33 protein-coding genes (1 of these 33 only partly in view) are annotated in these 44,242 nt (G+C 60.9%); 22 read left to right on the plus strand and 11 right to left on the minus strand.

Annotated elements, in window-relative coordinates; genetic code table 11:
- From H2170_07695 to H2170_07715, 5 genes are all read left to right on the plus strand, one after another.
- On the plus strand, positions 1–230 hold the 3' end of the coding sequence (locus H2170_07695) for a hypothetical protein (protein MCS6299974.1). 310 nt of this gene lie to the left of the window's left edge; 230 of the gene's 540 nt are visible here — the last part of the coding sequence; its start codon lies off the left edge, out of view; it ends in the stop codon at positions 228–230.
- Between the two features lie 59 nt (positions 231–289).
- Entirely contained in the window at positions 290–2,119 is a 1,830-nt protein-coding gene (locus H2170_07700; GenBank protein MCS6299975.1) for an ABC transporter ATP-binding protein, read from the plus strand.
- Positions 2,116–3,963, plus strand: coding sequence for an ABC transporter ATP-binding protein (locus H2170_07705; protein MCS6299976.1), 1,848 nt, complete (start codon positions 2,116–2,118; stop codon positions 3,961–3,963). Before H2170_07700 ends, H2170_07705 begins: the two co-directional genes overlap by 4 nt.
- A 113-nt stretch (positions 3,964–4,076) precedes the next feature.
- Entirely contained in the window at positions 4,077–4,349 is a 273-nt protein-coding gene (locus tag H2170_07710) for a hypothetical protein (GenBank protein ID MCS6299977.1), read from the plus strand.
- A 228-nt stretch (positions 4,350–4,577) separates the two neighbouring features.
- Complete coding sequence (locus H2170_07715; protein MCS6299978.1) at positions 4,578–4,868, plus strand: DUF3892 domain-containing protein; 291 nt, start codon at positions 4,578–4,580, stop codon at positions 4,866–4,868.
- A gap of 255 nt (positions 4,869–5,123) precedes the next feature.
- Here H2170_07715 and H2170_07720 read toward each other — a convergent pair whose 3' ends face one another.
- The gene (locus H2170_07720) at positions 5,124–7,457 is read right to left on the minus strand and encodes a DNA topoisomerase 3 (protein MCS6299979.1); all 2,334 of its coding nucleotides are present in this window, start codon (positions 7,455–7,457) and stop codon (positions 5,124–5,126) included.
- Positions 7,458–7,856: 399 nt separating this feature from the next.
- Between H2170_07720 and H2170_07725 the strand changes: the two genes are divergently transcribed.
- The gene (locus tag H2170_07725; protein ID MCS6299980.1) at positions 7,857–8,984 is read left to right on the plus strand and encodes a DNA polymerase III subunit delta; all 1,128 of its coding nucleotides are present in this window, start codon (positions 7,857–7,859) and stop codon (positions 8,982–8,984) included.
- 210 nt (positions 8,985–9,194) lie between these two features.
- Positions 9,195–10,157, plus strand: a complete 963-nt coding sequence (locus tag H2170_07730; protein MCS6299981.1) for a paraquat-inducible protein A — start codon at positions 9,195–9,197, stop codon at positions 10,155–10,157.
- Between the two features lie 37 nt (positions 10,158–10,194).
- On the opposite strand, the gene H2170_07735 is transcribed toward H2170_07730, so the two are convergent.
- Entirely contained in the window at positions 10,195–11,493 is a 1,299-nt protein-coding gene (locus H2170_07735) for a hypothetical protein (GenBank protein MCS6299982.1), read from the minus strand.
- Between the two features lie 1,032 nt (positions 11,494–12,525).
- The gene (locus H2170_07740; protein MCS6299983.1) at positions 12,526–13,341 is read right to left on the minus strand and encodes a flagellin; all 816 of its coding nucleotides are present in this window, start codon (positions 13,339–13,341) and stop codon (positions 12,526–12,528) included.
- Positions 13,342–14,038: 697 nt separating this feature from the next.
- Here H2170_07740 and H2170_07745 point away from each other — a divergent pair.
- Positions 14,039–15,454: an adenylosuccinate lyase gene (locus tag H2170_07745; GenBank protein ID MCS6299984.1), complete on the plus strand. Its 1,416-nt coding sequence runs from the start codon at positions 14,039–14,041 to the stop codon at positions 15,452–15,454.
- Positions 15,455–15,654: 200 nt separating this feature from the next.
- On the opposite strand, the gene H2170_07750 is transcribed toward H2170_07745, so the two are convergent.
- The gene (locus tag H2170_07750; GenBank protein ID MCS6299985.1) at positions 15,655–15,921 is read right to left on the minus strand and encodes a glutathione S-transferase N-terminal domain-containing protein; all 267 of its coding nucleotides are present in this window, start codon (positions 15,919–15,921) and stop codon (positions 15,655–15,657) included.
- 78 nt (positions 15,922–15,999) lie between these two features.
- Positions 16,000–16,731 (minus strand): DTW domain-containing protein, encoded by a 732-nt coding sequence (locus H2170_07755; protein MCS6299986.1) that lies wholly within the window; start codon positions 16,729–16,731, stop codon positions 16,000–16,002.
- Positions 16,732–16,861: 130 nt separating this feature from the next.
- Between H2170_07755 and H2170_07760 the strand changes: the two genes are divergently transcribed.
- From H2170_07760 to H2170_07825, 14 genes are all read left to right on the plus strand, one after another.
- Positions 16,862–17,470, plus strand: a complete 609-nt coding sequence (locus H2170_07760) for an SET domain-containing protein (protein MCS6299987.1) — start codon at positions 16,862–16,864, stop codon at positions 17,468–17,470.
- A gap of 327 nt (positions 17,471–17,797) precedes the next feature.
- Positions 17,798–19,123, plus strand: a complete 1,326-nt coding sequence (locus H2170_07765) for a beta-lactamase family protein (protein MCS6299988.1) — start codon at positions 17,798–17,800, stop codon at positions 19,121–19,123.
- A 29-nt stretch (positions 19,124–19,152) separates the two neighbouring features.
- Complete coding sequence (locus H2170_07770; protein MCS6299989.1) at positions 19,153–19,764, plus strand: hypothetical protein; 612 nt, start codon at positions 19,153–19,155, stop codon at positions 19,762–19,764.
- A 495-nt stretch (positions 19,765–20,259) separates the two neighbouring features.
- Complete coding sequence (locus tag H2170_07775; GenBank protein MCS6299990.1) at positions 20,260–21,213, plus strand: ribonuclease E; 954 nt, start codon at positions 20,260–20,262, stop codon at positions 21,211–21,213.
- Positions 21,214–21,401: 188 nt separating this feature from the next.
- On the plus strand, positions 21,402–22,535 hold the full coding sequence (locus H2170_07780) for a histidine kinase (GenBank protein ID MCS6299991.1): 1,134 nt from the start codon (positions 21,402–21,404) through the stop codon (positions 22,533–22,535).
- A complete protein-coding gene (locus tag H2170_07785) occupies positions 22,532–23,278 on the plus strand; it encodes a response regulator transcription factor (GenBank protein MCS6299992.1) in 747 nt (248 codons plus the stop codon). Before H2170_07780 ends, H2170_07785 begins: the two co-directional genes overlap by 4 nt.
- Before the next feature lie 112 nt (positions 23,279–23,390).
- On the plus strand, positions 23,391–23,612 hold the full coding sequence (locus tag H2170_07790; protein MCS6299993.1) for a hypothetical protein: 222 nt from the start codon (positions 23,391–23,393) through the stop codon (positions 23,610–23,612).
- 244 nt (positions 23,613–23,856) lie between these two features.
- Positions 23,857–24,876 (plus strand): murein L,D-transpeptidase, encoded by a 1,020-nt coding sequence (locus H2170_07795; GenBank protein ID MCS6299994.1) that lies wholly within the window; start codon positions 23,857–23,859, stop codon positions 24,874–24,876.
- A gap of 204 nt (positions 24,877–25,080) precedes the next feature.
- On the plus strand, positions 25,081–25,779 hold the full coding sequence (locus H2170_07800; protein MCS6299995.1) for a uracil-DNA glycosylase: 699 nt from the start codon (positions 25,081–25,083) through the stop codon (positions 25,777–25,779).
- Positions 25,776–27,425 (plus strand): S8 family serine peptidase, encoded by a 1,650-nt coding sequence (locus tag H2170_07805; protein MCS6299996.1) that lies wholly within the window; start codon positions 25,776–25,778, stop codon positions 27,423–27,425. The genes H2170_07800 and H2170_07805 overlap by 4 nt, the downstream gene beginning before the upstream one ends.
- A gap of 918 nt (positions 27,426–28,343) precedes the next feature.
- Complete coding sequence (locus H2170_07810; protein MCS6299997.1) at positions 28,344–29,276, plus strand: hypothetical protein; 933 nt, start codon at positions 28,344–28,346, stop codon at positions 29,274–29,276.
- Positions 29,277–29,685: 409 nt separating this feature from the next.
- Complete coding sequence (locus H2170_07815) at positions 29,686–30,567, plus strand: HDOD domain-containing protein (GenBank protein MCS6299998.1); 882 nt, start codon at positions 29,686–29,688, stop codon at positions 30,565–30,567.
- Positions 30,568–30,849: 282 nt separating this feature from the next.
- Positions 30,850–33,162 carry a hypothetical protein gene (locus tag H2170_07820; protein MCS6299999.1) on the plus strand — a complete coding sequence of 771 codons (2,313 nt, stop codon included), beginning with the start codon at positions 30,850–30,852 and terminating at the stop codon, positions 33,160–33,162.
- Complete coding sequence (locus H2170_07825; protein ID MCS6300000.1) at positions 33,159–33,611, plus strand: hypothetical protein; 453 nt, start codon at positions 33,159–33,161, stop codon at positions 33,609–33,611. The genes H2170_07820 and H2170_07825 overlap by 4 nt, the downstream gene beginning before the upstream one ends.
- Positions 33,612–33,704: 93 nt before the next feature.
- Here the strand turns inward: H2170_07825 and H2170_07830 are convergent, their stop codons facing one another.
- The 6 genes from H2170_07830 to H2170_07855 form a co-directional block, all read right to left on the minus strand.
- On the minus strand, positions 33,705–34,400 hold the full coding sequence (locus H2170_07830; GenBank protein MCS6300001.1) for an rRNA pseudouridine synthase: 696 nt from the start codon (positions 34,398–34,400) through the stop codon (positions 33,705–33,707).
- A gap of 136 nt (positions 34,401–34,536) precedes the next feature.
- Positions 34,537–38,676, minus strand: coding sequence for a DNA-directed RNA polymerase subunit beta' (gene rpoC, locus H2170_07835; GenBank protein MCS6300002.1), 4,140 nt, complete (start codon positions 38,674–38,676; stop codon positions 34,537–34,539).
- A 47-nt stretch (positions 38,677–38,723) separates the two neighbouring features.
- On the minus strand, positions 38,724–42,518 hold the full coding sequence (rpoB, locus tag H2170_07840; GenBank protein MCS6300003.1) for a DNA-directed RNA polymerase subunit beta: 3,795 nt from the start codon (positions 42,516–42,518) through the stop codon (positions 38,724–38,726).
- Positions 42,519–42,716: 198 nt separating this feature from the next.
- Complete coding sequence (rplL, locus tag H2170_07845; protein MCS6300004.1) at positions 42,717–43,094, minus strand: 50S ribosomal protein L7/L12; 378 nt, start codon at positions 43,092–43,094, stop codon at positions 42,717–42,719.
- A 143-nt stretch (positions 43,095–43,237) separates the two neighbouring features.
- Positions 43,238–43,729 (minus strand): 50S ribosomal protein L10, encoded by a 492-nt coding sequence (locus tag H2170_07850; GenBank protein MCS6300005.1) that lies wholly within the window; start codon positions 43,727–43,729, stop codon positions 43,238–43,240.
- A gap of 14 nt (positions 43,730–43,743) precedes the next feature.
- A partial coding sequence (locus tag H2170_07855) for a 50S ribosomal protein L1 (protein ID MCS6300006.1) occupies positions 43,744–44,242 on the minus strand: 499 nt, incomplete at its 5' end.

Genomic DNA, 44,242 nt, shown 5'->3' on the forward strand with positions numbered 1-44,242 from the left:
ACTACCAGGGCCAAAAACTTTCACTGGCGCTGTCCTCCGCTAAAATCGAAACCGCCGCACCCTCGCTGATTCCGATGATCGCGGCCGCACCGCTGGCAGCACCCGCCACGCCCGCCGTCAACGGCGCCAATCCGACCGACCAACGTAAACTGGAATCGATCGCAGCCGAGGTGCGGCGGCGGCGGGCGTTGCGCGTAGCAACCCCGGCCGTGACGCCTGCGCATCCGTGAACCCGCCCCCAGGCACGCCGAACTCAGGCGCGGTGTCCAACGGCGCGCTGGTCCGGCGGCTGTTCGCCCTCGCCTGGCGCTACCGCTCCCGCTGCTTCGTTGTCCTGGCCCTGCAACTCGCGTTGCTCACCCTCGGTCTGAGCGGGCTCAGCCTGACCGGACTCGGCATCGACTACCTCGGCTGGGTGCTCGCCGAGCACCACACCGGGCAAACCGCCGAATTCCCCCATGCCAAGTTTGGCCTGCAACTGCCGATGACCTGGGAGCCGCTCCATGTCCTGTGGTTAATCGCCAGCTGCATCCTCGGTTTTGCCGTGCTGCGCGCGGGGCTCAATTACCTGTACACGATCTCCATCAACCGCCTGGTGCAGCAGCGTCTGGTCATCGATCTGCGCGGCGAGGTCTACGATAAACTCCAGCGCCTGAGTTTTCGTTTTTTCGACGCCAACACCACCGGCTCGATCATCACCCGCGTGACCGGCGATGTGCAGGCGGTGCGCATGTTTCTCGATCAAGTGATGATCCAAAGCGTCATCATGGTCGTGTCGCTGACGATCTACGCCGTTTACATGGCGAGCCTTCACCCCGGCCTCACGCTGGCGTGCCTGGCAACCACACCGGTGTTGGCGGTGCTCTCGGTCGGTTTCTCGCGCTACATCCAACCGCTTTACCAACGCAGCCGTGAAAGCGAGGAGGCCCTGGTCGAATACCTCGCCGAGAGCGTGCAGGGCGTGCAGGTCACCAAGGCGTTCGGCCGCGAGCCCGAAGACCGTGCCGCCTTCGCCGCAAAAAACCGCGCCGTCATCGACCAGCAGCAGGGGATTTTCTGGCGCGTGAGCCTGTTCACCCCGGCGGTGGGCTTGCTCACGCGTGTCAACGTGGGGGTGCTGCTCGGCTATGGCGGCTGGCTGGTCATCCACGGCCAACTGCCGCTGGGCACCGGCCTGGTGGTGTTCGCCGGCCTGCTCGACCAGTTTTCGGGGCAGGTCAACCAGGTCGCCACCCTCGTCAACAGCGTGCAACAATCCCTGGTCGGCGCGCGGCGCGTCTTCGAAATACTCGATGCGCCCGTCGAGGTCCACGACGCGCCCCAGACTCCCGCCTGCGCCCGGCCCGGTGGCGCGGTGCGCTTCGAGCACGTCTCCTTCGGCTACTCCGCCGCCGAGCCGTTGCTGCGGGACATCGACCTTGATGTCAGCCCCGGGCAGTGCGTGGCCATCCTCGGCGCCACCGGCGCGGGCAAGAGCACGCTCATGAGCCTCATTCCCCGCTTTTACGACCCGACGTCCGGGCGCGTGCTGATCGGCGGAACGGATGTGCGCCAGCTGCGCCTCGACGACCTGCGGCGCAACATCGGCATCGTTTTCCAGGAAAGTTTCCTCTTTTCGAATACGGTGGCGGCGAACATCGCCTTCGGCCACCCCGAGGCATCGCAGGCGCAGATCGAGCATGCGGCGCGCATCGCCGCCGCCCACGAATTCATCGTCCAACTACCGCAGGGTTACGACACCGTGCTCGGCGAAAGCGGCAACACCCTCTCCGGCGGGCAACGCCAACGCCTCGCCATCGCCCGCGCCGTGCTGCTCGAACCGGCTATCCTGCTGCTCGACGACCCCACCGCCGCCATCGACAGCGAGACCGAGCAGGAAATCTTATCCGCTTTGGAAACCGCCATGGCCGGCCGCACCACCTTCATTGTGGCGCACCGCCTGAGCACACTGCGGCGCGCCGACTTCATCATCGTTCTGGAAGACGGGCGCATCGTGCAACGCGGCACGCATGCCGAACTCATGCGCCAGGCGGGCCCGTACCTGCGCGTTGCCCAGCTTCAATTGGTCGACGGCACCGAGCGCGACACGTTGCTGCGCGAACGGGAGGTGTTGCCATGAACTCCACCCCAGGCGGCCACCGCCCGCTGACACTGGTGCAACGCGGCAAGCGCGACGAGGGCGACGACGAAGCGCCGATGAAACCGCTCGACTGGGGCATCGTGCGCCGCTTGCTCGGCTACACCCGACCCTTCTCCCGCAAGCGCAACGCCTTGATCGCGCTCACGCTCATTCGAGCCACCCAGCTCCCCGCGCTCTCCTGGGTCACCGCGCTGACCATCGCCGGCCCCATCAGCAACCGCGAGAGCTCACCGCTGTTTGGCTGGATCGCCGGCTACGCGGTGCTCGCCGTGCTCACCGACGGGCTTTTCCACTTCCGCCAACGCTACGCCCTGGAAATCGGCGAGGCGGTGGTGGGCCGCATGCGCGTTGACCTCTTCGACCATGTCAGCCGCATGCCGATGAGCTTTTTTCATCGGGTCAAACTCGGGCGTATCCTGAGCCGTGTGACGAGCGACGTCGGCTCCATCCGCGCCGGTATCGAGCAGGTGTTTTTTGTCGGCATCGTGCAACTCGGCCAGATGCTCTTCGCGGCCGCCGTGATGGCGTTCACCGACTGGCGGCTCTTTTTGGTGGTGCTCGGCCTGGCTCCGGTGCTGTGGGCGCTGAATAACCATTTCCGCGTGCGCCTGAGCCGCGACACCCGTGCGCAGCAGGAAAGCTTCAGCCGCGTCACCGCCACCCTCGCCGAGTCGATCAACGGCATCCGCGTGACACAGGGCTTTGTGCGGCAGGAGACCAACGCGGGGCTATTCCGGCGCCTGCTCGACGACCACTCCCGTTACAGCATGGGCACGGCCCGCTCCTCAGCCATTTTGCTGCCGCTGCTGGAGCTCAACAGCCAGTTCTTTGTGGCCACGCTGCTCATGCTGGGCGGCTGGCAGGTGCTCGAGGGCCACATGGAGCTGGGCGTGCTCATCACCTTCTTTCTGTTCGCCAACCAGTTTTTCGCCCCAATCCAGGTACTGGGTAATCTCTACAACCAAGGGCTTGTTGCCATGGCGGGAGCGGAGCGCGTGTTCCACCTGCTCGACACCCAGCCCGACTGGCAGGACGTACCCGACGCCGTCGACCTGCCCGACCCGCGTGCCACCGGAACGACCGCTGGGGCCCGCGTGGAATTCAACGGCGTTTCCTTTGGCTACGACCCCAGCAAACCGGTTTTGCACGACGTGAGCTTCACCGCCGATCCCGGCCAAATGATCGCGCTGGTCGGCCATACCGGCAGTGGCAAAAGCTCGATTATTAACCTGGTCGCCAAGTTTTACCTACCGACGACGGGCGAGGTGCGGGTGGACGGCCAAGAAATCCGCGCGCTCACGGGACACTCGCTGCACCGGCAGCTGGGCATGGTGACGCAGAACAATTTCCTCTTCGCCGGCAGCGTGCTCGACAACATCCGCTACAGCCGCCCCGAGGCGACCGAGGCCGACGTGCGGGCGGCGGTTGCGCGGCTGGGTTGCACGGACCCGTTCGACGCGCTGCCCCAGGGATTGCAGACCGTGGTGGGCGAACGCGGCAGCGGCATTTCCTCCGGCCAACGCCAACTGGTGTGCTTCGCACGGGCGCTTTTGGCCGACCCGCGCCTGCTTATCCTCGACGAGGCGACCAGTGCCATCGATGCGCTCACCGAGGCCCGCTTGCAGCACGCGCTCGCCACGCTGCTGACGGGCCGCACGAGCTTTGTGGTCGCGCACCGGCTCAGCACCATCAGGCAGGCAAACCTCGTGCTGGTGCTCGACCATGGGCGTATCATTGAACGCGGTACGCACGACGAACTCCTGTCGCGAGGAAGCCACTACGCCTCGCTTTACGCCCAATTCGTACGTGCCGGCGACGCTTGAAACGGCCCCATAAAATTCCGCAAGTTATATTTTTCACCTAGGTAAATAGCCGTTTTAGCAGCCAAAAATAGTCATTGCCATCGAACCTTCCCGGCCTAATTCCAGACATCGCTATGGCAAAAAAAATCGCTCGCAAACCCAACGCTGCTTTCCTCAAACCGGTTCAACCTGACGCCCTCCTCGCGGTGATCGTCGGTGCGAAACCCCTCCCCCGCACGGAGCTCACCAAGAAGCTCTGGGAGTACATCAAGAAGAACGATCTGCAGGACAAGAAGGTCCGCACCCAGATCAACGCCGACGCGGCCCTCAAGCCCGTGCTCAACGGCAAGAAGTCCGTCAGCATGTTCGAGCTGACCAAGCTCGTCTCCGGCCACCTCGTCAAGTAAGGCACCGGGATAGGTTTCAATTAAAGGCCGCCGCGGTTTACCGCGGCGGCCTTTTCCGTTTACGCCTCCGCCGCCCCTGCGCTGTTACCTTGGAACGGTGCCGATGGATGGCCTTTGCCCAAAACTCGGGTGCGCCTCAAGGCGATGAATCCTCTATCGCTAATTCCGCAGCCCGAAATTAGAGTCGCCAGCTCGTGAGGGCACTTCCCTGCGAAAACCAATCTATTTATGGCCAAACCACACCGCCGCCGCGCCGTCACTACCCTCACCCGGGCCTACAGCCACGACCCCCTCGAACGCATCGACTCGATCGGCGGCATCAACTCCGACCGCACCCGCTGGCACATGACGCAAGCCGCCGCCATCACCGCCATTGAAACGAACACCGACGAATTCTTCATTCTCGCCGACGGTGCTCCGGTTAAAATCGTGGTGCTCGTCCACCGCCAACAAAAGTACCTGAAGAGCGAGCGCGAGGCCACCCACCCCGACGACCTGCTGCTCCAGCTGGCTCGCTGACAGCATCTGCCTCGGAACAGGAATTAAGAGAGAGAGAGAATGAGTAAGAGTAAGAGAATGAGAACGATTGCGGAGGGACGGCCTCTGTGTCGGCCGTGATCGGAAAGTAGCGCAGACTTCCAGTCTGCTCCGCATCAGTTCCAGCAAGCGCCCGAAGCAGACTGGAAGTCTGCGCTACTTTTTCGACCGTGCCGAAACAGCCCACACGGAGGTGGGCCCTCCCGCGAACCCGTGCGTCCCCCGGTTTAGCCTGCCCTACTTTCCGAAATCGAACTTCACCTCGCCGGCGATCACCTTGAGCTTGGCCTCAAAGGGCTTGCCGGCCTTCGAGGTAAACCCCGTCAGCGGTCCGGTGACCTGCGCCGTGAGCAACTGCTGCACGATGTCCGGGGTGATCTCTTTTTGGGCGATCACCTTCCACACCACGAAGCGGCAACCGTTGCGCCAGTTGGAGCAACCATAGGCTTTTTTGCCCACCACCACGTCGCCCGCGCACACCGGGCACGCACCGAGCGACTCGTCGCCCTCGGTCGCCTTTTTCGCCGCCTCTGCCACGTCGTAAGCCGGCTGGCCCTTTTTGTCGAAACGCAGAAATGCAAAAAGTGCCACGCCGTCCACCTCGATGGGTTGCGGCGTCAGGCTACGTTTGTGAATCAGGATTTCGCGCGCCAACACCGGCGAGAGCGTTAACCCCCACAGCACGCCCGGCAGGACAAACTTGCAGCCGTCCTTCCACTTCGAACAGCCGTAGCCGGTGCGCCCGCGCATGACCGGCGCCTGGCACGTCGGACACGGCCCCAGATTGGCCAGATCGATGGTGGCCTCCGCCTTGCCCTGCAAAATTTCGCGGGTGTACGCGGCGACCTCCTGCATAAACACCCCCGGCTCGTAGTCGCCGCGCTCGATGCGCTTGAGGCGGTGCTCCCAATCGCCGGTCAGCTCCGGCGACTTGAGCCGCTCATCTTTCACGAGCGAAATGAGCGCGCGCCCCGAGTCGGTGCTGACGAGGTTCTTTTTGCGCCGCTCGACGTACTGACGCGTGATCAGCACCTCGATGATCGAGGCGCGTGTGGCGGGCGTGCCGACGCCCTTTTCCTTGAGCGCCTCCTTGAGGGTTTCATCGGTCACGATTTTGCCCGCCGTCTCCATTAACTGGAGCAGGCTTGCCTCGTTGAAACGCTTGGGCGCGGAGGTTTTTAACTGTGCGGTTTTCGGCTCGTGCGGGTTGCGCTCACCTTCTTGAAAATCGGGGAGTTTTTGCGCCGGCTCGGTGTCCTTTTCTTTGTCGTCGGAGAGGTCGCCGCCATAGAGCGCCGCCCAACCCGCGTCGATGAGCACCACGCCACGGGCGCGAAACGGCTCACCGGCCGACTCCGCGTCGACCACCGTCACCGCACGCACGCAGGGCGGATAAAACGCCGCGATGAGTCGCGTCAGGACCGCGTCGTAGAGCTTCGCCTCATCGCCCTCCAGGTCGGCGCCGAGCACCGGCGTGGGGATGATGGCGTGGTGATCGGACACCTTTTTGTCGTCGATGATGCGCTTGGTAAATGGCAGCGCGCCGAGGTCGAGCTTGCCAATCTCGGTCGGTTTAAGCGGGCGCAGTTTTTCAAGCAACGGGCCGATCGTCGGCTGGATATCGGTGCTCAGGTAACTGCTGTCGGTACGCGGGTAAGTGAGGAGCTTTTTTTCGTAGAGGCTTTGCGCGAGCTTGAGCGTCTGGTCGGCGGTGAAACCGTGGCGCTTGTTCATGTCGCGCTGGAGTGTCGTCAAATCGTAGAGCGAGGGCGGGTGCGCGAGGGTGTTCTTTTTGGCGACGCTGGTGACGACGAGATCTTGGCCGGTGGTGCGCGCGACGACGGCCTCGGCGTCGGCCTGCACGGCGAATTTCCCTGTTGTGTGTTTAAAACCGGCCCCGCGGCAGACGGTATGAACCTCCCAAAATACCTCGGCGACGAAGCGCTCCACCTCCAAATCACGCCCGACGATCATCGCGAGAATGGGCGTCTGCACGCGGCCCAGGCTCAGGAGCAGGTTGCGGCGGCCGTATTCGACGGTGAAGAAGCGCGTGGCGTTGAGCCCCACGATCCAGTCGGCCTCGCTGCGGCAACGCGCCGCGTGGTAGAGCCGGTCGAAATCGGCGCCGGGCTGCAGTTTGGCGAAACCCTTCTCGATGGCCTCGTTGGTGAGCGAGCTAATCCAAAGGCGGCGGACGGGCTTTTGCTCACAGCCCGACCACTCCAGAATGTAGCGAAAAATGAGTTCACCCTCACGGCCGGCGTCGGTTGCGCAGACGATTTCCTCGGCGTCGATGAAGAGCTTTTTAACTGTATCGAGTTGTTGGACTGCGCCCGCATCGCCACGCGGACGCAGGCGGAATTTTTCCGGAATGATGGGCAATTGGGACAACCGCCACGGCTTCCAATCGGGGTTGTAGTCCTCGGGCTCCTGCAATTCGACGAGGTGGCCGAACGCCCACGTGACAGCCCAGCCGTTGCCCTCCAGCCAGCCATTGGCGCGCTTGGACGCGCCGAGGTGTTTGGCGATGTCGCGAGCGACGGAGGGTTTTTCGGCAAGGACGACTTTCACTGTGGGCTAGCAATGGGCTTGGCGTGCGCAGGTCGATTCCAATCACGACGAAGCGCAAGAGCCCGCTTTCTCGTTCACCAATTAGTAGGCAGTAACACTCAAAGTGTCCCATCTGCCAGCCAAGAAAAACCAAAAAACACTTCGAGCCATTTAGCCGCGAAAGAACGCAGAGAACGCATAGAAATACAGTTCTAGTCTTTGCGCTCCTTGCGTTCTTTCGCGGCCAAACTGCCTTGGTTTGATCCTACTACTCCAGTGTGACTGCCTACTCATCCTACTCGTTCTCGCGGCGATTTCGGGATGTAGACTTGGATCTCGGCCTTTCACCGCCCCTCCGCGCTTGCCTCGCCCTCGGGGCCCTCGCCACACTCCGCGCTTTTAACGTCCACCAACCCGCCCATGCCCGCCGCCACCCCTCCGTTTGTCTTCGTCTGCGGTGCCGATGACTACCTCGTCAATCGCTTGGGAAAATCGCGCTACGAGGAGCTGACCACGGACGTCACCGACGAGTTCGCCCGCGAAATCCTCAGCGGGTTTGCCAACAACGTCGGCGAGGTGGAAACCGCCATCAACCGCTTCCGCGAGAGCGTGCAAACCGTCTCCATGTTCGGCGGCAAACGGGTCATCTGGTTCAAGGACGTCAACTTTTTGGCCGACACCGTCACCGGCCGCGCCGAGAGCACCCTCAAGCTGGTCGAGGACCTCAAGGAAATCCTTGCCAAAATCGACCCCGAGCAGGTCGCCGTGGTGTTAACCGCCGCCCCGGTCGACCGCCGCCGCGCGTTCCCCAAGTGGTGCGAAAAAACCGGTGACTTCACCCTGGTGGGCGGCGAGGGCGAAGGCGGCGCCGATGCGCTCGCCGGGGTCATCCTCGCTGAGGCGCGCCTGCTGGGCGTCTCCTTCGGTGAGGGTGCTGCGCAACTGCTCCTAGCCAAGGTCGGCGCCAACACGCGCCTGCTCATCGAGGAGACGCGCAAGCTGGCGACCTACGCCCAAAGCGACGCTGCCACGGCCAGCGGCAAGCCGGTTGTCATCGAGGAAAAACACGTCGCCGACCTCACTGCCAACACCGCCGAGGGCGATTTCTTCGAGGCGGCCGAGGCGTTTTTCGCCGGCAACCTGCCGTGGACGATGACCGCGCTGCACCACCACTTTTTCACCGGCGGCGACGCCCGCCCGATCATCAGCGCGCTGCAAAACCGCAACCGCATCCTCATCCAAGTGCGCGCCCTGGTGGACGCCGGCGAAGTGCGCGTGGGCCCGCGCGGGCTCGACGGGTTACCCAAGGCGATACCAACCTACGGCAAGCATTTCGTGGGCGCGCCGGAGAAGAGCTCGTTTAACCTGTTTAGCCAAAACGCCTGGTACGTGGGTAAACTCGCCGGCTCGGCCAAGCTGCCGAGCCTGCGCCGCTTGATCGACAATCAGCAGGAGTTCATCCGCGCGTTCGAGGAGATCGTGCAACGCCCCAACGAGCAAAACGAAGTGCTGCGCGAGATGGCGGTGCGGTGCCTGTCGGCCGCCTGAGAGCGGCGACAAATCCCATATCCCAACGGGGGAATTCAAAAACGGCCAAATTCCAAAGGCCAAACCTCAACCGATTTAGCCGCAAAAGAACGCAGGTGTCGCATAGAGAAACAGGGGATTGTTCTTTGTGCTCCTTGCGTTCTTTTGCGGCCAAACTGCCTTGGTTTCATCCGAAAGTCCGTCTAATCCCACCGACCATCCGCTGCATCCATGACCCCAGATCCTACGCTTACACCCTCCCGCCGTGGTCTGATTTTCGCCCTGCTGGCGGTCTCGCTCGTCTGCAACATCGGCTCCCTGCTCACCCCGTTCATGGATTTACGCGTCGGCCCGTTTTCGGATCCGTATTCGCTCACCCGCTCCGTGCAAATGATGTGGTCACAGGGCCTCTACGTGCTGGCCGTGTTGGTGGTGGGCTTCTCAGTTTTCTTCCCCTTCGCCAAACTCGGCGTGCTGACCTGGGTCGCCAGCGGGCGGATACTCGACGCGCGCCGCCGCCGCTGGCTCGGGGTGGTCGAAAAATTGGGCAAATGGTCGATGCTCGACGTGTTTCTCGTCTGCCTGATCCTCACCCTGACCTCGGGCCAAATCATCGTCGGGGCAAAACCCCTGATCGGCATCCCGCTGTTCGTAAGCGCGATTTTGCTGAGCATGCTGTGTGGTGAACTGCTCACCGCCGCCCTCCGCCACGAAGTCCCGGTGCAGCCGCACCGGCCGTCGGCCCACGCCGGAGTTTACCTGCTGCTGCAAGGCGTCGCGCTGCTCGGCACGCTGACCCTGCCAATCCTGCGGATCCACGACTGGAAACTGACCGACCACGCCTACAGCGTGCTCACGGTGGTGCCGACCCTGTGGGCCAAAAACTCGCCGGTTTCCGCCGTGGTGGTGGCCGCCTTTCTCATCGTTGCGCCGCTGGTGGGCTGGCTGGCCACGCTGCGCCACTGGTTGCAACGGCGTGCGGGCCGGTCGGCCGAACGCAGCCACGCGTTGGCGCACCTGTTGCAACGCTGGAGCATGCTCGACGTATTCGGCCTGGCGCTGGCCATTTTTTTGGTGGAAGGCGACTACCTGATGCGCACGGAAGTGCGCTGGGGCGCTTTGTGCCTGCTGGCGATGGTGGCGCTGCAAAAAGCCTTCCAACTGGCCCTCGCCCGCGCGCTGCCCGAGGAGTGAACGCGGCCAACACCGTCTCGCACCTTCAGGGGGGCGGCTAGCGCGTCGGCATAAGCGATTCCACGCGGTAAAACTTTCGCTTACCGGCACTGATTGCCGGCAAGGTGACGTCTCCGTCGATCGGTTCGCCTGGGTCCTCCTGAGTCCACGTAACTAAATCGGTAGTCCCCCAAAGGCGCTGTGTCAGGAGTGGCTCAGCAGGCCAAGTCAGCCGGAGGGCGCCGCCAGTGCCGGAATTCTGCAACGTGAGCGTAGAACGCATTTGCCGGGCATCATCCACCGAGCGCAGGAAACGGCTCCAACGGCGTAGGCCCTCATGATTGGCGGTATTTATAATGTCTGCGCCATAAAGTTCTACGTAAGGCGCACTGAACTGGGTCCAAGCGCGCTCCAAACCGGCCAACGGCGTGGCGCTGGCGATTTCTGGCGGCCGCACTCCATTGTCTCGCGCGTTGAGCTCCCAAGGGCGCAAGGCTTGCAGAAGCGTGTACGTTTGCGTTGAAGCGGTGGCGAGTAACGCGCCAACCCCGGCAGGACTAGGCCCGGTGTCGGAAAGCGTTTCCTGAAAAAATCCAAGCGTAGGTTTACCCGGTTGATTAAACTCCGACAGCAGGCGGGCGAGGATGGTATCGTCTAACGACGGGCTGGATACGTTGTCCTCCATCAAGAAGAGGGCGAGGAATCCGTATTTACCGGGAAATGCCTCTCGGCTGAGGCGCACCGATTGCACCACGGCTTCGATGAATCCGTCGCGGGTGTAAGCTGGGTGTTTGACCAACACGCCAGAGACCTCACGCAAGCCTTGCAGGCCAACGATTGAAGCATCCACCGATTGCAGCACGGGGTGATCGGCGATGCGCCAGGATGTACCCGCAACCACATGGCTGGAAAGGGCCTGCATAAATGCCGCGTAGGCTGTGAGCGCGTTTGTATCCCAAGGCACCACTTGGGTTCCGCCAAAGGTCGGATGGGGATTATTCCAAGTCACGGTGCCCGCTTTCGTGAGCACATGAGAGGGGACTTGGGAGATGAAAATTTCCAACGTCATGCGCTTTCCGCGGGTGCGCAGTTCTTCGAGTGTGTTGTCGATACGGGTGAAATTATAAACCGGGGACTGAGTCCCGGAGTCCCAGGTTTCGAGGTCGGTCCAAGGGACACGCAAGGTGTAACCAGCCACGAAATCGTAGTCGAATTTCCCGATTTCACCCGCCACATAGCGGGTATCCCCGAGGGCAAAAATACCGCAAGGCCCGGGCGGTGGCGCGGCGGAGGTTAGGCCGGCTAAAAACAAAAACCCAAATACAATAATCCCGCGCACCATGAATGAGGTCGACATACGAGCAGTGACGCCCGGAACAGCCAACAGGTTACACACGGAAAGACGGAAATACGGGCGAAGTTATGTCCAAATCCTTAGGGCCGAGGGGGGGGGCGAAACCGGCTCAGGCCGTTACATGGATACATAGACGGGCAGATTTCCACGTTTGCCCAATTTCATGTAGCCCTGTAACGGCCTGGCCCGAATGGCACTTAGTTAAGGGGTGTTATCGTCAGTCCTGGTTAGATCGCCCCTTCAGGGCTTGTGCACTTTACCCCATGATTCCTAGGGCGTTGCCCTAGGCCTGGAGTTTGGCCCCAAAACGAGTTGAGATCCGTCCCCCCAGCTAAGGTAGAAGCGTACCGCAGGTAGCAACGGCATGGGTTTCGATGCGTTCGTTGACGTGCGGGTGGCTGTTGCGAAGTCTGCGAAACTCTCCGGAGTGATCAGCTCAGATCGCCATACATGATGCGCCGCACCTGTGTGGTTCTTGGCACGAGTTAAACGGCCAAACTCCAGACCTTGAGCTCACGCTCAAGGCCACGTTCGGGCGGGTGCGGCCTGGAGTGTGCCTTTGCCTGGGTGGCTTTGGCTCGGTGTGGCTTCGTGCGTGAGCACGAGGTGTTTTTTCTGGCTGCGGTGCGCCGAATCCTTGAGCTCACGCTCAAGGCCACAAGGAGTGTGTTCGCGAAGAGTGTGGCCTTGAGCGTGAGCTCAAGGATTCGGCTGATCTGCGTTCGACTAGTCAGAGGCCAAACTCCAGTCCTAGGGCGTTGCCCTAGGCTGTGGTAGAGAGCCCCGTTGGGGCGGTCTTGCCTAACTAAGTGCCATTCCGGCCTGGCCCGTTTTCATCCCTTCGATTGCAACATGTTTTTCAGCAATATTTAAGAATCGGATTAGCTCCGAGGCAGCGCGTTTCTATAGCCCGCATGTTTGCAACTGATTACAGCCTGCAATCGCCGATTGCGGGCTAAAGCACCGCGCTACTTCCGAGCGGGCTCTTTAAATGTTACGGCCTACTCGGCTGGCGTGCTGGCTGGAGGGAGCGGTTTATTGGAGCAATCGCAGCGCGGTCTGAGAACTTTGATTGGCCTGCGAAAGCATCGAGGTGCCTGCCGAGACCAACGTATTCCACATGGCCAACTGCGTGGATTCCCAGGCCACGTCCACGTCGATGATTCGACTGGTGGCGGCTTCGAGGTTCGCCTTGTTGGTGGTCAACAGTTCCGAGGCAAAGCCCAATCGGCTTTGTTCGGCGCCGTTGGTGGCGCGCATGGTCGCCACGTTTTCAATCGCCGAGGTCACGGTGGCGATCGCACTGATTCCGCTCAGGGAGGTGGCGGCCGTGACCGCGCCGACACCCGCGCTGCTACTGCTGAGATCGCGAGCGCCAAGGACGATTTGGCTACTGGTGGAGGCATCCTCGGTCGCATAGACCGTTGAAGTGCTGGAGCCGAACATCGAAACCCCGTTGAAGCTCTCCGAGGTGATGGCCGTTAACTGGCTCTTCAACGCAACGAACTCGGTGTTGTAGTTGGCCTTGTCGCCGGTGCTCTTGGTGACGTCGTCGTTGAGCGTGCGCAGTTCGCTGATACGATCGAGAATCTTACCCGCTACCTTAAGCGCACCGTCCTGAGTTTGGAGCAACGAGACCGCGTTACCGATGTTACTATTTACCGCGCCCTGGCGTTTAGCCGTGGCGCCGAGCTTCATCGATACCGCCAAACCACCGGCATCATCGGCGGGGTTAACGATGCGCGAGCCGCTGGACAGCCGATTCAGGCTCTTTTGAAGCCGGTTGCTGGAGTTGGCCAAATTATTGGAGGCAGTGGTGGCAGACTGATTGGTGTTAAGTACGACTGACATGGTAGTATCTTTCCTTGGAGTTATGAACGACGTCCGTCGTCGTCACGGATACGGAGAATAAAGCCCGTATCAGACTGGGTTGATGGAAATTTAAAGGGTGGCCGCGGCCCGTGCGGCGTGGGTTCTCGTCGTCAACGATTGGAGGGTTTGTAGGTGGGCCACTTCCATGACTCCACTCTAGTCGATAAAACGAAGTCCCGCTATCGAAGCATCTACTCAACAAGCACTAGGCCATTACCTTAGGCGCAATGAAGGAATCACACTAGAGAGAGAGTCGGATTCAACCCAGGGAGTGACCAGGGTGAAGACCCTAGAGCAGGAGCAGGAGCGAGGTGGCCCGCAAACCGGGGGGGGGGGGCCACCCTAATGGCGCTTAGTAAAGGGGTGTTATCGTCCGCAAGGGTTAGATCGCCCCTTCAGGGCTTGTGCACTTTACGCCCATGATTCCTAGGGCGTTGCCCTAGGCTGTGGTAGAGAGCCCCGTTGGGACGATCGGGCCTAACTAAGTGCCATTCGAGGCCGCCCCCTACTTCGGGACATCGCTGAATTGGCCTGGGACGGCCAGCGCTGCTACAGGATCGGAGGGTTGGCCTTCCCCAGCCAAGGCTTGAGGCGGGGTGCCTTGGTTCGGTTACGGTGGCGACGACGGCTGATTTTCTTTGGCGTTTGGCGTTTTGGCGTTTGGAGTTTGCGCCACATGTCCATTCCCAACGTCCTCGCCGAACGCTACGCCTCGCCGCTCATTAAAGACATCTGGTCGCCTACCGGCCGTATCACCATCGAGCGCGACTACTGGATCGCCGTCATGAAGGCCCAGCGCGACCTCGGCCTGCCCATCCCCGCCGCCGCCATCGCCGACTACGAAAAGGTCAAAACCAAGATCGACCTAGCCGACATCGACGCCCGCGAACGCATTACCCTCCACGACGTGAAGGCCCGTATCGAGGCGTTCAACGCCCTCGCCGGCCGCGAATCGATCCACCTCGGCCTGACCTCCCGCGACCTCACCGAAAACGTCGAGCAGCTCCAAATCGCCCGCTCCCTCGAAGTGGTGCGTATGAAAACCGCCGCCGCGCTGCTCAAGCTCGCCCAGCGCGCCAAGCAGTACCGCACGCTCATGCTCACCGGCCGCACCCACAACGTGCCCGCCCAGCCCACCACCTTGGGCAAACGTTTCGCCATGTCCGGCCAGGAGTTGCTCGCCGCCTACACCGGTCTCGACGAAATCACCACGCGTTACCCGGTGCGCGGGCTCAAGGGCGCGGTCGGCACCCAGCTCGACCAACTCACCCTGTTTAACGACCCCAAGAAGGTCGCCTCGCTGGAAGCCAGCATCCTCAAGCACCTCGGCTTTAAGGTGTCGCTGTTCGCCGTCGGCCAGGTTTACCCGCGCTCGCTCGACTTCGAAGTCGTCGCCGCCCTCCACCAGCTCGGCGCCTCCGCCGCGAGTTTTGCCACCACCCTGCGCTTGATGGCCGGCCAGGGTCTGCTCACCGAGGGCTTCCAAAAGGGCCAGGTCGGCTCCTCGGCGATGCCGCACAAGGTCAACGCGCGCAACTGCGAGCGCATTTGTGGCTTTTCGACGATTCTCTCCGGCTACGTGACCATGACCGGTGCCTTGGCCGGCCACCAGTGGAACGAGGGCGATGTGTCCTGTTCGGTGGTGCGCCGCGTGGCGTTGCCCGATGCATTTTATGCCATCGACGGCCTGCTGGAAACCCTCCTCGCCGTGCTCAACCAGATGGACGTGTTCGAGGCCGCTATCGGCGCCGAAAACCAGCGCCAGCTGCCCTTCCTCGCCACCACCACGATTTTGATGGAAGCGGTCAAAGCCGGCGTAGGCCGCGAGACCGCCCACTTGGCGATCAAGGAAAACGCGCTCGCCGCCGCCAAAGCGATCCGCACCGGCGAAGGCCAAAGTGACTTGGTGCGCTTACTCGCCGCCGATGCCCGCCTCGGGCTCACCGAGAAGGCACTGCGCGCGATTTTGGCCGACGCCAAACGCTTCGTCGGCGCGGCCCCGCAGCAGGTGGACACGTTTGTCAAAACCACCGCCCCGCTGGCCAAAAAGATCAAAGGCGCTTCGACCTACGAGCCAGGCAAGCTGCTCTGAGGACGCCGCGGACAAGTAGCGCAGACTTCCAGTCTGCTTGGGTTACCCTCCCGAGGCAGACTGGAAGTCTGCGCTACTTTTTAAGGCCTTTGGGAAACTCTCCAATGTTCGCTATTCCGGCTGAGTTACGCAGCTCCGTATTAGCGTCTATTAGCGCCCATTAGCGGTTAAAAACTCCGAGGATCGTCGTCTTGGGTTAATCAGCTCTCCTCCAACTCCACCCCCTGGGCGTGGAGGAAGGGGACCAGCTCGGCCACGCCGAAATCGGCCAGAATCTTCCCGTGCCAGTCCAGCGTGGGCACCTTGGGCTGGCCGGATTTTTTGACCATGTCGGCGCGAGCGGTGATGTCGGTGATGACGTTGCGCTCCCGATAGGCGATGCCGTGGCTGGTCAAAAATTCGACCACCTCCGTGCACCAAGGGCAGCCGGGTTTTACATAAAGGATGGGGAGAGTGGCGGTGGTCATATGATCAAGGGACGAGAACCCGCCGATTTCGCAACGCCGCAGCGCGCGAATTCCCCTCACAATCTGCACCTCGCCCATTCACCCGCCCTGATGCACGCGGGCGTTGGCCAGCCGGTCTACCATGAGCGCCGCGAACGCCTGCTTCTCCGGCCGGGTTTGCGGGTGCATGCGCGCGATCACTTCGGGCAACTGCATGCGCAGCGGGGAGGTCGCCAAAAAGTCCGCCGCCATCACCGTCTGGCCGCGCGTGCATAACCCGGCGTACACGTGCAACTCCAGCTGCAGGCTCAGCGCCGCGTGCTCCGCGTGCAGCCCCAGCGCTGCCAGCACGAACAGCAGCGCCTCGGCGGTGGAAAACTGCCGTTCGCCTTGCTGCGTGCGCAGCCAGTAACGGCTTTTACCGGTCATCGGCAGGCTCACCCGCCGGCCCCAGCCCTCGACGTCCTTTTTCATGTCGGCCGCCTCGCCCCAGCTGCCGTCGAGCAGCATCACCTGCAACTGGTCCGGGGCAACGTCGGAGGGCATCGGCTCGCCCAAGGGATGCAGCACCCAGAGCTGTTTGCCCGGGCGGACGACCTGCGAGAGCGGCGGCACGGCATCGTGGCGGTAAACGTGGGTACGCGCCCCAGCGACAACGCGCTGGATCAGGTGCCCGGTGCTGCTCGGCCGGTAAAACTCGCGCGTGTGCATGAGCACATCGACCGCCACCGGACAATCCACCCCTCGCAGCCCCTCGCACACGCACCAGCGCGGGATCTGCTGGCAGCGCGTGCAGCGCAAGGTGGGATGAAGGACAACGCTACGGGCCATTTCCGTGGGTTATCCGCCCCATGCCGCCCGATTACAAACTTTGTTATAAACCCCGGCCGCCCACCCGCTGGGTTGGCTCCCTACCTGCTACACTAAGCCACCACTACCACCCACACGTCCCCGTATTTGTATGGTTCATCCCGACACCGAGCTGCGCTTCGTCAACGATCACATCGGCTGGGGCGTTTTCGCCACCCGCGCGCTGCCCAAGGGAACGATTGTCTGGGCGCTCGACCCCCTTGACCAGAAGTTCACCGCGGCGCAGGTGGCCGCCTTGCCGGCCCCCGCCCAGTCCGCCCTGGAGAAGTACTCCTACATCGACGCCCGCGGCCGCCACATCCTGTGCTGGGACCACGGGAGGTTTTTCAACCACTCCTGCGCCGCCAACTGCCTGAGCCTGGGCTACGATTTCGAGCTGGCCGTGCGCGACATCGCCGCCGGCGAGGAGCTCACCGACGACTACGGCACGCTTAACCCTCTGGCGCCCTTCCCCTGCCTGTGCGGGGCGAGCCAGTGCCGGGGCGCGGTGCAACCCGACGACTTCACCCGCCTAAGCGACCGCTGGAACCGCCGCGCCCGCGACGCCTTTTTTCTAATTCCGACGGTGGCGCAACCGCTCTGGGCCGTGCTTGAGGAACGCGCCGATATCGAGGCGGCGCTGGCCGACCCGAACCGGGTGCGGCCGATCCATGGGCATTACCATGCGCGCCGGTCGGTGCCTGAACTGGCCGTCCGGTAGAGCGGTGCTTGGTAGCGCAGGCTGCCAGCCCGGTCTAGGCGAGTGGGTGTTTGGGGCTTACGATCAGAAACGGCTTACCCTTTCCAATAGTCCTCGGTTAACCCCGCACCACATCGTGAAATTTAATCTTTCATGGACACTTCAATAGTCGGTAACCCCATGCATGAGACGTGGCCGGCGACTGCGTGGTAATTAAGGTCTGCTGCCTAGATTTACCGCCCACAGCGAGGTCCCGCCGTTCGCATCGGCTTTTTGCCCGCAATTCACCGACTTCGATCCAAGTTCGCCGCGAAGCGCTATCCTCGGGCTGTCATCCGACATCCTATCATGAACGCACTTCGTATTGATCGTCCGCCCTCCGTCGTCCTTTTCGCGGGATTCGTTTCCCTGCTCGCCCGCCTAAAAGCACGCTACCTGCGTATTTTAAGCCCCGCTCGTTTACCCGCCTTACCGGCCGTTCCCGCCAAACGCCGCCTGGCCGCCTTGGTCGGCGCACTGTTGCTCAGTGCCTGGCCCGCCTTCGCCCAGCTTGATCCGGGCACGCTGCAAACCGTCTTGGACGCGTCCCGGGCCAAAACATCCGCTACCGGTGCCTCCGCCGCAATCGTCCGCAATGGCGAAGTGCTTTGGCAGGGCCAGTCCGGCGTGATCGCCCCGGGGTCCGCCGTCCCAGTCACGGCGGATACGTTATTCGTCTATGCCAGTGCCAGCAAGATGGTGACGGCGGCGATGACCTCGCGCCTGGCGGAGCAAGGCAAGCTGGGCCTCGACGATAAGATTGGTCTTTATCTGCCCGCCGATGTGCCGGGAGCGAGCTCGGTCACCGTCCGCCAACTGCTCCAGCAGACCAGCAGTTATCCGGATATTTATCGCAGCAACAACGCCGCAGCTGCGATCGCTCGACTCCAGCAGGTGAACAATCCGGTGACTCGGGCCGACTTGATTAACTTCATCGAAGCCCCCACCGGCACCCCCGGAGTGCAGCACGCTTATTCCAACACGAACTACATCTTGCTCGGCGAAGTGATCGAGCGGGCCTCGGGTAAAACGTTCACCCAAGTCTACCAAGACGAGATCGCCACCCCCCTCGGTCTCACCCGCGCCTTCGTGACTCCGCAACCGCGCGGGGACTTTGCCCAGTCAGTTGACTCCCAGTTCGACGCCAGCGCCCCAATCAACTACTTCAACAACACTGAAGGATTGCCCACGACGCTCTACGGTCCGGCCTTTGGTGACGGCCCGGTCGCGGGCACGGCAGTCGAGGGGGCCCTTTTCTTAGATGCGCTGGCCCGTGGCAAGTTGCTGGGACCGGAGGCGCTCGCACAGACGTTTAATTTTGACCCCGTCTCCGGGTATGGATTCGGCATCTACGGCACACAAGTTGACGGCAAACTCGTGCTCGATCATACCGGAGAGTGGGCCGGTTATACTTCCACGCTTTACTACGATGAAAACCGCGACCTCACGATCATGACCCTGGCCAACAGCAACCAGGGTTTCCCGGCCGGGGTCATCTTCCAGGACCTCAATGGAGCCGTGTCCGTTATCCCTGAGCCGTCCACCTATACCGCGCTCGCCGCTGCCGCCGCCCTCGGTGTCGCCGTCGGCCGCCGCCGCCGCAACGGCGGACAACGGAGTGGCCTCTCTGCCTAGTCGAGCGTTCGGCAAAATAAACTTCCCTCATGAAAACAAAAAATATCATCACGAAGTCACTGTCTCTGCTTGCCGTCGCCGGCAGCTTCGCGGCCACCGCTCATGCGGAGGCCTTTTTCCAGGCCTCGCTCTGGGCACCCGAGCCCCAGATCGTGCCCGCCGACCAAGACGTCGCCGGCATACGCCTGCAGCTTTACGGTGAGAACCGTAACGTGTCCGGCCTGGACCTCGGTCTGGCCCACTCGACCACCGGTGATTTCGTCGGCTTCGCCGGTTTCTATACGCTCTACAACCACGTCGGCGGGACCACCAAGGGCGTTCAGTCAGCCTTGGTGAACTATACCCAAGGTGAAGTGACGGGCTGGCAGAGCGGCTGGATCAACGTCAACAAAGCCAAGGTCACAGGCCTTCAAGGCGGCTTCGTGAATGCGAACGACATTTCCACGGCCGATTTCTCCGGCCTGCAGCTCGGTCTCGTGAACACCGCCAGAAACGTCCACGGCGTCCAAATCGGCCTGGTTAACTATGCCGAAACCCTCAAAGGCGTGCAAATCGGACTCTGGAATCAGGTCAACTCCCGTGAATGGGACCGGTTTGCCCCGCTCCCGAAGGTTTTCCCCATCATCAACGTCGGGTTCTGATACGGAGCCAGATCGCGTGATTTTTTCTCCGCGAGAACATTTCATAGATACTCGTGTTTCAAACGCGCTTGGCTGCCCCGCTCTAACTTCAAGGTTGTTAGACAGTTCCAGTGGGTTGTTTAAGGGGTAGCCAAGCATTAGGCAACCGGAGTGGTATCACAGAGGCAATCCGGAGCACGGCCACGGAGGACACGGAGTCAAGCCGCTCAAAATTGACACCAAAAACAGCATCCATGAATGAGTTAAAAAACTAGGTCGAGCCCAATCAGTTCGGCGGTTTTTGATTAAACGAAGTCGTTGAGACCTCCCAAGTCTATACTCTGTGGGCTGGGCTCCGTGCCCTCTGTGATACCTGCCGAAGGTTTGGTTTCTACCTCTTAAACCACTGGAAAAGTCGAGGAACCAACTTCAGCAAACTATCAACTAACAACCCCACGATTAAGGCGACGATCCTATTATAAATCACAGAATCCGAGGTAATAATCTTATTAAAATATGAAACCATTAAAACGCATCCGCAATTCACTAATCACAACCTTAACGATCTTAATCATCCCCAGTGTTTATGCAGGGATTACTTTCGACTTTAACTACCTGCCTGGCAGCGGCTTTTTGGATAGCACTTACGGGGCATCCCGGCAGGCACAGCTCAATATAGCCGCCAACCGGTTAGGTTCGTATTTTTCGGGTTATACGGCCAACCTGACTTTTGATATTGGTGAAGAAAACGAGCCTGGTACTTTGGCATCTGCATACAGTGCTTTGGTTTCAGCCTCTCCTGGATTTTATAATACAGTCGTGCAACAGAAGATACTGGGTGGTATCGATGCTAATGGTGCCGCGGCGGATGGCCATATTTACTGGAACTTTGCTAGCCCAGGGAGTCTCGGCAACACCGTAGGAGCAGCGGATTATGATTTTGTATCCTTAGCGATGCACGAGCTTACACACACCTTGGGTTTCGGAGCCGGCTACAGTCTGACATCAGGCAACTATAGTCGATGGATTGCTTTTCTGACCAATAAAGAGGGTGTTCCGTTAATTGAACTTAATGAAGATGATCGAAATGCGGTTGTCATTGGTGGAAACTCCTTCGACGAGAATTTTAACTTCGTAGCAGGGACAAACGGTACGTTTTTCTCGGGAGCTAACGCGGTCGCAGTTTACGGTGGGTTAGTCCCGATTTATTCGCCAAATCCTTTCGAGGATGGAAGTAGCTTGGCGCATTTGGATGATTATACATTTATAGGCGGTAGTTTGATGAATGCAGGTTCAGGATTTTCACAGCCGCAGGATTATAGTATATTAGAAATGGCCATGCTTAAAGATTTAGGCTATACAAACTTGACTGCGATTCCTGAACCTGCGACCTCAGCCATGATGGTCGCTTGGGCAATGGCCGGTTTTTCGGTCTGGCGTCGTAGGAATGGAAATAGACGTCGTGGATGAATTACCTGCACTCCGCGCCAAGCACGTTCATCTCTGAGCTTAAACGTTCGCCGTCGCTCATCTCCGCCCAATTGCCCCTCGACCGGCCGCAACCCTCTCTTCGCAGGGGTGGGTTGCGTCGTCCAAAACATCAGACTCGCGCGCCACGTCGGTTATTTTAACTTATCTGCCATTCTCTAATGCCCGTAATGATTCATTTACCGTCATCCCCCGTCACGCATAGCGTGTACAGGCGCTGGCTCGGGACGCGCAACTACTGGCTGTTTCAGACCTTGGGCTGGGGCGGGATTTTCCCGCTGGCCATAGCGCCTTATACGCTTTCCTCCGAGAAACTCTCCCCGCAGGCCCTGGCGTTTAATCTGGCTTTTTTTGCGCTGTGCGCGGTCGGCTCGCACCTGTTGCGGGTGGTGCTTTTATATCTGTTGCAACGACCGCGCCCAGTCCCGGGGCTTGCGCTGGCTGTTTTTCCCTGGGTGCTCGGGATCGCGGCGTCGTTAACCTTCGATGTAATGACGGTTGGCCAGATGCTGGCCGCGACCGATGCCAGTATCCCGCCAGACTCGGTCATTTGGGACGTTGAAAGCTATTTGGATAGCCTGCTCAGGGTCTTCGTTTTGCTCCTGCTGTGGTGCAGCAGTTACTTTCTAGTGCGCACTTACCGCCAGCAACAGCAGGACAAGCTCGACCGGGTCCGCAGCGAGGTCCAGGCGCGAGAGGCCCAACTTCGCGCACTCAAGGCCCAGATCAACCCGCACTTTCTCTTCAACAGTCTCAACTCCCTGCGCGCCCTCATGCCGCCCGAGGACGAGCGTGCACGCGCCACCGTCAGCCGGCTAGCCAACTTGCTGCGCGCCTCGCTCGCCACGGATCAGGAACCGCTGGTGCCGTTGTCACGTGAGCTCAGCATGGTCGAGGGCTATCTCGAGATCGAGAAGCTGCGTCACGAGGAGCGCCTGCGCTGGAAGATCGACGCCTCCGCCTCCGCCCGCGAGTGGCCGGTGCCGCCGTTTGCGCTCCAAAGTCTGGTGGAAAACGCGATCAAGCATGGCATCAACCGAATCGAGGTCGGCGGTGAGATCGAAATCTCCGCCCAAGTCTCCGAAGGGCGACTGCATCTCGACGTGACCAATCCGGGCTCTCTCGAAGCCGCGCCGACTGCGTCCGGAGTGGGTCTGGCCAACGCCCGCGCCCGCCTGCTCCTGCTGTTCGGCCCGACCGCCTCGCTGGAGTTGCTCGCCCCCTCGCCCGGCCGGGTGCAGGCCCGGGTTCGCCTGCCGCTGCCCTTGGCACCTTTACTGGCCGCACCGCTCTCTTCCCCATGAAAACCGTGTTGATCGACGATGAACATCTGGCCCGCAAGGAACTCAAACACCTCCTGAAGGTTCACCCCGAGATCGAGATCGTGGGCGAAGCGGCCAACGTCACCGAGGCGTTGCACCTGCTGCCCGCGCTCCGGCCTGACCTAATATTCCTCGACATCGAGATGCCCGTCCGCAACGGCTTCGACCTGCTCGCCGCGCTCCCCGCACCGCACCCGCAGGTCATTTTTGTGACCGCTTACGATGCCTTCGCGGTGCGCGCGTTTCAGGTCAACGCCCTCGACTACTTGCTCAAGCCGGTTGAGCCCGAACGCCTCGCCGAGGCACTGGCCCGCGTCGAGCGAAACCACGAACGAGCCGGCGACGAACCCTCCTCCGAAAAAACGCCCACCCACGACCCCGAGACGCCTTTTAAAGAGGACGACCGGGTGTTCGTCCGCGAAGGCGACCGCTGCTGGTTCGTGCCCGTGAGGGAAATCACTTTGCTCGAGGCGGAGGGCAACCACACGCGGGTTCATCTGCGAGGCGAACGTCCGCTGCTGCGCCGGTCCTTGGCCTTGATGGAAACGAGGTTGCCCGCCTCCTTGTTTGTCCGGGCCAATCGCGGCCAGCTGATCAACCGCACGTGTATCGAAAAAGTGGAGCCCTGGTTTAGCGGCGGCCTCAAAGCCACGTTGCGCAACGGCGTCGAAGTGGAGTTTTCCCGTCGGCAGGCCCAGGAGTTCCGCGAGCGCCTCGAACTATGACCACCGGGCATTTCCCCTTGCCTCCTCACCGCCTGAAAAATCCGCGCTTCCGTGATTAACCCCGGCACCGCTCGGCGCCCTGAACCCCGCAGTCTGGAAAACGAGCGCAACAGTGGCCGTTCGTACACGCGTAAAATCAGGTTTTGGTACGGGCCGCCGTTACGGCCGCGCCCGCGACGCTTTTTCCCTGATTCCGACGGTGGCGCAACCGCTCTGGGCCGTGCTTGAAGAACGCGCCGATATCGAGGCGGCGCTGGCCGACCCGAACCGGGTGCGGCCGATCCATGGGCATTACCATGCGCGCCGGTCGGTGCCTGAACTGGCCGTCCGGTAGAGCGGTGCTTCAGCCCGCTGGTTTGTCGGGGTGGCGTGCCCCATAATTTCCCAAAGCGGGCTGAAGCACCACGCTACGTCGGAGATCGAAAACGAATCCGTACCGCGCAACGCGTCCACAAACCGCCTCGACGCCGGCGCGGCTGCGCGGAAAACTCCCCGCACTCCCCACCGTGCAACCACTCGCGACCCTCAGCCGCCACGTTAGCCTCTTCGCCGTCGGCCTCTTTGTCCTCGCCGCAACCCTGCCCGGCCACGCCACACAGGCCGCACCCTCGCCGCAGCGCCCTGAAACGAGCACGGAGAACTCGCCCTTCCTCGACACTCCCTTTCTCTCCAGCGAGCTCGCACCCACCACGGCCGACCGCCCGCTCGTCGAGTTCACGCCTCCGCCCGCGCGCACCTACCCGCGCCCGATCGATACCTGGCTCGAAGCCCAAATCGCCCTGGCCCGCTTGGGCTTTTCCAGTGGCTCCATCGACGGCGTCCCTGGCGATCAATCCGCCAGCGCCCTGCGTGCGTTCCAGCAATCCGTTGGCCTCGCCGAGACCGGTCAACTCAACGACGAATCCCGCGCCGCGCTTCAACTGGATCGTCCGCCGCTCACCCAGCTCGCACTTGCCGAGAGCGACCTCGCCAGCCTCCAGCCCCTCGCGAAAACTTGGCTGGGCAAATCCCAACAATCGGCCCTCGCCCACGAAACCGCGCTCGAACTTTTGGCCGAACGCACCCACGCCAGCCCGCGTTTTATCCAAACACTGAACCCCGCCGTGGACTGGGCCACGCTCACCGCCGCCACGCCCCTGACCGTGCCGGACGTGACGCGCGACCCGATTTTAACCCAAGCCGCGCGGCTCGAAATCCGGCTGGCCGAACGCGTATTGCAGGCCCGGGATGCCTCGGGAAAACTGCTCGCCCACTTCCCGGTGAGCATTGCCCGCGATGTGGAAAAACGCCCGGTCGGCGAACTGCACGTTACCATCGTGATTGCCGCCCCCGATTACACGTTTAACCCAGCGACCTTTCCCGAATCGGCCGAAGCGCAGGAACTGGGCCGCAAACTGGTGCTCCCGCCCGGCCCCAATAACCCGGTCGGCGTGGCCTGGATCGGGCTGGACCGCAGCGGCTATGGCCTGCACGGCACGCCCACGCCGGAGCAAGTCGGCCGCACCGAGTCGCACGGCTGTTTCCGTTTAGCCAACTGGGATGCGCGCTGCCTGCTCAATCTCGCCTGGGTCGGCCTGCCAGTGACCGTGGTGCCGTAGTAACAGTGCCCTCGCGCGGTCGAAGCCCCTCTCCCCATCAACCATACCCTCGAACCGTTTAGCCGCGAAAGAACGCAGAGATCGCATAGAAAAACAGGTCTTGGTCTTTGCGCTCCTTGCGTTCTTTTGCGGCCAAACGGCCTTGGTTTGATCCGATATAATCGCAGTTACCTTCCATTCGTTAACGTCCCATTCTCACCGAACATGTCCGCCACAACCCTCACGATTCCGCCCGCTTGGGACAATATTTTCCACCACGGCTACACTCGCGAGCAATTCGCCGAACTCACCGCCGCCGTCGATGCGGCCTACGCCCAGGGCGAAGTTTTCCCCGCCCGCGAAAACCTCTTTCGCGCCCTCGAACTGGTGCGACCCGCCGACGTCAAAATTGTTATCCTCGGCCAGGACCCCTACCCCACGCCCGGCAACGCCCACGGGCTGTCCTTTTCCGTGCCACCCACGGTGCGTACGCCCGCCTCGCTCAAAGCCATCTACCAGTCCCTCGCGCGCAGTTTCCCCGGCTGGACCGCGCCCGCCTCCGGCCACCTCGAACCGTGGGCGCACCAAGGCGTGCTGTTGCTCAACCTCATCCTCTCGGTGCGTTCAGGCGAACCTATGAGCCACGCCAAACTCGGCTGGCAGGCCTTCACCCAGGCGGTCCTGCGCCTGGTGCAAGCCGAGTCACCATTCGTCGTCTTTATGCTTTGGGGCGGCAAAGCCGAAGCCGCCGCCCGCCCCCACATCGACACGTCGCGCCACATGATTTTAGCCGACCAGCACCCCTCGCCCTTGGCGCAAAACCGCCTGCCGCCTGCCGATAAATTCGCCGCCAACGACCACTTCGCCGAGGCCAACCGCCTGCTCGTCGCCCACGGCCGCCCACCGGTGGACTGGACCCTGTGAGTCGCTCCCGCAGCTACACCCGCAGCGCCATCGTCGGAGGGCTCCTGCTGCTCGCCGGCCTCTTCCTGCTCACCCACCGACCGCCCACCGCACCCGACCCACCTGCCGCCACGAACAATTCGACACCGGACCCGCCCACCCCGCCGAGCACCGCGACCACTCCGCTGCTTCCAGCCGAGGACGATCTGGTTTCTACCACCAGCACCGCCGCCCTTTCCGGTAAACTCACCGCCCTGCTCACCCGCCCCGGCGTGCGTGCCCACGAGGCGCTCCTTCTCTTTAAAGACCCCGACGGCTTCCACCGTTTCCTCACCCGCGCAGCGTCGGCCGGCGTCATCATCACCGGACGCATTGATCCGCTCCGCGCCCTTCGCGTGCGCATCCGCGCCTACGATACCTTCGCCGCCGAGCTGGTTGCCCGCGCCGCCGACTTCGGCGGAGTCAGCGCCAACCCTTTCATCGAGATCCCCCCGACGCCGCCCTCCGCCGAGCGCACCGCCAGCCGCCCCGTCGCCGTCGGCGACCAACTGCTCTCCACCCTCGGCGTAGCCGCCGGCACCGACACCCGCACGTGGGGCCGGGGTGTGACCATCGCCGTACTCGACGGCGGCGCCGCCCCCGATCCGACCCTCGGTGCCCGCCTGCGCTATCTCGACATCGGCCTGGGCTACGCGGGCACCGGCGAGGCCGGCCAGCACGGCACCGCCGTAGCCGCCCTCGCCGCCGGTTCCGCCCCCGATCGCCCCGGAGTCGCCCCGGCCGCCAGCGTGCTCAGCATTCGCGTGATCGATACCGAGGATAAAAGCGACGTGTTCACCGTGAGTCAGGGCATCGTCGCCGCCGTCGATGCAGGCGCGCAACTGGTCAACCTCAGCCTTGGCGGCCGGGTCACCACGGAGCTCATTAACCGTGCCATCACCTACGCCACCACCCACGGAGTCGTGATCGTGGCGGCGGCCGGCAACGACGGCATCAACCGCCTGGCCTGGCCCGCCGCAGATCCGCGCGTTGTCTCGGTCGGTGCGACCGACGCCACCGGCCGGCAGGCTGCGTTTTCCAACTCCGGCCCGCAACTGCACCTCACGGCCCCCGGCGTCGGCATCCTGACAGGCGGCCTCAACCCGCAGCGCACGCTTTTTAGCGGCACCTCGGCCAGCGCTCCGGTCATCGCCGGAGCGATCGCCGTGATCCTTTCGCAAACCCCAGGTCTCACCGCCCCCCAAGCCGTTGAGATCCTGCAAACCCACGCCAACGACGGCGGCGCGGCTGGCGACGACCCCAACTACGGCCACGGCACGCTCAACCTAGGCTGGGCATTGGCTCGCGACGACCGCACGCGCACCGACACCGCGATCAGCAGCCACCACTACAACCCCGAAACCGGCGCGCTTGAAGTGATCGTGCAAAACCGCAGCGCCCGCGCCTCGGCTGCACAGGTGCTGACGGTTAACCTCAATGGTCGCGTCGCCACTTATGCGATACCGGCAATCGCCCCAGGCCTCAGCACTGCGGTGGTTTTGCCCGTCGATGCGAGTACGGCCGCTGCGCCCATCGAGCTGCGAACCCAACTGGAACAGACGGAGGGAGTCATCGATGCGGTTCCGGCCAACAACACCCACGCCAGCCTGTTCGACCTGCGGAGATAACACTAATCAGCTTTCAATTGGCGGTTTAAGGCATCCTTGAGCTCACGCTCAAGGCCACACGCTTCGCGAACACACTTCTCGTGGCCTTGAGCGTGAGCTCAAGGTGTTTGCCCACGGCTATCCGTTCCCCACGAACCCGATTGATTAAGCCCATCTTGATCCCGAATTGGCGCAATCAGCGTTCAATTGGCGGTTTAAGGCATCCCTGAGCTCACGCTCAAGGCCACACGCTTCGCGAACACACTTCTCGTGGCCTTGAGCGTGAGCTCAAGGTGTTTGCCCACGGCTATCCGTTCCCCACGAACCCGATTGATTAAGCCCACCTTGATCCCGAATTAGCGCAATCAGCTTTCAATTCGCGGTTTAAGGCATCCCTGAGCTCACGCTCAAGGCCACACGCTTCGCGAACACACTTCTCGTGGCCTTGAGCGTGAGCTCAAGGTGTTTGCCCACGGCTATCCGTTCCCCACGAACCCGATTGATTAAGCCCATCTTGATCCCGAATTGGCGCAATCAGCGTTCAATTGGCGGTTTAAGGCATCCCTGAGCTCACGCTCAAGGCCACACGCTTCGCGAACACACTTCTCGTGGCCTTGAGCGTGAGCTCAAGGTGTTTGCCCACGGCTATCCGTTCCCCACGAACCCGATTGATTAAGCCCATCTTGATCCCGAATTGGCGCAATCAGCTTTCAATTGGCGGTTTAAGGCATCCCTGAGCTCACGCTCAAGGCCACACGCTTCGCGAACACACTTCTCGTGGCCTTGAGCGTGAGCTCAAGGTGTTTGCCCACGGCTATCCGTTCCCCACGAACCCGATTGATTAAGCCCATCTTGATCCCGAATTGGCGTATAGCGCCCAAGGAGCAAACACGCCTCCCTTGCAACCGGCGCGGGGCTCCGGTTGCTTGATTGCCCATCATGTCCACCGGCTTCGCCCGCACCGCCGCCATTCTCGTCGCCTTCCTTCTTGGCGCGCTCATTCCCCAGGCCCACGCCGCCGCTGACGCGATCCGCTGGCTCATCATGGGCATGCTGTTTCTGGTTTTTCTGGGCACCACCTGGACGCACCTGAGCCTGCACCGCAGCCACGTTTACCTTTTGGCGATTAACTTCCTCATGGCCTTCGTCGGCCTCGGCCTCGGGTGGATTCTAGGCGGACGCGACGTGGCGCTGGCGGGTTTTTTCGCCGGTATCGCTCCTACTGCTGCTGCCGCTCCGGTGATTATTAGCTTTATGCGCCGTGACGTCACCTATGTCACGGCGGCGTTCCTGGTTTCCAATCTTGGCATCGCCCTAGCCCTACCTCTGCTCCTACCCGCGGTACTCGGCGCCGGCGACACCACGCTCTACGGCAGAGTCGCCGGCAGCGTGGGCCTACTCATTTTTGCTCCACTCATGATGGCGCTGATTCTGCGTCGCCTGCACCCACCAGCGGCTGCTTGGCCGGCCCGATTGCGTGATGTCTCCTACGGAGCGTGGATCGTGGTTCTGTTCTTGGTCACCGCGAACGCATCGCATTTTCTGCGCTCGCAAGTGGATACCCCGCACCTCGTGCTGGCGGAAATCGCCGCCGTTTCCCTCATCGTGTGCGCTACCAACTTCGTGCTCGGCCGTTGGGTCGGCGGGCGCAGCTACGGCCCCGAAGCCAGCCAATCGCTCGGCCAGAAGAACACGAGCTTCACCCTCTATCTGGCGCTCACCTACGCGAGCCCACTCGTGGCGCTTGGCCCCACCTGCTACATCCTTTGGCATAACCTTTGGAACTCCTGGCAGCTGCACCGCGTAAACCGCACCCAGTCGATTCAACCCAACCCGCCTAAAGGTGACAGTAGCTCCACCGGGTTAATATAGTCGCGCTCGTCGCCCTCACGATCATCTCAATGATCAAGTACGGCGCGGTAAAACCAACCGCTTTTTCGTTAGCGTAGAGTAATAACGGCGATAGCAAAAATGCGCAGAACCCCTCAATTTTAGCACAATTTTAACAAGTTTAGCTAAGTGGCTCAAATTCTGCTGATACCGAGGCCACACCGATTGTGGCACGACTACATTTTAAGGCGAGCGAGTGAGCTTTTAAAGCTCCCAGGTGACTGCAAATCACCCCTTCAACCAAGACGAGAACTCCGTGTAGTGTAGAACCGAATCCATCGTTAGTCCTTTAAAGGCAATTTATTACGGCACGAAAACGTAACAAAAAAACCGAAATACTGCTTAAGTTTTCTCGAAATAGGCCGATCAGTCCTAGCAGACACTTCAAACTATGCCTATATACTCCAACTCCCTGCATATTGGCGACGTCCCACTGTTGACGACCACGTATGAGGGCTTGTTGAGCCTGACTGATTCGCTCAACGCTTCCGGCCAAATACTTGGTTTGCTCAATATCGCTATGCGAAACCCGCAAATCACCATCCCGGAGGTGGGTCAGATTCTCCGACTCGACGTGGTGCTATCAGCCCGGATCATTCGTATCGCCAACACCGCCTTCTATTTCAAAACCACGCGCAGCTGTAACACCATTGAGGAGGCACTCCAGCGCGTGGGGCTGCGCGAGATCGCGCGCCTCATCGCGACCGCGACCATGCAGGGCCGTTCCCCGGTCCACCTGCGCGCCTACGGGATTACCGGCGAGCAGTTCAATAAAAGCGTCCGCTTCAACGCCTTCGCCTGCCAGCTCATCGCCACCGAAGCCAAGCTGGACGCCAATCTCGCCTACCTCTCGGGACTCATGCGCCCGCTGGGCATCCTGATCCTCAATCAGTGGTCGGCGCAGCATTACACCGACGTCGATAAACTCGCGTGGCGTAACGTTGGCACCCTGCTCAAGTGGGAAGAGGCGACCTTTGGGCTCAACCACCTCGAGGTCTCCGGTTTCATCACACGCGAATGGGGCCTTCCGGCTTCGGTCAGCGACAGCCTGGAAAAAGCCTCCGCCCCGTTCGCCGCCATGAAGGACTACCCCCTGGCGCTCGTTTTACAAACTGCGGAAACCTTGGCCGAAATTAACCGCTCCACGTTTCAAGACCACCCCAACGCCGCATCGCTCAACAAGGATAGTCTGGATGCCCTCGGTATTAAGCCCGTAAAACTCATCGAAATCAGCCGCGAGGCGCTTCGCCAGAGCCAAAGGTTTGCCGCTTAGTTTTCGGCCACCAACGCGCCGCCACGCCGATGGACATTCGCGCAGATGCGGGTGATTTAGCCGACATTCAATCGGTCTTGGGGGGATGGTAACCTTCGATAGAAGTTGCCTGATTGAAATCCGAGGGAGTGCGGTGCTTTAGCCCGCAGGGTCACGGGTATTTCTCGCTCAATCGCCGATGCGGGCTGAAGCACCGCACTACTTTCGATCAGTCACTTTAAATGTTACTACCTACTAGTCTTGCGCTCCGGTCGTATCCGTTGCCTCACTTCTTGAAACGCAATGCTGCACCTCAAGCGCTCTACCATGGCCTCCTCACACATCTGGAAATTCTTCCGCATCGGCGGTCTCGATCAGGCTGCCATCGACACCGGCGCCGACCTGCTCGCCCTCAAAGACCTCGACCAAAAACTATGGGTCGCCCTGAGCTGTCCCGTCAAAGGCCTCGAACTCGACGAGAAAACCCTCGCCCTGCTCGACACCGACAATGACGGCCGCATCCGCGTCTCCGAACTACTCGCAGCCATCGACTGGGCCGACCGCCATCTCAACGACCTCGGAGTCCTGCTCCAAACCAGCGCAGCTATCCCGCTCTCTGCGTTTAAGACCGCCACCCCCGAAGGCCGGGCCGCGCTCGCCTCCGCCCAGCGCATCCTCGGCAGCCATGGTAAAGCCGATGCCACCACCATCACGCTGGCCGACGCTTCCGACACCGCGCGACTGTTCGCCGCCACCCGCCTCAATGGCGACGGCATCATCACCCCCGATTCCGCGACCGAGCCGGCCCTCCAACTGCTCATCGCCGACATCCTCGCCACCCACGGCGGCACCGTCGACCGCAGTGGCGCCGCCGGCATCGACCAAGCCCGAGTCGAATCCTTCTACGCCGACCTCACCGCCTTCGCCGCTTGGAGCGCAAAGGGCGCCGCCGCCGACTTGCTCCCCCTCGGTGCCCAAACCGCCGCCGCCCTCGTCGCCGTGCAGGCGGTGCGCGCCAAGGTGGACGACTATTTCGCCCGCACCCGCCTCGCCGCCTACGACGCCCGTTCGCTCGCCGCACTCAACCGTGCCGAAGCCGACTACCTCACCCTCGCCGCCCGCGACCTCTCCGCCACCGCACAGGAAATCGCCGGCTTCCCGCTCGCGCGCATCGATGCCCATCGTCCGCTCCCGCTTCTCGACGCCGTTAACCCAGCCTGGGCTGCAGCCCTCGCCACGTTGCACACCGCCGCCGTCACGCCCCTGTTCGGCCCAGGCCAAAGCACGTTAAGCGAAGCCGAATGGGTTAAACTCAAAGCCCAAGTCGCCACCTACGAAGCCTGGGCCGCCTCCAAGGTCGGCGCTGCGGTAGAAAAACTCGGCCTACCGCGTATCCACGCCCTCCTCGCCGCCAACCAGAAGGCCGCCCTGCTCGATCTCATCGCGCAGGACAAGGCCCTCGCCCCCGAGTTCACCGCCGTCACCACGGTGGAAACCCTGCTGCGCTACACCCGCGATTTCCGCACACTGCTCAACAACTTCGTTAACTTCTTCGATTTTTACTCGCCCGAAACGCCGGCGATTTTCCAAGCCGGCACGCTCTACCTCGACAGCCGCAGCACCGAGTTCTGCGTGCAGGTCGCGGGTGCCACACCGCTTGCGGCGATGAGCAAAGCCTACATCGCCTACGTGGACTGCAAACGCGCCGGTGAAGCGCCCATTAAAGTCGCCGCGTGCTTCACCCAAGGCGACAGCGACTACCTGTTCGTTGGCCGCAACGGCATCTTTTACGACCGCAAGGGGCGCGACTGGGACGCGACGATTTTCAGCATTGCCGACAACCCCATCAGCATCCGCCAGGCCTTCCTGTCGCCCTACAAAAAGTTCCTGCGCTTCATCGAGGAACAGGTCGCCAAACGCGCCGCCGCAGCCGATGCCGAAGCCAACACCCAGCTCGCCGATGCCGCCGCCACCACCGCCCATGCCGACAAGATCAAGAAACCGGCTGCGGAGCCCAAAAAAATCGACGTCGGGGTGGTGGCCGCTTTGGGCGTAGCGCTCGGCGCACTCGGCACGTTATTCGGCGGCTTCATCTCGGGCTTTCTCGGCCTCGGACTGTGGATGCCCCTGGGCGTGCTCGGAATCATTTTGGCGATCTCCGGCCCGTCGATGCTCATCGCCTGGCTCAAGCTGCGCCAACGCAACATCGGCCCGATCCTTGAGGCAAATGGGTGGGCGATTAACGGCCGCGTGAAGATCAACATCCCATTCGGAACCAAGTTGACCGAGCGGGCCGAGTTGCCTGCTGGTGCCAAACGCGACCTCACAGACCCCTACGAGGACCGCGGCGCCGCGCGTCGCCGCAAGGCCGTCACCGCCTTGGTGGTGGTCCTCGCTCTCGCAGCAGGTCTGTTTTGGCACCGCTACGAAAAAGGCTACTGGCTGTGGGCTGACGCCACGACTCGCCAAAGCGTTATTTCCGAAAAAGACGCCGCCCTCGCCAGTGAAAATGCTCAGGCCGAGCAGGCTAAAAAAGCCGCCGAAGCCAAGCTGACTTCCGCAGCCGCATCCGATAAAGCTACCCCGCCCCAACCCGCAGCAACGCCCGCCAAATGACGACTACCACCGAAACCGCTCCGCTCAACGAAGCCCGCCATCTGCTGCGCATCACCGGCAGCCTCAAGCCGGCGATCGATGTGCTCATGGCCCAGTTCAACGTTCTGCAAACGCGCGCCCAGCTCCTGCTTTCTCTGGCCACCTTGACGCTCACCATCACTGGGTTCTCAGGCCCGCGCATCGCCGCCGCCGGCCCCTTTAGTCGCTACGCCCTCATTGTTGGCCTCATCTTGGTGCTCGTAAGTGTTCTGCTGATTCTGTGGCTCGGTTTACGGGTGCGCTGGGTAACGCAATTCCGCGGTCAAACGGACGAGGAACTGCTGGTCACCATCATCGACTACCGGGACACCAAGACGCGCAGTTTCGGCTGGCAAATTGGCCTGCTCGGGGCCGGTTTGGCCGCGTACGTCGCCGGCGTCACGAGTTATTTCCTACTCGGCGCGCCGTAAAAGTAGCGCAGGCTTCCAGCCTGCATTTATCGCACGGAGCAGACTGTAAGTCTGCGCTACTTTTTACGGGCCAAAAAAACGTGTTTTAACGATCTAGATTTCGACCGTTTCCACCTCGCGAAACGCGCCTACGGCGAGGTCACCGAGCGTGAGCCGGCCGAACTGAACCCGGTGCAACGTCAATACGGTCACGCCCACCGCGGCAAACATACGTCGCACTTGATGATACTTGCCCTCGGTCAGCACCAAATCGGCAGTGCGGGGCTGGGTGGCAATGAGACGTAATTCGGCCGGTGCGCAGGGCGAAGTTTCCCCGTCCATCATGAGCGTGCCGGCGGCAAAAAGCGGGATCAGCTCAGGTTTGAGATCAGCGTCCACCGTGGCGCGGTAGAGCTTGGGGACTTTGTGTTTGGGCGAAGTGTACTGGTGCACCAACTCGGTGCGGTCGGTGAGCAGGATCAACCCGCTGGTATCCTTATCCAGACGGCCAATACTGGTGACTTGGGGATTACGGGCGCGCCAACGCTCAGGGAGCAGATCGTAAACCCGTGGCCCTTCGCGCTCGTCGTGGGAGCAGACCAGGCCGAGGGGCTTGTTTAAAACCAACAGCAGCCCGTCGGGGTGATCGAGAGGTTCGCCGTCGATGCGGACGTCAGCGGCTAAGACCTTGCCCGAGGGATCGCGCACCGCGGCACCACGAACGGTAACGACGTGCTTTTTCAAAAAATCACGTGCCTCACTTCGCGAGCAGTAACCGAGATTGGCGAGGAGTTGGTCGAGGCGGCGCATGGCAAAACGAAAAGGGGTGCGCGGTGTTTTGCGAGCCTGTGTCTGCGCTAGTGTGCGTCTGCACGCGGGCGCAAAAAAGCCGCGAGTGATGAACTCGCGGCTTTGATTTTTCAGTCGGCCGATTTGGCTAACCGGCTTACTGAGCCTCGGCAGCCAGAGCTTCCTCAGCGGGGAGTTCCTCGCCGAACGGCAGCACGATGCGGAGGTTCTTGTAGGCAGGCAGACCGGTGCCGGCAGGGATCAGGTGACCCATTATCACGTTTTCCTTGAAGCCCTTCAGCGTGTCGATCTTACCGAGGGTCGAGGCGTCGGTGAGCACGCGGGTGGTCTCTTGGAAGGACGCCGCGGAGATGAACGATTCGGTCTCGAGCGATGCCTTGGTGATACCGAGCAAGATCGGCTCAGCCTCGGCAGGCTTACCACCGGCTTCGTCGAGGCGCTTGTTGCCCAGAAGGAACGCGGCGCGGTCGACCTGCTCACCCCAGAAGTATTCGCTGTCACCTGGATCGGTGATGCGGACCTTGCGGAGCATCTGGCGGATGATGATCTCGATGTGCTTGTCGTTGATCGTCACGCCTTGCAGACGGTAAACCTCCTGCACCTGGCTGATGAGGAAGTCATACAGCGCGGACGGTCCGAGGATCTCCAAGATCTCGTGCGGGTCGGCGGAGCCTTCGGTGATGTGCTGGCCCTTGTGGACCACGTCGCCGGGTTGCACGATGATGTGCTTACCGGTCGGGATCAGATGCTCCTCTTCCTGCGCGGTCTCTTCGTTGCGAACGACCAACTTGCGCTTGCCGCGCAGGGTGCCCTCGAACGAAACGACGCCGTCGATGCGGGCCATTTCGGCTGCATCCTTCGGACGGCGAGCTTCGAACAGCTCGGCCACGCGAGGGAGACCGCCGGTGATGTCCTTGGTCTTGGAGGCCTGACGGGGGGTCTTGGCGAGCAGCGAGCCGGGAGCGATGATGTCGCCCTCTTGCACCGCGATCTGCGCACCAACCGGGATGGAGTAAGCGGCAATCGGCTTGCCGGCATCATCACGCACCTCGATCTGCGGATTGAGGTCTTCCTTGTGCTCGATAACGACCGTGGCGATGCGGCCCGACGCTTCGTCGAGTTCGCGCTTCACGGTGACGCCGGGGATCATGTCCTTGAAGCCGAGCGTACCGCCCTTTTCAGAGAGCACGGGGATGTTGTACGGATCCCATTGGGCAAGCACTGCACCCTTTTCGATCATCTCGCCGTCGCCGACGTGAAGGAACGAACCGACGACAATGTTGTAGTTTTCCAACTCGCGATCGTCGGTGTCCAGAATCTGGATCGTGCCGGTTTTATTGAGCACAATGGCGGCGCCGTCAGCCGTTTCCACGAGGCGAAGCCCCTTGTAACGAACCTTACCGTTGCTGCGCACGCGGACCTCGGGGGTTTTAAATCCGCCGGAAGCGACGCCACCGATGTGGAACGTACGCATGGTGAGCTGCGTGCCGGGTTCGCCGATCGACTGGGCGGCAATGATGCCGACCGAGTCACCCTGCTTGGCCAGCAGGTTGGTGGCAGGATGGATACCGTAGCTCTTCGCATCGATGCCGTTCGGGCTGATCGAGGTGAGGGGCGACATGATCTTCACGCGCTCGATACCACACTCGACGATCTTAATCGCCATTTCTTCGCTGATCAGGTCGCCGGAAGCGACGAGCAGTTCGGAGGGGTTCAGCGGATTGAAGATATCATCGGAAGCACAACGGCCACCGATACGCTCACGAAGGTTAACGATTTCGTCGTCACCTTCGAAGATCGACTTCTTCCAGATGCCGTCGCGGCTGCCGGTGTCACCTTCGGAGATGATCACGTCCATGGCGACGTCGCACAATTTACGGGTGAGGTAACCGGCGTCGGCGGTCTTCAGCGCGGTGTCGGCGAGACCCTTACGGGCGCCGTGCGTCGAGATGAAGTATTCAAGAACCGTGAGGCCTTCGCGGAACGAAGACAGAATCGGGCGCTCGATGATTTCGCCGGAGGGCTTGGCCATCAAACCGCGGGTACCGCACAGCTGACGAACCTGCTGTTTGTTACCGCGGGCACCGGAATCCATCATGATGTAAACCGGATTCACCTCGGGACGCCCGTCGTTGTTTTCCAACTTGGAGAACACCGCCTTGGCGATCTTGTCGGTGGCACCCGTCCAGATATCGACGACCTTATTGTAGCGCTCGCCGTCGGTGATGATGCCCTTGTTAAATTGGGCTTCGACCTCGGTGATCTTCTTACGGGAATCGATGACGATGTCCTTCTTATCCTCGGGGATGATCATGTCATCGATACCGATGGAGATACCGGCGTGCATAGCGGCGTGGAAGCCAAGCTCCTTGAGTTTATCAAGGGTCTCAACGGTGATCGCGCCATCGGCAACCTTGTAGGTATTGAGAATCAGGTCGCCCAGCTTGCCCTTAGGGACAGGGAAGTTAACGAAGCCGAGATCGGCAGGCCAGATCTGATTAAAGATCACGCGACCGACCGTGGTGCGGAGGGTACGTTTTTCAGAGTTACCGAAAACGGTTTCGCGACCGTGGTCAGGATTGGGGACCTCGACCCAGTCGTGGACTTTGATAGCGCCGTCTGCCTTGGCAAACAGCACTTCCTGGAGGCCGGAGAGCAGCGGCACGCGGACGCCCTTTTCGGGCTTCTTGCGGGGCTCGATGGTCAGATAGTAGGCACCAAGAACGATGTCCTGTGAAGGCGTGAGGATCGGCTTACCCGAGGAGGGCGAGAAGATGTTGTTCGTCGCCATCATCAGCAATTTGCACTCCATGACCGCCTCGAGAGAGAGCGGCACGTGTACAGCCATTTGGTCACCGTCGAAGTCCGCGTTGTAAGCGGTACAGACGAGGGGGTGAACACGAATAGCGTCGCCTTCAATGAGCACGGGCTCGAAGGCCTGAATGGAGAGGCGGTGAAGGGTCGGTGCACGATTCAGCAGCACCGGATGGCCCTTGGTCACCTCTTCAAGGATGTCCCAAACTTCGGGGGACTTTTTCTCGATCATCTTGCGCGCACCGCGGACGGTGTGCACGAAACCGAGCTCCTTGAGACGGCGGATGATGAACGGTTCGAAGAGGACGAGTGCCATCTTCTTGGGCAAACCGCATTGGCTGAGCTTGAGCTCAGGGCCGATGACGATGACCGAACGGCCGGAGTAATCGACGCGCTTACCGAGCAAGTTCTGACGGAAGCGACCCTGCTTGCCCTTGAGCATGTCCGAGAGGGACTTCAAGGGGCGGTTGCCGGCGCCAGTGACTGGGCGGCCGTGGCGACCGTTGTCAAAGAGAGCGTCAACAGCCTCTTGCAGCATGCGCTTTTCGTTATGGATGATAACGTCAGGCGTCTTCAGCTGCATCAGGTTGCGCAAACGATTATTGCGGTTGATGACGCGGCGATAGAGATCGTTGAGGTCGGAGGTGGCGAAGCGGCCGCCTTCGAGCGGAACGAGCGGGCGCAAGTCCGGCGGGATGACGGGCAACACTTCCAGCACCATCCACTCAGGACGGGACGAGGACTGAATGAAGCCTTGGATGACCTTAAGACGCTTCGAGAGCTTCTTTTTGATCTGCTTGGACTTGGTGGCGCGCATCTGCTCCTGGAGCTCGGCGACGGTCGCTTCCATGTCGGTCTTCACGAGGCAGTCACGGACAGCCTCAGCACCCATCTTCGCGACGAAGGAATCGTCGCCATACTCTTCGAGCGCCTGACGGTACTCGACGTCGGTGAGCAACTGCTTGAGTTCAAGCGGTGTTTTACCGGCATCAACCACCATGTAGTTCTCATAGTAGATGACGCGCTCGAGCGAGCGAGCGGTCATGTCGAGCAGCAAGCCGAGACGGCTGGGCATCGACTTGAGGAACCAGATGTGGGTGACAGGAACAGCCAACTCGATGTGGCCCATGCGCTGACGACGGACGCGCGAGATGGTTACCTCGACGCCGCAACGGTCGCAGACCACGTCCTTGTATTTGATGCGCTTGTACTTTCCGCAGGCGCACTCGTAATCGCGCACCGGCCCGAAAATCTTTTGGCAGAAAAGACCACCCGGCTCGGGCTTGAACGTGCGGTAATTGATCGTCTCAGGGTTCTTGACCTCGCCCTTGGACCAGGCGCGGATCGTCTCCGGCGAGGAGACGGTGATGGAGACGCAGTCGAACGGGCTGGCTTCCAGACCGAGCACATCGCGAGTTTCTTCGCGGGCACCGGCTGCAACTTCGTTGGGTTGAATGCTCATTGTGAGTTATATCCCTATGTAATCGTTAAATGGTGACGTGAGCCGGATTAGCCGGTGAGACCGCCGAAGGCGTCGCGCTTGTTGAGCTTGATATCCAGACCGAGGGACTGGATTTCCTTGATCAACACGTTGAAGGACTCGGGGGTGCCCGCGACCAACGTATTGTCGCCCTTGACGAGCGACTCGTAGATCTTGGTACGGCCCTGGACGTCGTCGGACTTGACGGTGAGCAACTCCTGAAGGGTGTGCGCCGCGCCGTAAGCCTCGAGTGCCCAGACCTCCATTTCGCCGAAGCGCTGGCCGCCGTATTGGGCTTTACCGCCCAAGGGCTGCTGCGTGACGAGGGAGTAGGGACCGACCGCACGAGCGTGGATCTTGTGGGACACAAGATGGTTCAACTTCATCATGTAGATGTAGCCGACCACGACCTCTTGATCGATCTTCTCGCCGGTACGACCGTCGAACAGAGCGCTCTTGCCGGTGGTGGGGAGCTTGGCCTCCTTGAGGTACTCGCGGATTTTCTTCTCCGGAATGCCGTCGAACACAGGCGTGGCGATCTTCATACCGAGCTTTTTACAAGCCCAGCCGAGATGCGTCTCGAGCACCTGCCCGATATTCATACGCGAAGGAACGCCGAGCGGATTCAAGCAGATCTCAATGGGCGTGCCGTCCGGGAGGAAAGGCATGTCTTCTTGAGGAACGATCTTGGCGACCACACCCTTGTTACCGTGACGACCGGCCATCTTGTCACCGACCTCAAGCTTTTGCTTGGTGGCGATGTAGACTTTGACCTGCTTGATCGCACCGTTGCCGTTGTCTTCACCGGCTTCGATGCTGTTGACCTTGCGCTCACGGTCGGTCTCGAGCTCGTCGAACTTCGACTGATAAGAGCCGATGATCTCCATGATCTTGATACGAACCGGGGACGGATCGATCTCGACGTGCTTGGAGACGGCGGCGAGCTTGCGAAGGAGCGTCTTGGTGATCTTACGGTTGGCCGGGATGATGATCTCGTTGGTGTCACCGTTGATGACATCGAGGGGGATCTTCTCGCCGAGGAGGATGTTGGACAGGGCCTCGGTCAGACCTTCGCGCAGTTTATCCATCTGCGTCTTGTAGTCTTCCTGGATCTGCTTGGTCTGGCGGCGACGATCAGAGGGGGAGAGCTTCTCCTTCTCGAAATCAACGCGGCTGGAAACCTTCACGTCCATGACAATACCGGACTCGCCAGACGGAACGACCAGCGAGGTGTCCTTAACGTCCGCGGCCTTCTCGCCGAAGATCGCGCGAAGGAGTTTTTCCTCTGGAGCGAGTTCAGTTTCGGACTTGGGCGTAATCTTACCGACGAGGATGTCGCCGGGTTTGACCTCTGCACCGATGCGAATGACGCCGTTGTGGTCGAGGTTCTTGAGGGCCTCTTCGCCAACGTTCGGGATATCGCGGGTGATTTCCTCCGGCCCGAGCTTGGTGTCGCGTGCGGCGACCTCGAACTCATGGATGTGGATGGAGGTGAAGATGTCTTCCTTCAGCACCTTTTCAGAGATGAGGATAGCGTCTTCGAAGTTGTAGCCGTTCCAAGGCATGAACGCGACGAGGATGTTACGGCCTAGGGCCATCTCACCCTTTTCGGTGGAAGGACCGTCAGCGATGATGTCGCCGACCTTAACCTTCTGGCCCTTGTCGACGACCGGCTTCTGATTGAAGCAGGTGCTGGCATTGGAGCGCATGAACTTGCGGAGCTCATAAACGGTCACGCCGTTCTTGGCATCGCTCTTGGGGTTTTTCTCGAAGTTGCGCGGCAGCTCGCCGTCCTTGGTGATGACGATGCTCTTGGCGTCCACAAATGCGACGATGCCGGCCTCTTCGGCCACAACGACGATCTTGGAGTCGCGGGCCACGCGCTCTTCAATACCGGTGCCGACGAACGGCGACTCGGCCTGCAGAAGCGGTACGCCCTGGCGTTGCATGTTCGCTCCCATCAGCGCGCGATTCGCGTCGTCGTGCTCGAGGAACGGAATCATACCTGCGGCGATCGAGATGACCTGCTTCGGCGAAACGTCCATGTAGTGGACTTCGGAGGCGGGCACTTCAAGGAACTCGCCGTCTTGACGAACGGTGACCTTGCCGACGAAGTGATTCTTCTCGTCGAGTTCGGAATTCGCCTGAGCGATGACCTTGGCCTCTTCTTGGTCGGCGGTGAGGTAGTCGATCTTATCGGAAACCTTGCCGTCCTTAACGATGCGGTACGGGGTTTCGATGAAACCAAACTCGTTGACGCGAGCGTAGGTGGAGAGCGAGTTGATCAGACCGATGTTCGGGCCTTCGGGCGTCTCGATCGGGCAGATACGGCCGTAGTGCGACGGGTGAACGTCACGCACTTCGAAGCCGGCACGCTCACGGTTAAGACCACCCGGCCCGAGAGCGGAGAGACGACGCTTGTGCGTGACCTCGGCGAGGGGGTTGATCTGGTCCATGAACTGCGACAGCTGCGAACGGGCGAAGAAATCGCGGATCACCGTGGTGAGCGCCTTCGGGTTGATCAGCTTCTGGGGCGTGATCGAATCGACGCTCTGGTCGTACATGGTCATGCGCTCGCGCACCAAACGCTCGGTGCGGGACAGACCCACGCGGCACTGGTTGGCAAGAAGCTCGCCCACGGTACGAACGCGGCGGGAACCGAGATGGTCGATATCGTCCACAACACCCTCACCGCGTTTGAGGCGGACGAGGTACTTGGTGGCGGAAGTGATGTCGCCGGACTCGAGGATACGCTGTTCTAGGTCGACCTTAAGACCGAGCTTCTGGTTGATCTTGTAGCGGCCGACGCGGCCGAGGTCGTAACGCTTGGGATCGAAGAACAGGCGCTTGAGCAGTGCCTTTGCGTTGGCGGTTGTCGGGGGCTCGCCCGGACGCAGGCGCTTGTAGATTTCCTTGAGGGCTTCTTCCTCGTTACGTGTCGGATCTTTCTTGAGGGCGCGGATGATGGCGCCTTCGTCGGAAGCCGTGTCAATTACACGGATACTGGAGATGCCGTGTTTCTCGAAGGTACGAACGATCTGCTTGGTGAGGGGCTCGAAAGCACGAGCAAGCACAACGCCCTTTTGGGCATCAATGGCATCTTCAACCAAGACCAGCGTGGAAACGTTTTCGAGGTCGAGGGCCTTGGCGATCTTGATATCCTTGATCTCGTAGAAAAGATTCAGGATGTCGATGTCCGAGCTGTAGCCGATGGCACGCAGCAAGGTGGTGATCAGGAACTTACGACGACGACGGCGGCGATCCAGATAAACGTAAAGGAGGTCGTTGTTATCAAACTGAACCTCAAGCCAAGTGCCGCGGTCAGGAATGATGCGGAAAGAGTGGAGGGGTTTACCGTTGGCATGCGGGGCAACTTCGAAGGCGATGCCGGGCGAACGGTGCAACTGGGAGACCACGACGCGCTCGGCGCCATTGATGATGAAAGAGCCACGCTCTGTCACCATGGGGATCTCACCCATGTAAATTTCCTCGTCCTTGATGAAGTCTTCCTCACGGAGGCGCAGCTTTACATAAAGGGGGACCGAATAGGTGATACCCTCGCGGATACATTCGATCTCGGAATTCTTGGAGTCGCCGAGCGTGTAGGAGACGTACTCAAGATTGAGACGTGCGTCATAGGACTCGATCGGGAAAACCTCGCGGAAAACGGCCTCGAGGCCTTGGGGCTTACGCTGTTTCTCGGGGATGCCCTTTTGAAGGAAATCGAGATAAGACGTGATCTGGATTTCGATCAGGTTCGGCGGAACAATGACTTCACGAAGTTTGCCGAAGTTGATACGGTCGGATTGATTGCGAACGGCCATGGGTGATCCCGGTTAGGTAAAGTATAGAGACGGAGAAACCGCGCTGGTTGGCGCGGTCAAATCAAACGAACTCCAGCCGAAGGCTGGGGCGAAAACTGAAAACAAAGAGCGATAGCGGAAAAGGCAAAGGACAGGCCGCGCGGTAGCACGGCCTGTCCCGAAGACGATAGACGATTTAGATCGTTGAACGCCAAGTAATTACTTGAGTTCGACCTTGGCGCCAGCGGCCTCGAGCTTCTTCTTGATGTCCTCGGCGTCAGCCTTGGAAGCACCTTCCTTGACAGCCTTAGGAGCGCCTTCAACGAGATCCTTGGCTTCTTTAAGGCCCAAGCCGGTGATGGCGCGGACTTCCTTAATGACGCCGATCTTGTTCGCGCCGGCCTCAACGAGGACAACGTTGAACTCGGTCTTCTCTTCGACGACAGCGGCAGCGGCACCACCGGCAGGAGCGGCGGCAACGGCAGCGGCGGCGGAAACGCCCCACTTGGCTTCGAGGTCTTTAACGATGGAGGCGAGCTCGAGAACGGTCTGGGCGGACAGCCAGTCGATAACTTGGTCTTTGGTGATATTGCTCATGGTATTAAGTTCCTAGGGCGACTAGCGATTTCAGGAATGAAACGCGTTTAAGGGACGTATCCCCTAGCCTACCCTTGTGGATTTTTTGTCTTCTCAAAGGCGTCGATTTTAACCGACGCCTTCTCAAAATGGGTTGATGTGGCTTAGGCGGCGGGCTGCTCTTTTTTGACCTTGGCGTCGAGGACGCGGACGAAGGACGCAGCGTTGCTGGTGAGCAAGCTGAGGAACTGCGAGCGCATGACGTTGAAGGGAGGCAGATCGGCCATGACGGCGAGTTCCTTTGCGGAGAAAATCTTCTTCTCCAGGACGCCGACTTTGACCTCAAGACGCTGCTTGGTGTCGAAGAACTTCTTAAGGATCTTCGCGACGCCAGCCGGGTTCTTGCCACCGACGAGGATAGCCGTTGGGCCAGCCAAGGTGGAGGATTCGAACTCGGGCAGGCCCAGGGCCTTGGCGGCTACACGGAGGGAACTGTTCTTGACGACGTGGAACTCGGCGTTTTCAGCAGCAAGGCTGGCGCGGAGTTCGGCGACATCGGAAACGGTGACCTTCGAGAAATTGGCGAGGATGACGTAGTCGGACTTCTTAAGGTGCGTCTCGACTTCGCTGATCAGGTATTTTTTTTCGGCTCTCATGGGTAGGGTTCCGATTAGAACTTGCTGTATTCGGTGGAGGCGACATGAACGCCAGGGCTCATCGAGGATGAGAAGGCGACGGTCTTGATGTAGTTGCCCTTGAAGGACGCAGGCTTGGCCTTGGAAATGGCCTCGAGTACCGCTTTCGCGTTCTCGATGAGCTGGGCGTTGGTGAAGGAGCGCTTACCAATGCCGACGCCGATGTTAGCGGCTTTGTCCATCTTGAACTCAACGCGACCAGCCTTAACGGCTTTGATACCAGCAGCGATATCGTCGGTGACGGTTCCGGACTTCGGATTGGGCATCAATCCCTTGGGGCCGAGCACGCGGGCCAAAGTACGGACCTGCTTCATGGCCTCGGTGGTCGCGATGGCGACATCGAATTCGAGCCAGCCCTCGCTGACCTTCTTCATGAGTTCGGCCATGCCGGCTTCGTCTGCACCGGCCTTGAGGGCGACCTCAGGGCTGTCGGTGAACACGATCACGCGCACTTTTTTACCGGAACCGTTTGGG

It is taken from the genome of Opitutus sp. (assembly GCA_024998815.1).
Classification (GTDB): Bacteria; Verrucomicrobiota; Verrucomicrobiia; order Opitutales; family Opitutaceae; genus Rariglobus.

What these genes read in the sequence shown, in the direction of transcription:
- H2170_07725 (MCS6299980.1), top strand. Translation starts at nt 7,857, where the DNA reads ATGCCCGCCGCCACCCCTCCGTTTGTCTTCGTCTGCGGTGCCGATGAC.
- H2170_07705 (MCS6299976.1), top strand. Translation starts at nt 2,116, where the DNA reads ATGAACTCCACCCCAGGCGGCCACCGCCCGCTGACACTGGTGCAACGC.
- H2170_07820 (MCS6299999.1), top strand. Translation starts at nt 30,850, where the DNA reads ATGCTGCACCTCAAGCGCTCTACCATGGCCTCCTCACACATCTGGAAA.
- H2170_07815 (MCS6299998.1), top strand. Translation starts at nt 29,686, where the DNA reads ATGCCTATATACTCCAACTCCCTGCATATTGGCGACGTCCCACTGTTG.
- H2170_07750 (MCS6299985.1), bottom strand. Translation starts at nt 15,921, where the DNA reads ATGACCACCGCCACTCTCCCCATCCTTTATGTAAAACCCGGCTGCCCT.
- H2170_07765 (MCS6299988.1), top strand. Translation starts at nt 17,798, where the DNA reads ATGAACGCACTTCGTATTGATCGTCCGCCCTCCGTCGTCCTTTTCGCG.
- H2170_07770 (MCS6299989.1), top strand. Translation starts at nt 19,153, where the DNA reads ATGAAAACAAAAAATATCATCACGAAGTCACTGTCTCTGCTTGCCGTC.
- rplL (MCS6300004.1), bottom strand. Translation starts at nt 43,094, where the DNA reads ATGAGCAATATCACCAAAGACCAAGTTATCGACTGGCTGTCCGCCCAG.
- H2170_07710 (MCS6299977.1), top strand. Translation starts at nt 4,077, where the DNA reads ATGGCAAAAAAAATCGCTCGCAAACCCAACGCTGCTTTCCTCAAACCG.
- H2170_07810 (MCS6299997.1), top strand. Translation starts at nt 28,344, where the DNA reads ATGTCCACCGGCTTCGCCCGCACCGCCGCCATTCTCGTCGCCTTCCTT.
- H2170_07780 (MCS6299991.1), top strand. Translation starts at nt 21,402, where the DNA reads ATGATTCATTTACCGTCATCCCCCGTCACGCATAGCGTGTACAGGCGC.
- H2170_07760 (MCS6299987.1), top strand. Translation starts at nt 16,862, where the DNA reads ATGGTTCATCCCGACACCGAGCTGCGCTTCGTCAACGATCACATCGGC.
- H2170_07785 (MCS6299992.1), top strand. Translation starts at nt 22,532, where the DNA reads ATGAAAACCGTGTTGATCGACGATGAACATCTGGCCCGCAAGGAACTC.
- H2170_07850 (MCS6300005.1), bottom strand. Translation starts at nt 43,729, where the DNA reads ATGAGAGCCGAAAAAAAATACCTGATCAGCGAAGTCGAGACGCACCTT.
- H2170_07715 (MCS6299978.1), top strand. Translation starts at nt 4,578, where the DNA reads ATGGCCAAACCACACCGCCGCCGCGCCGTCACTACCCTCACCCGGGCC.
- rpoC (MCS6300002.1), bottom strand. Translation starts at nt 38,676, where the DNA reads ATGAGCATTCAACCCAACGAAGTTGCAGCCGGTGCCCGCGAAGAAACT.
- H2170_07745 (MCS6299984.1), top strand. Translation starts at nt 14,039, where the DNA reads ATGTCCATTCCCAACGTCCTCGCCGAACGCTACGCCTCGCCGCTCATT.
- H2170_07800 (MCS6299995.1), top strand. Translation starts at nt 25,081, where the DNA reads ATGTCCGCCACAACCCTCACGATTCCGCCCGCTTGGGACAATATTTTC.
- H2170_07830 (MCS6300001.1), bottom strand. Translation starts at nt 34,400, where the DNA reads ATGCGCCGCCTCGACCAACTCCTCGCCAATCTCGGTTACTGCTCGCGA.
- rpoB (MCS6300003.1), bottom strand. Translation starts at nt 42,518, where the DNA reads ATGGCCGTTCGCAATCAATCCGACCGTATCAACTTCGGCAAACTTCGT.
- H2170_07775 (MCS6299990.1), top strand. Translation starts at nt 20,260, where the DNA reads ATGAAACCATTAAAACGCATCCGCAATTCACTAATCACAACCTTAACG.
- H2170_07825 (MCS6300000.1), top strand. Translation starts at nt 33,159, where the DNA reads ATGACGACTACCACCGAAACCGCTCCGCTCAACGAAGCCCGCCATCTG.
- H2170_07730 (MCS6299981.1), top strand. Translation starts at nt 9,195, where the DNA reads ATGACCCCAGATCCTACGCTTACACCCTCCCGCCGTGGTCTGATTTTC.
- H2170_07755 (MCS6299986.1), bottom strand. Translation starts at nt 16,731, where the DNA reads ATGGCCCGTAGCGTTGTCCTTCATCCCACCTTGCGCTGCACGCGCTGC.
- H2170_07740 (MCS6299983.1), bottom strand. Translation starts at nt 13,341, where the DNA reads ATGTCAGTCGTACTTAACACCAATCAGTCTGCCACCACTGCCTCCAAT.
- H2170_07735 (MCS6299982.1), bottom strand. Translation starts at nt 11,493, where the DNA reads ATGTCGACCTCATTCATGGTGCGCGGGATTATTGTATTTGGGTTTTTG.